This is a genomic window from Aurantivibrio infirmus, assembly GCF_054767315.1.
This window is the reverse complement of record NZ_BAAFSK010000004.1, coordinates 288,113-345,783: the sequence shown is the minus strand read 5'-3', so window position 1 is coordinate 345,783 and position 57,671 is coordinate 288,113. Positions and strand designations below refer to the sequence as shown.

The 57,671-nt window shown below is 42.7% G+C and carries 54 protein-coding genes and 1 tRNA gene (2 of these 55 running past the window's edge); 27 read left to right on the top strand and 28 right to left on the bottom strand.

The window, feature by feature from the left end; all coding sequences use genetic code 11:
* From ACYUCY_RS10990 to ACYUCY_RS10950, 9 genes are all read right to left on the bottom strand, one after another.
* Positions 1–49, bottom strand: partial view of a cupin domain-containing protein gene (locus tag ACYUCY_RS10990; RefSeq protein ID WP_460226531.1) — the beginning only. The gene continues 371 nt to the left of window position 1, outside the view; 49 of the gene's 420 nt are visible here — the first part of the coding sequence; its start codon is at positions 47–49; the stop codon falls past the left edge of the window.
* 19 nt (positions 50–68) lie between these two features.
* Positions 69–521, bottom strand: coding sequence for a carboxymuconolactone decarboxylase family protein (locus tag ACYUCY_RS10985; protein ID WP_460226530.1), 453 nt, complete (start codon positions 519–521; stop codon positions 69–71).
* A complete protein-coding gene (locus tag ACYUCY_RS10980) occupies positions 521–1,201 on the bottom strand; it encodes a DJ-1/PfpI family protein (protein WP_460226529.1) in 681 nt (226 codons plus the stop codon). The genes ACYUCY_RS10985 and ACYUCY_RS10980 overlap by 1 nt, the downstream gene beginning before the upstream one ends.
* Positions 1,202–1,339: 138 nt before the next feature.
* Entirely contained in the window at positions 1,340–2,212 is an 873-nt protein-coding gene (locus ACYUCY_RS10975; protein WP_460226528.1) for a DUF6597 domain-containing transcriptional factor, read from the bottom strand.
* Positions 2,213–2,350: 138 nt separating this feature from the next.
* A complete protein-coding gene (locus ACYUCY_RS10970; protein ID WP_460226527.1) occupies positions 2,351–3,781 on the bottom strand; it encodes a di-heme oxidoredictase family protein in 1,431 nt (476 codons plus the stop codon).
* Positions 3,782–4,263: 482 nt separating this feature from the next.
* Complete coding sequence (locus tag ACYUCY_RS10965) at positions 4,264–5,172, bottom strand: DUF4198 domain-containing protein (protein ID WP_460226526.1); 909 nt, start codon at positions 5,170–5,172, stop codon at positions 4,264–4,266.
* A 19-nt stretch (positions 5,173–5,191) separates the two neighbouring features.
* Positions 5,192–5,698, bottom strand: coding sequence for a DUF2271 domain-containing protein (locus ACYUCY_RS10960; RefSeq protein WP_460226525.1), 507 nt, complete (start codon positions 5,696–5,698; stop codon positions 5,192–5,194).
* A gap of 2 nt (positions 5,699–5,700) precedes the next feature.
* Entirely contained in the window at positions 5,701–6,342 is a 642-nt protein-coding gene (locus tag ACYUCY_RS10955; protein WP_460226682.1) for a PepSY-associated TM helix domain-containing protein, read from the bottom strand.
* A gap of 187 nt (positions 6,343–6,529) precedes the next feature.
* The gene (locus ACYUCY_RS10950; protein WP_460226524.1) at positions 6,530–8,596 is read right to left on the bottom strand and encodes a TonB-dependent receptor domain-containing protein; all 2,067 of its coding nucleotides are present in this window, start codon (positions 8,594–8,596) and stop codon (positions 6,530–6,532) included.
* 328 nt (positions 8,597–8,924) lie between these two features.
* Here ACYUCY_RS10950 and ACYUCY_RS10945 point away from each other — a divergent pair, with 328 nt between their 5' ends.
* Complete coding sequence (locus ACYUCY_RS10945; protein WP_460226523.1) at positions 8,925–9,983, top strand: helix-turn-helix domain-containing protein; 1,059 nt, start codon at positions 8,925–8,927, stop codon at positions 9,981–9,983.
* A 76-nt stretch (positions 9,984–10,059) separates the two neighbouring features.
* Here the strand turns inward: ACYUCY_RS10945 and ACYUCY_RS10940 are convergent, their stop codons facing one another.
* On the bottom strand, positions 10,060–10,917 hold the full coding sequence (locus ACYUCY_RS10940; RefSeq protein ID WP_460226522.1) for an AraC family transcriptional regulator: 858 nt from the start codon (positions 10,915–10,917) through the stop codon (positions 10,060–10,062).
* A gap of 188 nt (positions 10,918–11,105) precedes the next feature.
* Here ACYUCY_RS10940 and modA point away from each other — a divergent pair, with 188 nt between their 5' ends.
* From modA to modC, 3 genes are read left to right on the top strand one after another with little or no spacing between them, the layout of a single operon-like run.
* Positions 11,106–11,900: a molybdate ABC transporter substrate-binding protein gene (modA, locus tag ACYUCY_RS10935; protein ID WP_460226521.1), complete on the top strand. Its 795-nt coding sequence runs from the start codon at positions 11,106–11,108 to the stop codon at positions 11,898–11,900.
* An 8-nt stretch (positions 11,901–11,908) separates the two neighbouring features.
* Positions 11,909–12,625 carry a molybdate ABC transporter permease subunit gene (gene modB / locus ACYUCY_RS10930; RefSeq protein WP_460226681.1) on the top strand — a complete coding sequence of 239 codons (717 nt, stop codon included), beginning with the start codon at positions 11,909–11,911 and terminating at the stop codon, positions 12,623–12,625.
* The gene (gene modC, locus ACYUCY_RS10925; protein WP_460226520.1) at positions 12,622–13,701 is read left to right on the top strand and encodes a molybdenum ABC transporter ATP-binding protein; all 1,080 of its coding nucleotides are present in this window, start codon (positions 12,622–12,624) and stop codon (positions 13,699–13,701) included. Before modB ends, modC begins: the two co-directional genes overlap by 4 nt.
* A gap of 43 nt (positions 13,702–13,744) precedes the next feature.
* Here the strand turns inward: modC and ACYUCY_RS10920 are convergent, their stop codons facing one another.
* The 9 genes from ACYUCY_RS10920 to ACYUCY_RS10880 all read right to left on the bottom strand — a co-directional run bounded on the left by ACYUCY_RS10920 (position 13,745) and on the right by ACYUCY_RS10880 (position 22,018).
* On the bottom strand, positions 13,745–14,185 hold the full coding sequence (locus tag ACYUCY_RS10920; protein ID WP_460226519.1) for a hypothetical protein: 441 nt from the start codon (positions 14,183–14,185) through the stop codon (positions 13,745–13,747).
* A 23-nt stretch (positions 14,186–14,208) separates the two neighbouring features.
* Entirely contained in the window at positions 14,209–14,934 is a 726-nt protein-coding gene (locus tag ACYUCY_RS10915; protein ID WP_460226518.1) for a dienelactone hydrolase family protein, read from the bottom strand.
* A 223-nt stretch (positions 14,935–15,157) separates the two neighbouring features.
* Positions 15,158–15,394, bottom strand: coding sequence for a hypothetical protein (locus ACYUCY_RS10910; protein WP_460226517.1), 237 nt, complete (start codon positions 15,392–15,394; stop codon positions 15,158–15,160).
* Between the two features lie 80 nt (positions 15,395–15,474).
* Entirely contained in the window at positions 15,475–15,894 is a 420-nt protein-coding gene (locus tag ACYUCY_RS10905; protein WP_460226516.1) for a hypothetical protein, read from the bottom strand.
* Between the two features lie 207 nt (positions 15,895–16,101).
* A complete protein-coding gene (locus ACYUCY_RS10900; protein ID WP_460226680.1) occupies positions 16,102–16,662 on the bottom strand; it encodes a sterol desaturase family protein in 561 nt (186 codons plus the stop codon).
* Positions 16,663–17,297: 635 nt separating this feature from the next.
* Positions 17,298–19,934, bottom strand: a complete 2,637-nt coding sequence (locus ACYUCY_RS10895; RefSeq protein ID WP_460226515.1) for a protein kinase domain-containing protein — start codon at positions 19,932–19,934, stop codon at positions 17,298–17,300.
* Between the two features lie 41 nt (positions 19,935–19,975).
* Complete coding sequence (locus ACYUCY_RS10890; RefSeq protein ID WP_460226514.1) at positions 19,976–20,653, bottom strand: cupredoxin domain-containing protein; 678 nt, start codon at positions 20,651–20,653, stop codon at positions 19,976–19,978.
* 19 nt (positions 20,654–20,672) lie between these two features.
* A complete protein-coding gene (locus ACYUCY_RS10885; protein WP_460226513.1) occupies positions 20,673–21,125 on the bottom strand; it encodes a group I truncated hemoglobin in 453 nt (150 codons plus the stop codon).
* On the bottom strand, positions 21,125–22,018 hold the full coding sequence (locus tag ACYUCY_RS10880; protein WP_460226512.1) for a DUF3034 family protein: 894 nt from the start codon (positions 22,016–22,018) through the stop codon (positions 21,125–21,127). The genes ACYUCY_RS10885 and ACYUCY_RS10880 overlap by 1 nt, the downstream gene beginning before the upstream one ends.
* A gap of 447 nt (positions 22,019–22,465) precedes the next feature.
* Between ACYUCY_RS10880 and ACYUCY_RS10875 the strand changes: the two genes are divergently transcribed.
* Together ACYUCY_RS10875 and ACYUCY_RS10870 are read left to right on the top strand one after the other, a co-directional pair.
* Entirely contained in the window at positions 22,466–23,158 is a 693-nt protein-coding gene (locus tag ACYUCY_RS10875; protein WP_460226511.1) for a response regulator transcription factor, read from the top strand.
* 55 nt (positions 23,159–23,213) lie between these two features.
* Complete coding sequence (locus ACYUCY_RS10870; RefSeq protein WP_460226510.1) at positions 23,214–25,418, top strand: sensor histidine kinase; 2,205 nt, start codon at positions 23,214–23,216, stop codon at positions 25,416–25,418.
* A gap of 36 nt (positions 25,419–25,454) precedes the next feature.
* Here the strand turns inward: ACYUCY_RS10870 and ACYUCY_RS10865 are convergent, their stop codons facing one another.
* On the bottom strand, positions 25,455–26,066 hold the full coding sequence (locus ACYUCY_RS10865; RefSeq protein WP_460226509.1) for a response regulator: 612 nt from the start codon (positions 26,064–26,066) through the stop codon (positions 25,455–25,457).
* A 141-nt stretch (positions 26,067–26,207) separates the two neighbouring features.
* Here ACYUCY_RS10865 and arfB point away from each other — a divergent pair, with 141 nt between their 5' ends.
* From arfB to ACYUCY_RS10825, 8 genes are all read left to right on the top strand, one after another.
* A complete protein-coding gene (gene arfB, locus ACYUCY_RS10860; RefSeq protein ID WP_460226508.1) occupies positions 26,208–26,624 on the top strand; it encodes an alternative ribosome rescue aminoacyl-tRNA hydrolase ArfB in 417 nt (138 codons plus the stop codon).
* Positions 26,625–26,836: 212 nt separating this feature from the next.
* Positions 26,837–27,499 (top strand): hypothetical protein, encoded by a 663-nt coding sequence (locus ACYUCY_RS10855; RefSeq protein ID WP_460226507.1) that lies wholly within the window; start codon positions 26,837–26,839, stop codon positions 27,497–27,499.
* A gap of 276 nt (positions 27,500–27,775) precedes the next feature.
* Positions 27,776–28,903 carry a D-alanine--D-alanine ligase gene (locus tag ACYUCY_RS10850; protein ID WP_460226506.1) on the top strand — a complete coding sequence of 376 codons (1,128 nt, stop codon included), beginning with the start codon at positions 27,776–27,778 and terminating at the stop codon, positions 28,901–28,903.
* Positions 28,904–29,044: 141 nt separating this feature from the next.
* Complete coding sequence (locus ACYUCY_RS10845; RefSeq protein ID WP_460226505.1) at positions 29,045–30,814, top strand: lysophospholipid acyltransferase family protein; 1,770 nt, start codon at positions 29,045–29,047, stop codon at positions 30,812–30,814.
* Positions 30,787–31,338, top strand: a complete 552-nt coding sequence (locus ACYUCY_RS10840) for a DinB family protein (protein WP_460226504.1) — start codon at positions 30,787–30,789, stop codon at positions 31,336–31,338. The genes ACYUCY_RS10845 and ACYUCY_RS10840 overlap by 28 nt, the downstream gene beginning before the upstream one ends.
* Positions 31,339–31,389: 51 nt before the next feature.
* Positions 31,390–32,160 (top strand): NRDE family protein, encoded by a 771-nt coding sequence (locus tag ACYUCY_RS10835; RefSeq protein ID WP_460226503.1) that lies wholly within the window; start codon positions 31,390–31,392, stop codon positions 32,158–32,160.
* A gap of 28 nt (positions 32,161–32,188) precedes the next feature.
* Entirely contained in the window at positions 32,189–32,653 is a 465-nt protein-coding gene (locus ACYUCY_RS10830) for a YHS domain-containing (seleno)protein (RefSeq protein WP_460226502.1), read from the top strand.
* A 319-nt stretch (positions 32,654–32,972) separates the two neighbouring features.
* Positions 32,973–34,274 (top strand): lytic murein transglycosylase, encoded by a 1,302-nt coding sequence (locus tag ACYUCY_RS10825; RefSeq protein WP_460226501.1) that lies wholly within the window; start codon positions 32,973–32,975, stop codon positions 34,272–34,274.
* On the opposite strand, the gene ACYUCY_RS10820 is transcribed toward ACYUCY_RS10825, so the two are convergent.
* A complete protein-coding gene (locus ACYUCY_RS10820) occupies positions 34,271–36,115 on the bottom strand; it encodes an ABC transporter transmembrane domain-containing protein (RefSeq protein ID WP_460226500.1) in 1,845 nt (614 codons plus the stop codon). The two genes, ACYUCY_RS10825 and ACYUCY_RS10820, sit on opposite strands and share 4 nt — an antisense overlap.
* A 232-nt stretch (positions 36,116–36,347) precedes the next feature.
* Here ACYUCY_RS10820 and ACYUCY_RS10815 point away from each other — a divergent pair, with 232 nt between their 5' ends.
* Positions 36,348–38,567: a YgiQ family radical SAM protein gene (locus tag ACYUCY_RS10815; RefSeq protein WP_460226499.1), complete on the top strand. Its 2,220-nt coding sequence runs from the start codon at positions 36,348–36,350 to the stop codon at positions 38,565–38,567.
* Between the two features lie 21 nt (positions 38,568–38,588).
* Here the strand turns inward: ACYUCY_RS10815 and ACYUCY_RS10810 are convergent, their stop codons facing one another.
* Both ACYUCY_RS10810 and ACYUCY_RS10805 read right to left on the bottom strand, forming a co-directional pair.
* Complete coding sequence (locus ACYUCY_RS10810) at positions 38,589–39,626, bottom strand: ArsA family ATPase (protein ID WP_460226498.1); 1,038 nt, start codon at positions 39,624–39,626, stop codon at positions 38,589–38,591.
* 30 nt (positions 39,627–39,656) lie between these two features.
* Positions 39,657–39,935, bottom strand: a complete 279-nt coding sequence (locus ACYUCY_RS10805; RefSeq protein WP_460226497.1) for a cory-CC-star protein — start codon at positions 39,933–39,935, stop codon at positions 39,657–39,659.
* A 238-nt stretch (positions 39,936–40,173) separates the two neighbouring features.
* On the opposite strand from ACYUCY_RS10805, the gene ACYUCY_RS10800 reads away from it, so the two are divergent.
* The 3 genes from ACYUCY_RS10800 to ACYUCY_RS10790 all read left to right on the top strand — a co-directional run bounded on the left by ACYUCY_RS10800 (position 40,174) and on the right by ACYUCY_RS10790 (position 42,261).
* Positions 40,174–40,269, top strand: a tRNA-Sec gene (locus tag ACYUCY_RS10800).
* Between the two features lie 28 nt (positions 40,270–40,297).
* Positions 40,298–41,743, top strand: coding sequence for a thioredoxin family protein (locus ACYUCY_RS10795; protein WP_460226496.1), 1,446 nt, complete (start codon positions 40,298–40,300; stop codon positions 41,741–41,743).
* The gene (locus ACYUCY_RS10790; protein ID WP_460226495.1) at positions 41,740–42,261 is read left to right on the top strand and encodes a UGSC family (seleno)protein; all 522 of its coding nucleotides are present in this window, start codon (positions 41,740–41,742) and stop codon (positions 42,259–42,261) included. Before ACYUCY_RS10795 ends, ACYUCY_RS10790 begins: the two co-directional genes overlap by 4 nt.
* A 43-nt stretch (positions 42,262–42,304) precedes the next feature.
* Here the strand turns inward: ACYUCY_RS10790 and ACYUCY_RS10785 are convergent, their stop codons facing one another.
* Complete coding sequence (locus tag ACYUCY_RS10785) at positions 42,305–43,483, bottom strand: alginate export family protein (protein ID WP_460226494.1); 1,179 nt, start codon at positions 43,481–43,483, stop codon at positions 42,305–42,307.
* Positions 43,484–44,439: 956 nt separating this feature from the next.
* Here ACYUCY_RS10785 and ACYUCY_RS10780 point away from each other — a divergent pair.
* Both ACYUCY_RS10780 and ACYUCY_RS10775 read left to right on the top strand, forming a co-directional pair.
* Positions 44,440–47,460: a TonB-dependent receptor domain-containing protein gene (locus ACYUCY_RS10780; RefSeq protein WP_460226493.1), complete on the top strand. Its 3,021-nt coding sequence runs from the start codon at positions 44,440–44,442 to the stop codon at positions 47,458–47,460.
* Positions 47,461–47,717: 257 nt separating this feature from the next.
* Positions 47,718–48,857: a pyridoxal-phosphate-dependent aminotransferase family protein gene (locus ACYUCY_RS10775; protein ID WP_460226492.1), complete on the top strand. Its 1,140-nt coding sequence runs from the start codon at positions 47,718–47,720 to the stop codon at positions 48,855–48,857.
* An 89-nt stretch (positions 48,858–48,946) separates the two neighbouring features.
* Here the strand turns inward: ACYUCY_RS10775 and bfr are convergent, their stop codons facing one another.
* On the bottom strand, positions 48,947–49,417 hold the full coding sequence (bfr, locus tag ACYUCY_RS10770; protein WP_460226491.1) for a bacterioferritin: 471 nt from the start codon (positions 49,415–49,417) through the stop codon (positions 48,947–48,949).
* 326 nt (positions 49,418–49,743) lie between these two features.
* Positions 49,744–49,950 carry a bacterioferritin-associated ferredoxin gene (locus ACYUCY_RS10765; RefSeq protein ID WP_460226490.1) on the bottom strand — a complete coding sequence of 69 codons (207 nt, stop codon included), beginning with the start codon at positions 49,948–49,950 and terminating at the stop codon, positions 49,744–49,746.
* 462 nt (positions 49,951–50,412) lie between these two features.
* Between ACYUCY_RS10765 and ACYUCY_RS10760 the strand changes: the two genes are divergently transcribed.
* Positions 50,413–51,015 carry a peroxiredoxin C gene (locus tag ACYUCY_RS10760; RefSeq protein ID WP_460226489.1) on the top strand — a complete coding sequence of 201 codons (603 nt, stop codon included), beginning with the start codon at positions 50,413–50,415 and terminating at the stop codon, positions 51,013–51,015.
* A 58-nt stretch (positions 51,016–51,073) separates the two neighbouring features.
* Here ACYUCY_RS10760 and ACYUCY_RS10755 read toward each other — a convergent pair whose 3' ends face one another.
* Together ACYUCY_RS10755 and ACYUCY_RS10750 are read right to left on the bottom strand one after the other, a co-directional pair.
* Positions 51,074–51,751 (bottom strand): ChrR family anti-sigma-E factor, encoded by a 678-nt coding sequence (locus tag ACYUCY_RS10755; RefSeq protein WP_460226488.1) that lies wholly within the window; start codon positions 51,749–51,751, stop codon positions 51,074–51,076.
* Between the two features lie 6 nt (positions 51,752–51,757).
* A complete protein-coding gene (locus tag ACYUCY_RS10750; protein ID WP_460226487.1) occupies positions 51,758–52,318 on the bottom strand; it encodes a sigma-70 family RNA polymerase sigma factor in 561 nt (186 codons plus the stop codon).
* 217 nt (positions 52,319–52,535) lie between these two features.
* Between ACYUCY_RS10750 and ACYUCY_RS10745 the strand changes: the two genes are divergently transcribed.
* The 6 genes from ACYUCY_RS10745 to ACYUCY_RS10720 all read left to right on the top strand — a co-directional run.
* Positions 52,536–52,976, top strand: coding sequence for a nuclear transport factor 2 family protein (locus tag ACYUCY_RS10745; protein ID WP_460226486.1), 441 nt, complete (start codon positions 52,536–52,538; stop codon positions 52,974–52,976).
* Complete coding sequence (locus ACYUCY_RS10740) at positions 52,973–53,728, top strand: SDR family NAD(P)-dependent oxidoreductase (protein WP_460226485.1); 756 nt, start codon at positions 52,973–52,975, stop codon at positions 53,726–53,728. The genes ACYUCY_RS10745 and ACYUCY_RS10740 overlap by 4 nt, the downstream gene beginning before the upstream one ends.
* Before the next feature lie 25 nt (positions 53,729–53,753).
* A complete protein-coding gene (locus ACYUCY_RS10735) occupies positions 53,754–55,067 on the top strand; it encodes an NAD(P)/FAD-dependent oxidoreductase (RefSeq protein WP_460226484.1) in 1,314 nt (437 codons plus the stop codon).
* Entirely contained in the window at positions 55,058–55,840 is a 783-nt protein-coding gene (locus ACYUCY_RS10730; RefSeq protein ID WP_460226483.1) for a DUF1365 domain-containing protein, read from the top strand. Before ACYUCY_RS10735 ends, ACYUCY_RS10730 begins: the two co-directional genes overlap by 10 nt.
* A 62-nt stretch (positions 55,841–55,902) precedes the next feature.
* Positions 55,903–57,159 carry a class I SAM-dependent methyltransferase gene (locus tag ACYUCY_RS10725; protein ID WP_460226482.1) on the top strand — a complete coding sequence of 419 codons (1,257 nt, stop codon included), beginning with the start codon at positions 55,903–55,905 and terminating at the stop codon, positions 57,157–57,159.
* Positions 57,152–57,671, top strand: the 5' portion of a protein-coding gene (locus ACYUCY_RS10720) for a DUF2878 domain-containing protein (RefSeq protein ID WP_460226481.1). 32 nt of this gene lie beyond the right edge of the window; only the first 520 of its 552 coding nucleotides appear in the window; it begins with the start codon at positions 57,152–57,154; its stop codon lies off the right edge, out of view. The genes ACYUCY_RS10725 and ACYUCY_RS10720 overlap by 8 nt, the downstream gene beginning before the upstream one ends.

Below are 57,671 nucleotides of genomic sequence, written 5' to 3'. Positions count from 1 at the left end.
AGAATGTAAAACTAAATCTACAAAAGAATTTGGTAATTGATGCGCTCATTTTGAAGCTTCCTCTTAATTTAGTTTATATCGGGAATAAAACGCATCGCTGCGACAATTCGATTCCAGCTGTTTATGGTGACGATCACACTTGTTAGGCTAACGATTTCTGTTTCGCTGAATAACTCCGTAAGCAGTTCATATAGCTCATCACTTAATTCTTTACTCGAACAGGCGGTGAGCGCTTCGCACCAGGCGAGGGCGGCGCGTTCTTGATCAGTAAAATAAGGTGTTTCTCGCCAGGCTGAAAGTATGTCTAAGCGTTCTTGTTTTTCTCCCGCTGACCGGGCTTCGCTGTTGTGCATATGTAAGCAAAATGCGCAGCCATTAATCTGTGAGGCGCGAATTTTTAATAAATTCAGTAGTGCGATGTTTAGTCCAGAGTCATAGGCTGCTTTGTCAGAGTCGATTAAACCTTGTGTGAGTTGGGATTGTTGCTGGTAAAAAATATTCGGGGCAATACGTGCTTTCATTATTCATTCTCTTCGATTAGATCGATGATATCTGTCCAAGGTGTAATACGTTGCATTTGTAGAGCTTCAAAAACAGATTTTGCATTATTTAAAGAGCTCATCTTTGCGAGCATGATCAAGGCCGCTTGATAGCTCACCAGGCTACCATTTGAGGTGATGATGTTCCCATCGATAACAACGTTTTTATTTTCAACAACATTGATAGCCGGATAGGATTTTTGCAGATCTTTTTCACCCCCTGCCCAAGTCGTTGCGCTTTTTTGATTTAGCAAACTGGCTTCACCCAAAAGAAATGCACCGGAACAATTGCTACCTAGCCAGCTGACTTGTCGGCTTTTGGTTTGTAAAAATTCGATTAAAGCTTCGTTGTTTATTAGCGGCTCCATCGAGTAAGAACTGGGGACGATTAAAGCATCCAAGGCAATGTCGTCGGTGATGCTTGCATCAACAGTTAGGCGTATTCCTTCTTCTGTCGTCACAGTGGGCGAAGCATCAATGCCGATTAATGTTACTTGATAGTCTTTAAACCAAGCCTGGCGTGATGCGACTCCAAAAACTTCTGCTGGTGCAGTGACATCACTACTTAGAACGCCATCAAACACTAAAATACCAATGTGTTTGTCTGCAGCAAAAGCGGAAAGGGGAAAAAATAATAGAGATACAAGAAGCGAACGAATCATATGAGAACCTCGTAAAGAATCCATTGTTGTTAGGGTATTTATTTCTAAAGATGTAGGATTGTATTTTTGCGACAAATCTAAGAAATTATTTAAGGAAGAACGAAGATGATGGGCTCAAAACAACATTAATATGACGATCTAAGCAGGGGCTAATTCTCCTCGGTTTAAGCGCTGATTTTGCCGGGTTTTATATTCTCCCGGAGTCTCTCCGACTACAGTGTAAAATTGCCGATTAAAATGCGCTTGGTCATAGTATCCGCAAAGATGAGCGATGTCAGTAAGGCTGGCGTCGAATTTAAATTTTATCAGCTGTCGTGAATTTCTAATCCGCAATAAATTTTTCAATTGTCCGGGGGGCATACCAACTTCGAGTGAAAACTTACGTTCGATAGTTCGCCGACTACTATTTAAACCTGATATTAATTTGTTGAGGCTCGTATTCTCCTGCTGCAGTTTCTGCGAAAGAATCTGGGTGGCTCCAATGTTGGGTTGCAAACGGTTTGCTTGATCCAGCAACCAGCTGTCCATCGATTTCACCCGTTCTTGAATCGTTTTGCTGTGTGCGAGCTTCACCTCTAATTGCGAGTAACCCGTTAAAAGCAGATCTTTCGCGTTGTAAATTTTTTCTTTGAGTTCCGAGACCGGAAGACCGAGTAATTTAAACGCGCCACCGGGATAAAATCTGACACCGAAAAATTCACAAGGATCATCAAAAAACATTTTCGAAAGCGTGTGAGTCGCGCTAAAGGTACCCTCACAAGAGTTTGTAAGTGTTTTTGATGAAACCCTTTGTTCTATGGGTTGTGTAAAAGCAAAGCTGAGACTGGTGCAGCCGTCAGGATAAAGCTTTTCGGACTTTCGATACTTAAGTTTGTGCTTGAGAGAAACTGACCAGTAACTTTGAATCCAAGGTTTTAAAGAGGGGTGTGGCGAGAATTGTCGAAATGATAAATGGCGTAGTTCGCGAGTGGGTAGTTCTGCTTGCAGCAGAACAGGGGGTTTTAGAGTCATAGTTTTATTTGCCAGATTCGTTATGAATTTTCTCTGCGATTATTAGACCTCCGTTTTTTTCCTAGTTCAAGGAGTTAATTTAATGAAGCGTAAGAGGCCGGGTTAAACCGGCCTATTTCATTGCGTGTCGAGATCAACTTATTGTTCGTCATCAAGTAATTCTAAAAGATCATCGTTTGCCCCTCTTGGTGCTCTTAGTGAGCCGAGGAAATCTAATATGTGTTGTTGGTCCTCTGAGCTAAGGCCAGCATAATTGTCCCGTTGTTGTTGTGCTTCACCACCATGCATGAGAATTGCTTGCGCCAAGGTAAAGGCGCGTCCGTCATGAAGGTAAGGCGCTGTGTCAGCCACGCCCCATAATCTTGCCGTTGTAAAAAACGGATCTAATCCGTCGCCCGTCGATTCGGCTAGGTCCGGTCCCATGTCATGACGTTTTAAGTCGGCATACAGCGGCACAATAATGCCCGGACCATTGTTATCTTTCTTGAAGCCAGTAGCGGGCTTAGCGAGATTGACTTCTTTGAACACATTCGCGCTTGGATCAGTAAATACCTCCGGAAAGCTAATTGATAAAAACTTACTGTCAGTTTTTAAGCGAGGAATATGACATTGATTACACCCCACAGTTTTAAATAATTGCTTGCCGACTTTGGTTTGATTTGGTTTCACTCTTTTCGGCGGAGCAAGACTCGCTTGGAAAATATGCATGGCGGATACTTCGCCGACAGTGATTTCGTTACTGATACCATCGCCGTCACCGTCCGTGTTTGCTATTGGAAAAATTTCATCGGGTTGCATTCCCATGTGAAATTGCAGGGCACCGACATCGAATTCACGAATTGTTGCATTGTTTCCTTTGCGGCCGAACGGTCGAACCACCAGGTCTTCGTCTATACCTTCAATGTTACTGGTAACAAGTGCAGAATTTTCGAATCGGATATACCCAAAATAAACGCCTTTAGTGATGAGGTCGAAATCTTCTCCTGGATTTGCCTGTGCAAGCTGCTTAATTGCTTGTAGTTCGCTAGTCATTTCTTTTGCTAGTAATTCGATGCCGCCTAAGCCGAAGTTAAACGGTGGGTTAATAGTGCGGCCCTCGGTTCTAGCAAACCCGTTTCCTTCACTGTCATCGAAATCAACGTCGGTCATCTCAGGAAATGCACTGGCGCTGATTCCGCCTGCGCCGCCGACGCCAAATGTAGCTGGGATAGTAGCGTTGCTGACAACACTGTGACATTCGAGACAACTTTGGCTATCGAGACCATTCATTCTCAGGAAGACTTGTTGACTACTTTGCAGGGAAGGTCGTTGCCCAAACGTCACGCCATCATCGACACCAGGGGTAAAACGGCCATCGCCATAGCCGTCTAGAGTATTAAAAGGAGTGGAAAACATTCTCATGCCTTCCGCGCGTATTCGTTTGATAGAAAATTCATTGGCCACTTGTTCTTGAGTTATACGCTCGCCAATTCTAGGCTCCAAGCCGGCGGTTTGTGCCCAGGAAGAAGTAGCAATACAGGAAAATAATACAATGGCTGAGCTAAAAATACGGCGATCTAAGGTCATCATTCTTGCCCCAAGGTGATATTAAAGTGATTCGAAAATGGGTGATATTGTTAGCGATAATTTAGGCTCAAAATTTTTAATATGTTTTTATTTACTCCGAAACAAATACACCGCTCGACACCAATCTCGCTATTGCAAGGATTGAGGTTGAGTGGAGATTGAATAGAATAATTTTGTCTATGTAAGCAATGATAATTTATAGATTGAGGCACTGTTAGCGTCAACGGCTAAAAATTTATTGGGGATTAAATGTGACCCAGTCGGTATTAGAGCGGCAAGTTGCTGAAAACTGAAAAAATGGCTGGATTTTTGCGTATTTCTATTTAAGAAAAAATATTGTTTCTAAGGAGGGATAACGCGACGTTCAATAACATTTTAATTCAAGAAAGAATCTACTGAGTAGATTGTTATTGCTTCATCGCGCTATGAGTAATTATTCAAATAATAATACTTGGTTGATGCTAGGTATCTAAATTTTTATAGTGCTATTCGGGGTTAACTTCCAGAGTTAAATACAAAGCAAAAACCTCAACTTTTGATTTGTTATTTTTATCTGGTGTCGTTTCGACTTCGGTCTCAAGAAGATACATACCTGCTTCCTGCCAATTTATAGCAATTTCACCATTAACTGTTGATTTTATTTCTATGCTATTTCGGTTGTTTCTATAGCGTGTGTCATTTCGAGTCAAGCGAACTACAGTGTTTTCAGGTGCGGGTTTACCATTTAACATCAAATAAAATTTACTCGTTTCGCCCGCAAAATTTTCATTTGGATGAGAGTCGAATTTTAACTCTAGGCCCTTATTGCTGAGGTTTAATGTGTCGCGACTTAGTTCGTTGCGGGTGATGTAGGTTTCAACGCGGTTGTGAACTGTCATTTCAGTTATGTGTTTTACATTTTTTGGCAATCTTGCTTGAACTGCCGCCAAAGATCCAAACTGTCGCCCGTGTTTTCCATCTTCGGTTTCAAAGAGAGTGATCTCAACGGGTTCTTGCAGGATATTAATGCGATAAGTGCCTGATTGACTGAGTTTAATAGCGCTGGCACTTTTTCGTTCTAGATTGATTATTGGGGTTGTGTCATCTTGAGTGCCGTCTGGGTAAGTCAACAGCACCTTGGGTTGCGGAAATTGTTCGAGTTCTTTTTTGCGTTGTAATAATTCTGGCTCCGTTAGCGCCACTAAATTGTTGCCACCTAGGCTCATGTCGACATGAAAAATGTCATTGGAGATGCTGAAATCTAAACTGACGTAGACGGGGTTTTCGCCTGACACGATAGTATGACTCGCAATTATCCAGCGGCTGTGAGCTGAACCGACTAGGGGGAGCGCGAGAAGCACGCCGACTAGCAGTCCTTGTTTCGAAAAAGTGTTGAGAAATTTTTTAATATTCATCTGCATAATCCTGGTTGAGTTAATAGACCTTAATTTGAATGGGGCCGACTTCGTTATCTTTGTCGAGTTGAATTGTTGCCTTTTTGCCGATTGTAATTGCTTGGCGTAAATACGAGCGGCCGCCTTCTTCACGGACCGATTCGATATTAAGAAGTAATTCTTGTTGAGACACTTTTTTGCCGTCGCTGTCTAGACCGTCCCATACAATCGTATACGAGCCGGGCTTTCTGGTTGCGCCGCTGATACCATCTAGGTTTTCTTTTCCAGAGCGGCCTAATTTTCGCCACCACTGACGCATATCTTTAAGCCAAGTATCTTTTTCATGCCAGACGCTCAGCGTATTGATCGCTTCTCTTTCTGGGGTCTCCAGCCAAATTGCAATATATGGGCGATGATAAGGTTCGGCATCGATTTCGGGTACCTCAAGAGTAATTTCCAACACACTTTCAGCATGGCTGGTAGAGCAAAGGAGGACCAACGAGAGAAAAGAAAAAAGTGAAACTAATCGTCGAAATGAATGGAACATATTTAAACCCCTGATAACTTTGGAACCCAAAAAAAGTAAATGAGTAGTGGTGTAATCGAGCCGACAATCACAAATAACATCGCACGAAAACGATGTTTTTTATTTTGAAATAAAATGAGTATCCCGGTAATCGAAAAAAAGATCATCAAAATGGCGGACACATCAATGACCCATGACCAGGCTTTGCCGCTATGGCGACCTTTGTGTAGGTCGGACATGATTGACCAGCTAGATCCCTGTCGATATTCCAAGAGGATTAAGTTTTCGTTTAGATCAACAATCGCTGCCGCGTATCCCCCGGGGATTTGATAGTCAAAAATCAACTCCTTCATGTCGCTGTCGTAATCAATCGAAGATGCACTTTTTAAGTTAAACTCTGCTGCTAAAATTGATTGGAAATCTTGTAAAGGGATATCAATAAGTTCAAGTCCATCACCACTTTTATAGCTTTCAGAATTGCTAATCTTAAGCAGTATGTTGGCGGGAATTGAGAATTCCGTATCACCATCGGTACTCGTGCCATCAAGCCAGTCGAGATGATTGAGAACAACGCCGGTAATACAAAATAGAATCAATAAAGTGAATAGGCAGCTCGAAAGATATATATGTAATATCCTGGATATACTTGCAAATTCTCTCCACAATTTTTGCGCTCGTGTTTTTCTTCTTGTCTTGTTTTTTGTCAAAATACTGCCTAAAAATTCCTATTCTAAAATGACAAAATCAAGAAAAAGCATCTTTAAATACGCTAGTCTTGGATGTCAAAAATCCCCGCCAAGAATTTAATCTTGGCGGGGACTGGTTCGAAAATATTTGCTTACAGACGATTATCTAAAAGCGAAATGAAACGGTCGCTTTGATATTGCGACCTGGTTCATAGTCAAATAAATACAACTCTTGAAACAGCGGGTGAAAGGACACACCGGTTCGTGACGATTGCGACGCATAAAATTCATCAAAAACGTTGTCGATACCTAGCGTTAGCGCCAAGCCTTGAGCTTTTCCACTGGGCTGCCAGCGAAGGGCAATGTTATGAACTTTGTAGCCATCCTTTGCATTATCGAGGGTGGCACCATCCAGGTCTGAGCCCGCGTTGATGCCGTCTACGAGTAGGAAATCCCAGTGCACAGAAAGATCTGCAACAGAGAAATCATAATCAAGATTAAAGCTAATGGTATCGCCTTGTTTACGATCGATACGTGCGCCATCTAAATTGGCGTAGGCGGAAAAAGCTGACAATTCACTATCAGAAGAAGAATAAGTGAGCAGTGTTTGCAGCGTGCCTAAATTCAATTTCGCATAAACTTCATAGCCATCCAATTCCATATCGCCGACGTTGTCTTTCCAACGGCCGCCGCCTGGATTGGCAGCGTAGTCATAGATGTAGCCGTCAATTTGAGTTTCGAAAAATGAAATCCCAGCGGAAAACAAGTGTCCTTGGTAAGCGAAAGCAATTTCAGAATTAAGGCCGGATTCCGCATCGATATTGGAGTTCGGTGCATCATTTAAACCAGCACCGATAAACACTTCTCCAATTTCTGGACCTTTAAAAACTTGTGTTGAACTAGCGCGAACTAAGAAGTTGTCTAAGAAAGCGTATTCAATGGCGAGGCTGCCGGTAGTTTTCGTAAACGTGTCATCTACTACCGATGAATCAATATCATAGATATCGTGCCTAAGGCCTGGAATGAAACTAAGACCATTGTCGAAATCAATTCTATCTTCAAGGTAAAATGATAAATTTCTTGCGTTCTCGCCAGAGAGATTTTGGCTGTTTACACTGTATTGAGTTTCATAGTCGATCAGCTCTACGCCATAAGTGACGGTTTGATTGACTGCACTTCCGTCGATCAAGCTTTTGGCAAGTATGTTAACGCCGGAGTTTTCGGCTTCACCTTCATTGATAGTAGCGAAGGGTGGACGCCAGCTTATTAAACCTCTTTCGTCACGCCAAAAAACCGATTCGTTGTCAAAAATTGTTGCGTTTAAAAGTAGGGCATCACCTAAATCTAATTCATAGTTGAGAGTTAGCGTGTCCCTAGAAAATTCAGTGGGGTATACCAGAGGAATGTTTAAGCTGTTTGCAATGGCTAAGTCAGTCGCTAAACCCATGTCAGGGCGATAGCTATAATCGCCTTCATCTTTATAGCTTTCGTAACCTAAGCTTAGTCGTTGATTGTCGCTGAAGTTCCAGCCGAACTTAAGTAAGGCATCAGTGAGATCGCCTTCTAATCCGCGGACTTCTCCATCAGTGCCTAGAATTTCTGCGCCGGTTTCGTCAAGAATCTTTTCGCCACCTACGGAATAGTTTTCTCGCTCAACCTGATTAAAATATCCAAGCACATCAATTTGTTCGCCAAGCAGACCATACGCGGCGATTGAATTGCTGCTAGAAGCGTTGTTGGCGTAACTAGATTGGACGCGTGCTCCCCAGTTTTTCCCCGGCTCTAACAAATCACCCGCTTGACGAGTTTTGAATCTCACCGCACCGCCAAGGCCACCGCTGATGACGGAATTATTTCCAACTTCGATATCAACAGATTCTAGGATGTCGGCGTGAATTTGCAGGTTGCCCATGTGGTGGTACATATAAGTGTTTTGATTCGCACCATCGATGGTGATGCGCAAATCTTTATCGTCCATGCTGCGAATTGTGATGCGCTGGTTAAGAGAATGGGCCCCGCCCACGTCTACACCGGGGATGGTTCTGAGTAGATCGCTGATGTGATCTGACTGGCGAATAGCAATACCTTCTGCGTCTAAATTAAGGGACGAAGAATTAACTTTCGTTCCCCAAACGCTAATTTCTTCAATTCCATTATCTTGGGAAACTGCGGAAGTACTTATCACAAATCCTATTAATCCTAATAAACCGTTATTTATCAATGAGTTGTTCATAATTCCTCGTGAGTAAATCGTGTGGGGGAGTTAAAAAATAGACTAGTAATCTAATTGAAGATCTAAATGAGAATGATTTATAATCGCGATTATATCGATCTGAGGAAATATTAGACAGAAGTTGTCGATATGAAAAATCGTCAACTTAGTATGATTTACCGACAAGCACGGGTTTTTTAATGTAATCGCGCTTATAAAAGCCGGTGGTAATTTCTGAAGTAAGTCGTTGTATCTAAAGCAAGCGCAACGTCCTGTAAAACAATGCCCTATAAAACAATAAATCCGAGTCCCCCATTAATCCCAAGTCGATTTCCTCGAGTGCAAAATCATGAGTGTAGCTAGTAAGAATTTCGATCGGTCGGATATTGGACGCAAAGTTGCGAAAGCGGGTACGGGCCATCAAGTCACACCCTTAAGTTCTGCGCGAAAAGACAACGAAAATTTTCTTAACGGAAAATTTGAACTGACTCCGGTTCAAACAGGTTTTTATTTACATGCATGGGAAGGCAAAGAGTTGGAAGATGCCGTTGCGTCTATTAACTTAGCTCCCAGTGTGGTTTTTTCCGTCGTTCTTGAAGGGCGTCTTGAATTTTCAATTGATGGCCAGCAAAAACGAATTAATGATACCAAGGAAATTAAAAAAGTTGGTGGAGATCTTCCGTCATCGGCAAATTGTTTCGCCATAAATTTAATGAAGCCGGCTTGTCTCGCGCGCAAAATTCGCAAAGGGGCAGAAATGCGTAAATTAAATATCACCGTTGACCCGCGATATTTGGGAAGTCTAGTTGATGAGCGTTTAGCGCCAGATGCTCCAATCAATTATTTTTTGCTTCATCACCTTGAGTTACCAACTTGGCAGGCGTCTGCAAAGCTCATTGAAATTGCAGAACTTATATTGAATCCACCGATGCCCGATGGGGTGTTTCGAAAACTTTATGTCGAAAGTAAAGTTATAGAGTTTGTTATCGAGTCGTTACGATCAATAGCAGCCATTTATTCTGATGCAGTTGTTTCGAAAAAAGAAAGCTACTTGGGTCCCGAACGTTCGTTACCATCAAAGTCAAAGGCGGGAAAAATTAAAGAGAAAATTGATGCACAATTATTGTCAGGTGATTTTCAAATGCAAGAAAAATGTCTCGAAAAAATTGCACGCTCGGTAGGAATGAGTGTGAGTAGTTTGCAGCGTGTGTTCAAAAGAAATTTTGGACAAACCGTTGTGGAGTATGTCCGCTTGTACCGTTTACGCCTTGCTAGAAAAGCTATCGAGGATGATAACGCAAGCATAGGAGAGGCAGCCTATATAGCAGGCTATAAACATTCATCCAATTTTTCCTTAGCATTTAAGAAAACTTTTGGGATTTCCCCGGGTATGCTTTATCAGTCTTAGGTCTTAGTGTGAGACGCGATAATTTTTTATTGCTTCCTATTGTGATTTTCGGTGCATATCTTGGCGGCGAAACAACTTATTCCAAAGGCAAATATATATCAGAAATCAACTCATTCTCTGGCGTTTCAATATATAAATTAAGACGGTGGATAAAGCAGGGAAAATCTCGTAGTGTTTCTCCGCTTTCGGGCAGCCAGTCTCCGTACAAATGTTTAAAGCTTGGTGCCATGTTGTCCCAAGATCCTACATCGCGTAGTAACGCGCAACGACCTCCCGGAATTACACTGTTGATAACGCCGTAGCCGTTTTCTGCTATTTCCCTATCGATCTCCGTTGCAACATCAAAACGATACGTCTCTTGGTCGTTATTGTCATATAGTAAATTATATGTCGCGTATTGACTGGGTGGAAATTTGTGAGCTTTTCGCCATTCAATAAAACGGCGAATTGAATTGTTTTTTTCTTTCTCAGGTCCTCGATGTTTTAGAATTGCGATTTTAGTTTCCTTAAAATTGACGATTTGTACCTTTTCCATTTTTTTGGTTCCTGCATTTTTTGCTGATAATTTTTCGGATAAGGGTTTCCACTGAGGATCTTTTCTGAATTCGGAAGGTGTCTGAGAAAAATATTTTTTGAAGGCCCGTGAAAAGGACTCTAAGTTTTCAAATCCCGCTTCTAGAGCTATGCTAGTTATCTGGATATCTCTGTGATAGAAAAGTTGGTAAGACGCTTTCTTAAGCCGCAAGCCTTGGATAAATTTGTAAATAGAAATGCCCATAAAAGTACTAAACTGGCGATGAAAATGAAACCTTGAAAAATTTGCAATGTCGCTCAGTTGGTCAACAGTCAGTTTTTGATCGAGATTGGCACTAATGTAATCGACCACATCGTTCATTCGATCGGAATAAGGTTTTGTTTTGCCATCATTATTCATTGGGCTTCCCTTGTTTCGAGAATAATACCTTAGCTAGTTTCAATTGCTTGATCGATATTGCTGAATTCTCTATATAAAAACATTGTTGGTTGTCGCTGGGGGATCGGTATTGCCGAATCAGTTGATGAAACCACACTTGTCATGCATTATATCGCGCTGGTAAATATTGATTGTTTGGCGGAGCCAGCATGCGTAACAGAACAAGCAAATGCAGAACCCGGGTTCTATTGCGATCCTTGGTGCTTTCTGCATGTTTGGCTACGGGACTTGTCCATTCCGCTGAAATCACTATTGCTGTGGCTTCAAATTTCTTGGCGCCGATTAAAGAATTAAAGACGGCCTTTGAAGGGCAGTCCGACCACAAATTAAGAGTCGTTTCAGCATCTTCTGGGAAGCTCTATGCGCAAATAAAAAACGGTGCGCCCTACGATTTATTTTTATCTGCAGATCAGGAAATGCCAAGTTTGCTTGTGCAGGATGGCTTGGCGAATAAAGACAGCCTATTCACCTACGCGACGGGAACTTTGGTCTTGTGGTCGCCGAACCCAGACTTAGTTAAGGGTGGCGCGAAGACATTGGAAAATGGTGGGTTTAGAAAGCTAGCGATGGCGAATCCCAAGTTGGCGCCCTATGGAAGAGCCGCGGCGGAGGTGTTAGATAAGTTAGGCCTTTCCTCTACCCTCGAAAAAAAAATTGTTCGAGGTGAAAATATTTCTCAAACGTTTCAATTCGTCAGCTCGAGAAATGCCGAACTGGGTTTCGTTGCATTGTCGCAATTAACACAAAACGGATCATTGAAACCGGGCTCCGCTTGGATAATTCCGCAGACTTTCTATTCTCCGATCCATCAAGATGCCGTTCTACTCCACTCCAAAAATCCGGAACAGCAATTAGCCGCAACTGAAGTGCATCGATTCCTCCTATCCAAACAAGCGAGAATGATTATTAAAGAGTTTGGTTATGTTACTGAAATGGGTGAATAGCATTGCAATTGTCTAGCGAAGATTTGGCTGCAATTTGGTTGACGATTAAGTTAGCGTCTACGGTGACAATTATTTTGCTTGTTATTGGTACCCCCATCGCCTGGTGGTTGGCGAGAACCCGCTCTTGGTTGAAAGGGCCGATTAGTGCTGTCGTTGCCTTGCCTTTAGTTTTACCGCCCACCGTACTTGGTTTTTATCTTTTATTGATACTGGGACCTAATGGCCCTATCGGTCAGCTCACTGAGGCGCTTGGCTTGGGTGTCTTGCCTTTTACTTTTTGGGGCTTGGTGATTGCTTCAGTTTTCTATTCGATGCCATTTGTAGTGCAGCCCATTCAAAATGCGATGGAGGCATTAGGTACAAGGCCTCTTGAAGTTGCCGCAACGCTACGATCCGGTCCTTGGGATAGATTTTTTTGCGTTGTTGTTCCATTAGCTAGGCCCGGTTTTATTACCGCAATTATTCTAGGCTTTGCCCATACGGTCGGCGAGTTTGGAGTCGTATTAATGATTGGGGGGAATATACCGGAAGTGACACGCGTCGTATCCGTGCAAATTTATGATCATGTCGAAGCACTGGAATATGCAGAAGCGCATTGGTTGGCGGCTTGCATGATAGTTTTTTCATTTGTTGTATTGGTCGCACTTTATTCTTTTAATCGTCACGAAAGCAATAGGAATTTATTATCCTGGAATAGAATAAAATCTGGGGATCATCGAGAGTGAGCTCAGATAATATCAAATTAAAATTTTATTTATCTTATTCAGATTTTTCTTTGAATGTTGATTTTGAGATTCCAGGGCAGGGGGTTACGGCAATTTTTGGTCATTCTGGTTCGGGAAAAACCAGTTTGTTGCGATGTATTGCCGGCCTAGAGGAAAAAGTTAAAGGGCGATTACATCTGGCTGACCAGTGTTGGCAGGACGAAAATCTATTTTTACCAGCACACAAGCGTCCAATTGCCTACGTATTTCAAGAAGCGAGTTTGTTTTCTCATTTGTCGGTACTGGGAAATTTACGATTTGCTTTGAAACGCGCAGATAAGCAATCAAGTCTGATTTCTTTGGATGATGTCATTTCTTTATTAGGTATTGATCATTTATTGACGCGAAGTACCGATAAACTTTCTGGAGGGGAAAGACAGCGAGTTGCCATTGCTCGTGCGTTGTTGATCAACCCACGTTTGTTATTACTAGATGAACCCCTGGCGGCTTTAGATAATGCGAGTAAAAATGAAATATTTCCCTATTTGGAAAAGCTGCGCTCCGACTTCGATGTTCCAATGCTGTATGTAAGCCATTCTCCCGATGAGGTGGCGCGGCTCGCGGATCATATCGTTGTCTTGGATCGAGGTAAGGTAGTGGCAAGTGGCGGATTACAAGATACCTTGGCGCGTTTAGATTTTCCGATTCAACTTGGAGATGATCGAGGCGTTGTTATAGATGCTGAGGTGGTTGAAAAAGATGAGCAGTGGTCTTTGGTTAAGGTTGATTTTGACGGCGGCGAACTTTGGCTAAGAGACGCGAATTTTTCCTTGCAACAAAACCTACGATTACATATTCACGCAAAAGATATTAGCCTGACTCTGGATAGGCACCAAGATTCTAGTATTTTAAATATCTTACCCGGAACAGTGACCGAAATTCTGATTGATAAGGAACATGGTAATGCCTTAGTTAAGCTCGAAGTCGGCAATACATTTTTCTTATCTCGATTAACTCTGCGTTCAGTTGCACATTTGGATTTGGTTTCGGGGAAAAACGTTTGGTTGCAAATAAAATCCGTCGCATTAATTCAATAATTACGCCGCGTAGCTTCACTCTCCAAGTGGCCTAGGTTCATTTCTAGTTGTTTATAAGTACAATCAAGCCGAGGATTAATGCCAACACGACGTGCGGAAAAGCAATCGTTGGTCGTAGCGCATTGCGGAGGTATTCTTGAATAAGACCCATATTCGATGGTCGATTTTTCAAATATTCGCTATTAAATTGAAAGGCCTTGTTGTCACAACTGCGTTCATGTTTGATCTCTTCTTTCGTTAGTAATTTTTCTAGCTGAATTATCCGCAACTCGATTCGTGCCTGGAAGGTTTTCCAAATCGCGTCTTGTAGCCATAGAGTGAGAAGGGGAATCAAGAGGAAAAAATGGATACCTCCAAAAATCAAAGCTACCGAAAATATTCCAATGCTGGAAAGTTTAATGATCAGCGAAAATTTCTCATAACTATCGAATTGATTTTGCAGTAGCGACCACTCTTTAGCTAGATCAGCATTTTGTGACGACATAAAAAAAGTTTCCGAAAATAAGATTAAAGATTTCGTTTGAATAGCGCGAACAATCGTTCCCAATGGCGTTCCGCGGCTTGTTTTTCAAAATTATGCCTTTGTGGGAATGCGAAACCATGGCGGGTGCCTGGATACCATTCGATATGGTAATTGATCCCCGTCGATTTTAAATGCTGATCCAATTCCTCGACCATTTCCGTTGGTGCGTAAGTGTCGGTTTCAGCGCAGGCAATATACAGCTCACCTTTAATTTTATGGGCAGATAAATGGGGCGAGTCGCTTTTGTCAGTTAATAGTCGAACGCCATAAATTGACGCGGCAGCGGCAAAGGTATCTGGATAGGCCGCTGCAACCGACATTGCAAATGGTCCGCTCATGCAATAACCAACGCAACCAACATGTTGTGTGTCAGCCGACTCCTGTTGATCGAGAAAGTCCAATAGTGATTGGGTGTCACGTAGGATCATCTCATGACTTAAGCCGTACATAAGTTCATTCATACGCTCACGACTTTCTTCCGTCACAAAATCTAATACGAAGTCGCGGGACTCTCGGTAGTAAAGATTAGGTAAAATGACGTAATAGCCTACTGTCGCAAAACGTCGTGCCATATCGTGCAACTCTTCGCGTTTTCCAGGGGCATCCATATAAAAAATTATTACAGGGTAAGGGCCATTTTTTTCCGGATGAGTGATGAACGTGTTCATCTGACCGTCTGTTGTTTGGATATCAAATTCTCTTTCAATCATGGGGTTCCCTAATTTGCAGCATAATCAAACAGCGTTATTGTTCAATAAAACTTGAGGAGGCAGTGTGAAGTTTTGACTTCGCATTGACAAGGGTATTTGAAGGGAGGCGTTATAAAAAGCTGAGTTTTTGTTGTAGTGCGGATAACTTCTTTGTTTTTGTTAGGTTTTAAAGTATCTAAAGTTGGAGATTAAAAATTGATTTCGGGAACAATAAGAAAGAAAACTAATTATTATCCGCTAAAAGGATGTCGATCAATTTGCGAAGCTCCGTGGTTTGTTCTTCTATCACCATTGAATAATAAGTGCGGGTGTTGCTGGTTGGTACGGCCTCACTTGCGTTGAGTACCGTTTGGGCAGAACACAAGGCTTGTAATTTATCGAGCTGTAAATAAATGGAATCTTCTAGGCTGCCTCGTTGCTGCATGCTCTCGACGATATCTTGGTTAATGCTATATTTCACGTCATTAGTCCTATGTTGGAAAATTCCTGGTAGTTTTTCGAGCCCTAGTTTCTGAGACAGGGGCTCGGTCTACTCGGGGGTTAATTAGTTGCCGCTTTTTCTTTGTCTAATTCTTTAAGCTTTTTTAAAAACTCTGTACAGGAATCATGATTTTTAAGTACATATTCCTGCTTGAAGAAGTTCGCCAAGGTATTGGTGTAGCGGTAGCAAATGGGCCTGCCATTAGCATATTCCTCAATATAGGTTCGGGAGGGAATATGACTTTTTATCTCTTTCTCTAAGGCATCGGGACTTAATTTCCCTTCGCTGACCAGGCTATAGGCTGGTTTATATTGGTTGCGAACAAACACCTTGACTTGTTCCGCAAGCTGGCGCCAGGAATTCTCCGCCACATACACTTTGATTTGTGCATACAGCGATTTGTCTAATTCAAACGGCGATGTTGCAGGTGTCTGCAAGCGGGTAACTTTCCCGGCCAATCGTGTCGCGGTATCGCTCATTTTAGAACCCCTCGTTATAACTAATTATTGTTGTCGCGTCATTCACCCAAACAACACAACTTTTTGGTTATATAAATGCGAAAACTTTTGCTTGCCAAGTAAAAAAACTAACTAGTCCAAAAAAGTTGATTTTGGTCACAATAATTGCCAACAAAGCCTGGGTGGCCACAATAGTGACCACAAGGTTATGGCCAAGCTCTTTGGGTGTCAAGCACGTTTTTTAAAAAAGAAAAATTCCGAGATCTGTGCACTACGGGCGAAGCCTAAACGTTTATCCCATTGCTTTGGAATTTTTACCGTGCCAAAAACTGAGTCCCATAAAAATGGCGCGTAGTTATACCGATGCAGGCCATATTCATGGTGAACCAAGTGCATGTCGGGTAGTTGTATCAAATACCCGAGGCGAGAAAATTTTTCTGGAATTTTTATGTTTGCGTGATGAAAGGCCTCAAGGCAACCTTCAATCGCGAGTGCGATTGCTATCACTTCAAACGACAGCGAGAACACGATTTTTCCTAGAATGATTAAATACAGAGTGTTGATCAAGATCTCCAATGGGTGACGGTAGAATGCGATTCTGGTTTCCATGTGAGATGTCGAGTGATGAAGTTTGTGAAAGTAATTCCATAGAAAACTATTTCGGTGTTTCCAACGATGAAACCAGTAGTTTCCGAAAGAATAAACAAGGTAGAAAATGAATCCTTGAACAAGGGTTGGGGCTGAAATAGTAATCAGCCCGTCCTGCAAACTCGGCCATATAAATAACATCAATCTCAACCACATTAAACCGAATAAGCCTAAACACAGCCACCAGAGTGTAAACCGTTTCGGAATCGGATGGTTTCTATTTGGAGAAACGCGCTCTGCGAAAAAAAAAGAACAAAAAACGAATATTTGAACTGCTGCAATTAGTGACAACATGGCCAACTCCTAAAAAAGATTTTTTATTAACGAGGTTTCTATTGGTCTCGCCATAGATGTTGGCATGTGATTACTTAAATAATCTTTTCGGAGGTAAAATTGGCGCTTGAAACATTTAGTTGCAGACGAACGGATATCACGAAAAGTCACTAATTTTTCTAAAAAAGAAAATGGCGCCAAAAAACTAAAGAAAATTATTTTTTATAACGATAGGTAGTAATTCGGAAAACGTATTTTTGTCTAACACGCCGGTCGTATTTGAGAAGGTGTTGTGGATTATGGCGTGAAATATTCTTTTGTTGTTTGAGTGACAGCTTCGCGTCAGGGCTAAATTTTTATCATTGTGAATGAAGCGCGCAAAAGATGAATTGGGGCGTGGTAGTGGAGGGAAGGAATAAGATGGGTCGTCGCTGGGCTGTGTCGTTGTTGACACAGCCCAGCTTGATTCTCAGAATTTACGCAAGGCGCAGTCGTTGGAGCCTTTAAGCCTGCAATTCATTTAATGCTTTTAGCAGATCGTTAACAGAGGGGAATCGATCACTTGCTTGTTTCTCGAGGCAGCGCAATAAGATGGCTTCCAGATCTCTGGGGATATTGGGCCACAGTTCTGAGGGTGGAATAGGTGGCATTTGAATATGGCTTTCAGAAATTTGGGTAAATGTTTGGCCCTTAATCGGTGAATAGCCAGTAAAGATTTCAGTTAATACAACGCCACAGGAATAGATATCAGAACTTTCCGTTAGATTTTTCCCGGTCATTTGCTCTGGGGACGCATATCGTGGTGTGCCAATAAAAAAGCCTTTCTCGTCACCATTTTTACCGTCTTGTCTAACCGAGCGCGCGATACCGAAATCCATCAGCTTAACGTTACCATTTAATTCCACCATGATGTTTTCGGGTTTGATATCACGATGTAGCACGCCGACACTGTGTACGGCACTTAAACCTTCGCAGAGTTGTCTGGCAATAAGTAAGCCGGCAGAGTATGGGAGTTTTTGCGCGTTCTGCATTAAGCTGCGCAAAGTTAATCCGCGAACGTATTCCATCGTAATGAACGGCAAGCCAGAGATATCACCAATATCGAAGGTACGTAAAATATTTTGATGGGTAATTTGTCTAGCGAGACGAATTTCGCTTTTCATATTGTCTAAGGTTTTCTTGTCAACACCGATGTCTTTCTTCAATAGTTTGATAGCCACTAATTCATCTAGCTCATGGTCTAGGGATTTGAAAACCATGCCCATGCTGCCAGAACCAATGGTGGAAATAATTTCATAACGATTGGCGATCATCGCACCGGGAACAAATTTAACATTATCGGTAGGCAGGTTAGGCGTCGTAGTTTTGGCGAGCTCTGCGCGCAACTCAGGCGAATGCAATACGATGCTTTGATTTAACGGTAAGCCACAATATCGACGCTGCGTGATCGCGCCTTCTATCCCCAATACTTGTATCACATTCTTGTCGAGAAAGCCTTTGAGTTTTTCGTAAATACTGCTGCTGGTGATGCAGTCGCCTTCGTTCGCTTCAAGCAAGAGGCGAGTTGCTTGCTTGGTGGGGTTTCCGAGTACGAAAGATTTGGAGGTATCAGACAAAGAGTATTCGCCAATAATACAATTTCCATCGGTGATCGCGAACTTAATGGCCTTGCCCTGTGACGATTTTACAATGGGATCTACAAGTTTATTAATTTCAATGCTCGCAGCGTATGCTGCCAAGGAACCACTTGCACGATTGAATGCACAAATAACTTGACCTGACGCTTCTGAAAAAATTTCACCTTGATACTTCGCAATTTGTTCCCGAATAATATTACTGATTTTTTCGATATTACTTTTTAGTACGCTCGCTTTACTTTTACTCTCTAAAGCTGGCGTTGAATCGATGGCTAGAATTGTCAATGACTTAATGCGTGTCGCCTGCGCTGTGTCTTCAAATGAAGCGGTTTTATTGGGTTGATCTTCAGGGATTAAATGAGAAATCTGCGTTAAATAGTTTTGAATATCTTGCTTCTCGCGCAGGTTGCTGAGTAAGTGATTGATTGCCGCGCCCAAGCGAGTCAGTTCGTCGCGTCCGCTTAAGTTGATCGGGTCACTAAAGTTTCCTCGTGCTGCATTCTCTGCTGCAGCGGCTAGCTGCTTCACTGGTTTTAATGTTCGTGAAGAAAAGATAAATGTAAGTATTAATGCAAGGAAAATCGAAACAAGACCTGCAATGATGACAACTTGAATGATTTCCTGATAGCTTTCTTGGTATTTCGCAGGCGAGGATATAGTTAATAACAAGGGCCGTGTGCCATTTTCTAGTGGTTCCGCCAGGCTTTGAACTTGCGCAATATGACTCGCGCCACCAAGTTGAATAAATATTTTTAGTTCTTCATTGTCGAGCGCGAGATCATCAGTAAAATTTTGCGGTGCAAGCTGTGTAATTAGTTCCTCATTGGCCAAAGTGCCGAGTGTCGATGCGACAGTTATAAAATTATTATTATTTTCGAGAACATAAACTATATCACTCCCACCAATTTCCTGAATGCTGGTGGCGAAACTCTCGTCAACTCTGACACCCGCGACGACGTATCCGGCAACACTAAAATCAACGACGAGTGGTGTGCCCACTGCTTGGTAAAGAGTTTCTTCTTCGATCCAGGATCCAACTACGGAAAACAAATCTTCAATTACCGGTTCAACCAATGGTTCGGCGGCGAGGTCTTTTGATTGCCAGTCAGGTCTTTCTGAATGAGTTATTACGTAGCCATCTTCATCTAGGATGATTATGAAATCTAAGCCAAGATTGTCGCGTTTCTCGGCGATCAGATCTGAGATGGAATCAACATCAATCTCGCCGTCCTCGCTAGCGTTAATAGCTTCTTGAATATAAGCACCAAAGTTTGGATCTGAAGCAAAAGTTTGGACAACGTTCTCTAAGTCTCGTTGGTTGAGTTCGCGAAATTTGGTTTGCAAAACCAAACTATCGCTTAACGATTGGCTGAGGGACTCATCCGCTATTGACTGACTGACTTTATAGGTGAAACCAACAACCATCCCAAGAGAGAGAAGTAGTAACAAAGCGCACATAATAAAAATTCGAGTGCCTAGCGAAGTGCGAGAATTTGCAAACATGAAAAAATCCTTGGTTGGAGGTGATCCTTGTTTTATGGCCGTTATTTTGAGTAAGCGTTGCGATCTTTTCGGTAGCTGCCGCCAAGCTTATTATTGTGTTGTGGAATTCGACGTTTTGATGCTTTCATTTTAAATTGGAAATCGTCGCGAGCTCTTGGTGATATTTCTTTTCTTTGTTCGTCAGAACGATCGTGCCAGACAACTAAAGTTCCTGGAACTTCAGGGAGGTTTTTCAGCTGAAACTCTCCGTTTTCGTCTGGGCGAGTGAAGTAGGGGGTGTCGAGTACTAGAACATAGGCAACCATATTAAAGTGAACGTTACAAAACACGCGAACTATTCCAGGAGCGTTAACGGTAAATCCTTTCTCTTGATTTTTACCGTAAAAACCGAGATCAAAGTCGTTGGGCTTGGAAGGCGAGAAGGCGTTGTGCACGATGCTATCTTGGTTGGGTAACATAATATTACTGCCACTGGGAACAGCGATCACGCGCGGGCTAAATTGTTTTTTAATCATATCTATCTTGTATGAATTTGGTAGCTCTATATTTTCAATATCACTGCGGTCTTTGGGAACGAAATAAATCACCGCATCTTCGAGTTTGATCGATTTTGAGCCGCGGCCAGTCATGCGAATATCGCCAGACAAATCCATTGAAAATGATACCGGTGCCCAAGATGTTAGTAAGCAAATGAAAGTAGTGATAAACGTGCGCCTCATGTCTCAAGCCTCGTAAAAGTTATTGGAGAATAATATCGGGACGCATAGGCGCCAATATTGAAAGCAATTTGTTTTGTGCAGAGAAGGAGATAGCATTTTTATTCATCGCTTCGATAAAGATTTCAACAAAAACGTCGAACTCAGCTTTGGTTATTCCCAATCCAGCGTGTGCATCTATCATGTCTCTCCCCTCATATTCGCAGGGACCGCCACTTAGCGAGCAAAGTTGCATATATAATTCGCTGAGAAACTCATCGTCTTCAATATCTTGAAAATGGAAAGCGATACGATCCTCGGCGCGGGCGAGTTGCAGTGTGGTGACGGTGAGTTGGTCTAAGCCAATTTCACCACCGAGGGATTGGAACAATGAATCGTCTTTGCTGGCGTTATGAACGCAAGCAGTCAGCCCGAATGAGAATAAGCCTGCGATCAATGCGATACGAATTATTAAATTATAAAAAACCTGTTGCATTACAGCGCTCCTTGAATACTAAGATAAAAACCATTTTGCTTTTCGAACAAGCCGATAGTTCCTAAATCAACGACGGCAGCCGTAACTGAAATATTTTTACTTGGAAACCAAGCAACGAAAATATCGCTCCAGGCTTCCTCTTCGGCGAAACTCAAATTGTCGGGCTTCTGGCGATACTCAAATCCAACTGCCAAATTGCGGCGGAATAAAATTGCGGCGCTGGTTTCTATTTGAATTTCTTTGTCATCGTTCAAGTCGCCGCCAAACCCCAACAGACCGAGTTGATTTGCACTGGTACTTCTAAATGTGGCGTTAACCAGAATGGGGTAGCCGGCTACACCGTTTAGCCATAATTTGGTCGCCGATAGGTAGACGTCGGTGTCGCTATCATCAAGGGCTCCAGCAATTTGCGGAACGTCGAAATCTTTTACTTTCTTATGTTGGACGCCCAAGGAAATTTGGGGCCATGGGTCATAAATAAGATTATTAAAAAGGCGGACTTTTAAACCGATTACATCGGTTGTTAATTTGTCGTCAGCTAAGCCAGCAAGTTGGGATAGTTCAGAAATGTCTAATGACTGTCTTGCGAAACTAAGCTCAATTCGGTCACTAAAGCTGAGCGCGAAACCACCAGAGGTGTAGGTATAGTCATCCACCTCAACGGCGCTGCTGAAACCACTAAAACCGAATTCACCGCTTTGGCCGTATCCCGCAATCACGGCCCAGGGAACAAGCCCGCCGCCCGCTGCGCCTTCTACTTGGTGGACACCACCCGTCGCGATGATTCGTGTGTTGCCCTCTAAAGCAAAGCTAAGGGTCGGCAACCCCAACCCTACAAAGCCTAAAAGGAACGTTATCAATACGGGCTTGCTAGTCTGTTTTTGCGTATACATTGTTTTTGCCAATTCGTTTAGTGCAGCTAAAAATTATTGAATTAAATTTGTACGAAAATCGCTCACTTTCTCTTGAGCAATAGATATCAGCATAAGTCTATTAATCCTAGTAAGTGCTTAATAGAATCACACGCTCTAGGCCAGTATTTACGACAAGTGACCCACTAGTTGGATGATGTATACGACATTGAAATCAATTTGGGTCATTAAGCGGGATAAACGGTGCAAATAATTGATAATAAACCACTTGTCGACGCCTCGAAGGCGCCAAAACGTAAGGCCTCCGGACATTGACGCGCCTAACTAGCGGTATTTACAAGGAATTTACATCCCTTGAGCTATGGCTTTGCTAGTCTAGATTCAGCCGATTTAGGGGCTGATAAAGTATGCTTCCCAGTGGCTAAGTTAGGCGAGAATTTGAGAATCAAAGAGCGTATGGAGAAAAGATTGAGATTATTGATAGTTGAGGATGAAGAGTCGATTCGGAATGGCTTGATGGATGTATTCGTGTTTCACGGGTATGAAGTGGATGCGAGCGCTGATGGCAAAGAGGGTCTGAGTAAAGCGCTAAGCGGAAAATACGACATGGTTTTGCTGGATGTCATGTTACCGTACATAAATGGCTTCGATATTCTGCAGAGAATACGAGAGCAAGATAAAGAGCAAGCCGTCATCATGTTGACTGCGAAATCGAGTGATGAAGAAGTCATTCTCGGCCTTAGTTTGGGTGCGGATGATTATGTTGCAAAGCCTTTTTCTATTGCGCAGTTGGTATTACGCGTGGAGGCAGTGTTACGTCGGTCTCATATTCTCGATCAGCAAAATAATGTGTTACGGATAAATTCTCAGCTTGAAATTGACAAACAAAATTTATCGGGGGAAAGGGCCGGGGTGAGCTTCCAATTTACCCGCCGGGAATTGGAGGTGCTTGACTATTTATTTGCCAATAAACAGCGTCCCGTTCCCCGAGAGGAATTATTGAATAAAGTGTGGGGATACCAAAAAGAAATGGAAATTGAAACGCGCACGGTTGATATTCATATCGCAAAATTGCGCAGGAAGATCGAACCAGACGCTAAGAACCCCACCATGCTGCTAACCATACGTGGTGCGGGTTACCGTTTAATCGTGGACGAGTGAGGTTTATATTTATGCGTTCACATTCCTTCAATAACAACATATTGAGATCGTATAAATGATCGAGGGTGTCGGGAACAATGTTTCGAAAATAAAACTGCGGCTTAGCTTAAGCGCTTTTTTTATCGCGGTCATGGTTCCCGCAGTTGTATTAGTTTATTACAGCTACACTCAACTCAAGTGGGAAGCCTTTTACCAGCAAAGGGAAGCTGCAACGGCACTAAGTCTGCGGATTAATAGAACGCTCGAAAACTGGGTGCTTGTAGAGGAGCAGCGCGGCGTTGCTGATTATGAGTTTCTCAATGTTGTTGGCGATCGATCGGCAAATTTCCTCCAACCATCTCCCTTATCCGCTTATCCTCCGGTAACGCAAATTCCTGGCGCTCTCGGTTTTTTTCAAGTCAGTGCCAATGGTGAATTTTCGACACCCACAATGCCTGAAGATGAGATGCAAGCGCTTAGCTATGGCGTTAGCGCGGAGCAATTTATTGAACGACAAACATTGGCAGAAGAACTTAAGAAAATCCTTAGTGACAATCAATTGGTTCGCCGAGATCAACCGTTATTTGTTCAAGACGGTGTGGAGAGTGATTCTGGATTCGCCGCGGCCGCCGTATCGGATTCTCGAATTTCCAGACCCGTAACATCCAATGATAGTGAAAGTCTGAGTGCGGTACGTCGTTCGGAAGTAAGCAGTGTGCAAGAGCAAACACCAGCGCGTATCAATTCGAATGAGATTTCTTCTGTCCCCGCAGATCCAGAGCAACGAAGCGCTTCAGTTGATAGACAAAGCGTTACCCAATCTTTGCCAGAAGAAGAGCCAGAAGAAAAGCCTAGCGAAATATTTGATAATTTTTCGAGTGGATCTGCTGAAAAAAGAAATGGGCTATTACGCCAACAGTATCAGCGCGTAGATGAATTGAAAATCGAGAATAGCCTGGAAGAAAGCGTAGAAGAGAGGCTAAAAAAGAAACCAGAAGTGAGTGTAAGCGATGCGAATAAAAAACGTGTGCCTCGTAAAGAGCAAAGCATTCTCCCTGCGAGCGCGCCAATCCAGAACCAGAGTCTAGAACAACGAGAAGACAGGGCCAATATTACGATGTTTGAAAGTGAGATCGATCCTTTTGAGTTCCGATTGCTTGATAGCGGCCATTTAGTTTTCTATCGTAAAGTGTGGCGCGATGACGCGCGTTTTGTGCAGGGTTTGGTAATCGATAGAGAACGGTTTTTACAAGATGCATTGGCGAGAGAGTTTCGTGCCTCGAATTTATCACTTAGTACCGGGCTTGTTGTCGCTTATCGCGGTGACGTTTTGTCAATATTTGGTAGTCAAAATTCATATACACCAGCCGGAAATGATGCAGGCGTTTACGGTGAGCTGTTGTTAGAGTCACCGTTAATAGCACCTTTTTCCGATGTGTCACTGATTTTTACCGTTGAGCGTTTACAGCTTGGGATTGGTGTAAAGGTGATTGCGCTGGCGGCCTTCATATTAATTCTGGTGATGGGAGCCGGTACGTGGTTGATGTATCGTCTGGGCTTGCGCCAAATGAGCTTGGCCCAACAGCAACAAGATTTTGTTTCCGCCGTTAGCCATGAATTAAAAACGCCTTTAACTTCCGTGCGCATGTATGGAGAGCTATTAAAACAAGGCTGGGCCAGCGAAGACAAAAAACACCAATATTATGATTATATTGTTGATGAAAGCGAACGCCTATCTCGCTTAATCAATAATGTTTTGCAGCTAGCAAAGATGAATGGGAAAGATTTGAGTTTGTCGCTGGTAAAGATTCCTGTCCTGGAACTATTGGATAATCTTGAATCGAAGTTAAGCGCACAGGTTGAGAGAGCGGGATTCACTTTGTCGATCGAGTGCGATGAAAAAATGAAGGAAAAGGTATTGTCAGTTGATGCTGATGCGTTTATGCAGATTATGATAAACCTAATCGACAATGGCATTAAATTCTCAGAGAAAAGTGAGTCACTTAAAATTGATGTTCGCGTTAGCGAAGGAGAAAATGGTTACGCCAAAATTTCTGTTAGAGATTATGGCCCCGGAATAGATAAGCCTCATTTGAATAAGATTTTTGGTTTGTTTTACCGAGCTGAAAATGAATTAACCCGAGAAACTGTTGGGACGGGTATTGGTTTAGCTTTAGTTGAACAGTTGATTCGCGCGATGTCAGGTCGAGTTGAAGTAGTGAATTGTGATCCTGGCGCTGAATTCAGCCTTTTTTTACCCTTTAGTGATAATGAGGTTTAAAGGGAATCTTAGTTGAAGACGGAGCGATTATTTGCCCTAATTTTTAGTTTTGTTATTGTAAGCTTTTATTATTTTTTTGTTTAGGGTGATCCCATCTACCGGCTTAACGAGGTAGTCATTAACGCCTTGTTGTTTGGCCTCGCGAATTTGTGCTGCGCTAGAATTCCCAGAAACAAGAATAAAGATTACGTCTTTAAAACGGGAATCCGTCCTCATGGTACTGTGAACTTCAAGTCCTGATTTCTCAGGCATATTCCAATCGCACAATACAATGTCAAATATTACGTCAGCTTGAAAAATTTGTTTGAGTGCGTCGGAGCCATTCTCAGCAATTTCTACTTTAGATACTTTTAAGTCGAGTAGTAATTCTTTTAGTAGAAAACTTGACGCTGGGTCATCATCAGCAATTAATATTTTTAGGTGGGACAGGTCGGGGAGTGCTTCTTCTTGCTTGTTGTCCTCTTCCGTTTTTGGGGCAACATAGGCTTCTTGTATTTTCTCAAGGGCTGTTTCGATGAGACGTGAAGCCTCTTTGTGTTGGTCGATTTCGCTGAAATTGGTGTTCGGGCTATCGATAGCTTTAATTAACCAAGCTCTTCTTTTTGCGAGGGTTTCAATAACGACTTTTAGTTCTGGTGTGGTAAACATACTGTGACTCTACTCGCTAATTTCGTCTTGCTATCACCAAGATTGTTGTTACTAAGGTAGACACCTTTGCTTAAAGATTAGCACGGGATTTGAAAGTGTGTGAATGCTACACTGCGCGGCATGCAGCTTTAGGTCAGAGTAATGATAAGAATTACTGAAAAACTAGCGATTTCGGACTCGGAAATCGTCGTCACCGCAGTACGTTCACAAGGCGCTGGTGGCCAAAACGTCAACAAAGTGGCAACGGCGATTCAATTACGTTTTGATATCAAGAACTCGTCACTACCCGACGATGTGAAAAATCGCCTCCTACAATTGAGCGATCAACGCATTAGCAAAGAGGGTGTGTTGGTTATCAAATCTCAGGAATCTCGTAGCCAAGAACGGAACGCTCAAGAGGCCGTTCGGCGCTTACAAGCCTTTATCAGACAAGGAGCCACAATAAGAAAACAGCGTTTGGCGACCAAACCCAGTTATTCCGCAAAACAACGGCGTATAGATGGTAAAAGTCGACGCGGTCAATTAAAGACTTCTCGCAGTAAAGTTACCTTTGATTGATTCGCTAGGCTGTAACCTTTTTTTAATACAAGTCGTATAGATCTTTTATGTTAGCGTTGATTCCAGGTAGCGATTTTTAGCAGTTATATGCCAGGACTTTTTGCTTCTGTTCTTTTTTTTTCAGCGGTGTTTATAGATTTCTAATGGGTAAAAAAATAATAATTAAACGATTCGTTATGGGCATCTTATGTTCATTGATAGGGATATTTTCTTTGTCCCTGTTTGCGGCTGGAGAACTGGAAAAAGTCACCAAGTTAGAAGCAAACCAACAGGCTATCGCAGCGTGCGCGAAACCGAGAGATTCTGAGAGTTTAAGTGATGAGGAATATGAGCAATTGGAAGCTGAATTCGGTGCGAGAAAAACGATTCCAGAGCAACACCGCAAACCGATTTTATTGGCTCTGTCGCATTATCCCGAGCTAAAAGATTCGAATATAAGTTTCGAAGCTATTCCCTCTACATTTGCCTTGGAAAGTCGGCCCAGCCTCCTTAGTCTATTTGGCCGAGAGAAAAACCGACGTTATCGAGTGATAATAAATAGCGATGAGCAGGAAAGTTTTAAAGCTGCTTTTTTCGGCAATCTTTCCGCACAAGCTCAAGTGGGAGCTGTTGGACACGAGTTAGGGCACACGGTTTATTATCGTGACAAAAACCTTTGGCAATTGGCCATGGTTGCTCTCGCTTACCCTTGGAATTCATTTCGTGCACGTTTTGAAAGAGAAACTGATATCCGTGCAGTGGAACATTGCTTGGGTAGCCACCTCTTAGAGTGGAGCAAGGAAATACGGGTTAATATCAGCGGTGATTGGGGAATTGACCGTTATTATTTGGCACCTTTTGAGATTGAAAATTTATTGGGGATCGAGACGAACTGAGTCACGAAAATAAAGATCGTGCGCCTTTAAATTGTGATAAGCGTCGAGTATGTTGTTATTTTCGCTACTCGAAACGGGTCTGTTCAGCAAAATATTTTGGGATTTCATACAATTCTTTCTCAATTCTATAAAATACTGCAGCGATTAAGGTAGTGGAAGGATACGCCCCAGATGAGATGTATCGGGGCAAAGGCAAGATTCGATAATACTGGGGGAAGTCTTTTTTACACAGCAGCATCGTGAAAGACCTAAACACAATTTAAATATGAGCAAGATATGAGCGACGAGTGTGTAGTAGGACAAGAGGCAGTTTATGTTGCCCCTGGAATGCCTCCGCTGGATATGAGCGGCAAGCAAGTGTCCTTTTTTGAATTCTGGCCGACCTGGGTGATGTATGCACCCGTTGGTTTGATGTGGTTAGCGTTGAGTGTTCGCTACCGTTCCTTATCTTTACCGCTTATCGCAAATCCTCAGCTCCCGTTGTCCGGCATGGTGGCATCTCCCAAAACTGTTTTATTTGAACAAGCATCGGATGAAAGCCGTCGCTGGATACTCCCTTGGCTTGAGCATCGAGTTTCAAAAGACAATGTTGATACGCAGATCGCCGAATTGATGGAGCGCATGAAACAGGAATCACTCAGCTTTCCTATTGTTGCGAAACCTGATATTGGGTGTCGTGGTGCGGGTGTGAAATTATTACAAAATTCTGAACAACTTAAAGACTATGTCTCGAGTTATCCGCTTGATGCGGCCTTGGTTATTCAAAAGCTTGCGAGCTGGGAACCAGAAGCGGGCGTTTTTTATGTTCGCCACCCAAAAGCGAAGCAGGGAAGAATTATTTCTTTGGCATTGAAATACAGCCCTTACGTCTTGGGAGACGGGCAAAAAACCTTGGCGCAACTGATTGATTCAGACCCAAGAGCCTGCCAGTTGAAAGAACTTTATAGCCAGCGATTTGCAGAACAGCTTGATGAAGTCGTGGAAAAAGACAAGCCTTTCCGTTTGGTTTTTTCAGTCAGCCATTGCCGCGGTGCAATTTTTCGGAATGCAGAAGAACACATTACTGAAGCGCTGACACTTCAACTCGACAAGATATTATCGGGCATTCCAGATTTTCACTTCGGTCGTTTAGACGTGAAGTTTCGTTCGGTAGAGGGCTTGCGAAATGGTGAAGATTTAGAAATCGTTGAAATTAACGGCGCGAGCTCGGAGTCACTGCATATTTGGGATCGACACACGAGTTTAGGAACAGCGGTAAAGGCTCTGATGTCGCAATACAAAAAATTATTCGAAATCGGCAATGAAAACAGGCTTCGCGGACATAAGCCTCCAGGTATCTGGGCTTTATATAAAGCCTGGCAGCATGAAAGAACCTTAACCGCTCATTACCCTATCAATGATTAATTGAAAATAAACACAACCGTTACTTAAAAATGTAGCACTTTGAAACTAGTATCGAGGATTTGAAAATTAAACTCGATATCAACAAAATCTTTCGATATTTTGATTGAAAATTTTTGTAGCTCTGAAGAGAATTTTAATCTTATGACAACAACGCTACCGGTATTAGATAATCCATTCCAATTACCTTTGCGAAATCGTACCTTAGCTGCCTGTGTTGAATCAGTCCTAGGCCTAAGACGTTTAGCTAAAGGTTATCAAGAGCGCCCAGCAGACGCGAGTTCGGCGCAGTTTTTACAATTTGCTTTGGATGCTTTAGGCGTTGAACTGCGGCTAAGCAATGGCGAAGCGCTCAAAAATATTCCCAAAACTGGGCCTGTGCTAATTGTAGCGAATCACCCTCTCGGCGGCTTAGAAGGGATTGCGATTGCACACCTACTTTTAGCAGTGAGACCCGATTTAAAAGTGCTCACAAATCAAATTTTAACTCGTGTGCCTGAACTAAAAGAACTTTTCATTGGCGTCGATGTTTTGTCTGGAAACGCAGCCAGGAAAAATGCAACAGGGATATTGCAGGTCAATCGTCATCTAAGTAACGGTGGAGCAGTGTTATTATTTCCTGCAGGCTTAGTGTCGGCGATCGAAGTAAAACGCAGAAAAATCGAAGATAGACCCTGGAATCGAATTGCTGGGCAATTGGCGAAAAAACACAACGCTTCTTGTTTACCTATTTATGTCAATGGCCGAAACAGTAAATTATTTTATGCCCTTGGATTGATACATCCGCGTTTGAGAACAATTATGCTCGCGCGCGAGCTGGCGAATAAACAAGGTCGACCTCTGGAATTACGTATTGGTGATTTGATTTCGCCGAAGGAATTGCAACCTTTGCCAGATAGTCAATCGGTCACACATTATCTGCGTGCAAATACTGATTTATTAGCTATTGATCGAAAAACAACTATTTTGCAAGCCGGTGTATCGAAGGCATCGGCACCGGTTGAGCAAACTACAGTAGCTGATCATGTCGTCCAATCACTGCAAGATTGTTTATTGGTAACTCGCGGGAATTTAGAAATTTACGCCGCACCTTTTGAACGATTGCAATCGCTAATGCGAATTATTGGTTTAAGTCGAGAACTTTCTTTTGGTGCTGCCGGCGCGAGTACGGGAAAAGAGGACGGAATTGATCGGTATGACCCACACTACATGCAGTTTTTTATCTGGGATAAAGAAGCAAAAATGATTGCTGGCGGTTACCGCATGGGCAAAGTAGAGGAGATCGTAGAGAAGCACGGGTTGGATGCCTTATACAGCCGCAGTTTGTATCGTTACGATAAAGCTTTTCTTAAAAAAATTGGCCCTTCTTTAGAAATGGGTCGCTCTTTTATTCATCCTGACTATCAGCGTCAGGCCTCGGTATTTGAAATAATCTGGCAGGGCATTGGCGCTTACGTGTCTCGCAATCCCCAGTACTGTACTTTGTTTGGCGGTGTCACCATTTCAAAAGAGTACTCTGATTTGGCGAGAGAGCTAATCGCAGAAAGTATGCTGGAAGGGTTTCGGGCCGAACAAAAGTTTCTTACCAATATAAAACCTATTCGGCCTCTTAAAACATCGAAACGGGTTTGGACGCGAGACATGTTGGTGGCCTTAAGTAATATTAAGATTATTAACCGCTTGATCGGTCGTTGTGATCCGGGCAAAACAATTCCACTGCTGTTTAGACATTATTTATCATTGAATGGAAAATTTATTTGTTTTTCATTGAATTCGAGTTTGAGCGATTCGCTGGATGGTTTGGTCATGGTTGATCTGCGAGAGACGCCTTTGAAATATTTGCAGCGATATTTCGGAAAACAAGAGGCATTGGATTTTTTAAAAAAATGGGACGTAATACCGTGCAAAGATTAGTGCATTCAAACATTGAAGCCCTGGAGCAAATTTTACATTTTTTATCTGGGCTGAATGAAGAAAATTACACGACGGCACCGAGTGGTGTTCAGTTTGGGATTGGACGCCATGTTCGCCATATTTTAGATATGTATTTGGCGCTTAAAGAAGGTTTGAGCGCTAGTGCAGGTGTGAAACCAGGCTTGGTCGATTACGATTTACGGGCTAGAGACAGTAAGCTGGAGAGTGATCTTCCTGCCGCAAAATTGGCCATCAATCAAATGTTGCAATGGTTACGGAGAGATTTAACAGAAACCGATACCGATTTGAGAATTAAAACAGAAGTGTCTATTGCGTCTGAATGTTCTGTTGAGATTGATTCGAACCTTAAACGGGAGCTTAGTTATTTGTCGACGCACACAGTGCATCATCTCGCTTATATCGCCATCCTTGCACAGAATTTGGGTTTGAGTGTCGATGATTCATTTGGTATCGCCCCGGCAACAATGAGCTTTCAACGCGCTCAAAAAAATGTAATCAAATAAATTTTAGGTAATTTGTTTGGAAAGTATCTATATAAGGTTCTCGAATTTTTTATGTGTACTCTAACTATATCTCGTGATCGGCAGAGTGTTTGCGTCACGATGAACCGCGACGAGCGTCGTGATCGTACCGAAAGTGGCCTAGTGTCAAGAGTGTCGTCAGAATCCAGAATTTATTTCCCGGAAGATAAGCCTTCTGGTGGAACGTGGATTGGTTTAAATGATTCAGGTGTAATTTTATGTTTAATGAACCGCTATGATTGCCCCGCAGATTCCGACAAAGCGAGCCGCGGAGAAATAATACCGGCTGCGCTAAGCTGTGGTGATTTCGTTACCATGGTGAATTGGTTGAATAACCACTTTGATTATTCTCGCTACAATCCCTTTACCTTGGTACTCGTTACTAGTGAGTTAACGCTTCGGATTGATTGGTCCGGTCAATATTTTACTCAAGAAGAAGTTTCAATAGATGACATTTTTATGGCGACATCGTCCTCAGTTGATACTCAAAGAGTGATTCGCTATCGACAAAAACAATTTGTCGAGTGGCAGAGAAGTCGAGGAGCTGATTTGAAGGGTATCCCAGGCTTTCATCTCCAACAAGATAACGACGATACCAGTAGCTCGGTTTTCATGGCGCGTGACACAACTCATACAAAAAGTATTACTCAAGTAAAAATGTCCGATTCAGAAGCGAAAATCACGTATTTCGACAATCAACAAATTCAATCTTGTTATCAAGCAACTATCGAGAACAAAGAGATTTCTGTTTTCCCCACTGTTGAAAGCATACAACTTAAGTCAATGCAATTAAGAATGGCTTAGCGCGTAATGATTTTTCAAGGAGACTATCATGATTAGCAAAAAAAAATTCTCAGTGTTTTTTTATCTCTTGCCATTGTTGAGTGTGTTTTTGATTTCTCCACAAGCAGCAGCCGTTGATCCCATTTATACGCCCTTGCTGAGTAATTTGGCGATCAAAGGTTACGATACTGTTGCCTATTTTACTGAGAATAAAGCTGTGAAAGGTGATAAGAAAATTCATTATGAGTGGCAGGGAGCGACATGGTTATTTTCAAGTGAGGAAAATCGCCAGAAATTTGTCGATGCTCCTGCAAACTTTGCACCACAATACGGCGGTTACTGCGCTTTTGCGGTTGCCCAAAATAAGACTGCATCAATCGATCCCAAGTTATTTACCATCGTTGAGGGTAAGTTGTATTTGAATTACAGCACCGGAGTGAATAAAAAATGGCTCGCTAATAAAGAGGGGTTTATTGTTGATGCTGATAAACATTGGCCGAACTTAGTGGATTAGTAAATCTAAACGCCGAACCCCCTGAAAGCCAACAACACGCAAATCTAAACAGATCTTTTCATTTCTCCCCAGCGGCACGTCTAGCGAGCTACATAAAAGCAACTATAGCTCTATTGGTATAGTGCCCCTAGTGTTTCCATAAATGTAGAATCTGTCGTTTTTAAAGGAGTTGAGAAAACGTTCTAAGTCGAAACGATGAGTCATTTCTGGACTTTAACTAGTCTTGATTCTGGAAACTGATTACAATCGCAGCGTAAATTTTTAGGACAATTAAAGCTAATTCTGGCTGTTTATTGTCAGACTGTTAAAGGGAAAGGCGATGTTGCGAAACTCTGCAATATTTTTAGTGTTTTTGAGTTTAAATTCCGCGTGTTCTGCACAAGGTGGCGGTAGTAATCACTCGCTCATTGAGAACGACTCTAGCGCGGTACCAAAAGCAGCGAGTGAAATTAAAGCGGATGAAGCTTCGGTGGTATCGCTTGAAACATCGGAGACCCCGAGCTTTCCTCAGTGTATTGAATCCTTACAACGACAGGCGAAAGATAAAGGCCTGCAAGAGAATTTGATTGCCCTGTTAGACGACGTAAATAAAGTTGAGAGAGTTATTGAGCTTGATCGCAATCAACCCGAATTCGTACAAACTTTTGCTAACTATTTTGAGCGTCGTGTTTCAGATTACCGCATCCAAAAAGGGCGCGAATTATTAGCTGAATACAGACCATTGTTGAATAAACTTACCCAAGAGTATGGGGTTCCACCACAATATTTAATTGCGTTTTGGGGTTTGGAAACCAATTTCGGAAGTTATCTCGGTAAAATTCCAACATTAGATTCACTCGCCACTCTCGCTTGCGATCAACGCAGGCAAGCCATGTTTACTGCTGAGCTTTTCACTGCTTTGGAATTAGTGCGTCAGCATGATCTCAAAGTAGCCGACATGCAGGGTTCTTGGGCCGGTGCGATGGGGCATACGCAATTTATGCCCTCAGCTTACAGTCGCTATGCTATGGATGGAGATAACGATGGCCGTGCTGATTTATGGAATAGCGTACCAGACGCACTAACATCAGCAGCGAATTTCCTTAAAAATTTAGGTTGGAAATCAGAGCTACGCTGGGGCAGAGAAGTCAAATTACCCGAAGGTTTCGCTTATACAAACTTAGGATTGGACCAAAAATTTCCTTTGGCTCACTGGCGTAATTTGGGCGTGCTTGATACCAGTGGCAGACCTTTAGCCGATGTCGATATTGACGCTGCACTGTTGGCGCCTTCCGGAGATCAGGGCCCCAAATTTTTGGTTTACGATAATTTCAGAGTCATCATGGGCTGGAACCGGTCGCAATTTTACGCCTTGTCCGTGGGTCACTTGGCGGATCGAATCAATGGTGCGGGGCAATTGTACCAAGCGATACCTAGTACCAAGGCTTTAACCAAACAGCAAGTTGAATTAATGCAAAGCAATTTAAAAACCTTAGGTTTTGATCCAGGCGGTATCGATGGTCAACTCGGTCCCGCGACCAGTGGTGCGATACGAGAGTTTCAGCAAAGCCAAGAAAAAGTCGCCGATGGTTTTGCATCAATTGATATTGTCGAATCCCTCCAAGCCTTAGTTAACCCTTAGTTTTCGTTTGAGGTAAATTGTAATTTTGCCAGACGTGCATAAAGCCCGTCGCTTTCAATCAGCTCATCGTGTTTACCTTGTGCAACTATCTTTCCTTGATCGAGTACAACGATTTGATCGGCTTTGCGGACAGTCGCTAAGCGATGAGCGATTACCAAGGTCGTTCTGTTTTGCATCAAGAAATCTAATGCTTGTTGTACTTTTTGTTCCGATTCACTATCTAGCGCACTTGTTGCTTCATCCAATAATAATATCGGTGCACTACGTAAAACGGCTCTTGCAATAGCGATACGTTGTCGTTGCCCGCCCGATAAGCGAATGCCCCTTTCACCTAAATGCGTATTAATTCCTTCAGGCAAAGCATCTACGAAATCGGTACACAAGGCTGCATCGAGCGCGGCTTTTAGTTCTGCATCACTGGCATCGGGTCGACCAAAGAGTACATTCGCTTTTATCGTATCTGCAAAAATAATTGTTTCTTGCGGAACCAGCGATATTTGCGCGCGTAAACTTTTTGGGTCGAGGTCGCGAATATTTAAGCCATCGACACTGATGTTGCCTTGTTGTGGATCAAAAAATCGCAATAGCATTTGTAAACACGTTGATTTTCCAGCGCCTGACGGTCCTACCAAGGCAATGGTTTTATTGGCGGGTAAATCTAAAGAAAAATTATCAAGCGCGAGGGTGTTAGGTTTTGACGGGTAGGCAAAGCTAACACGATCGAATTTCACCACACCCTGGCAGGGTTGTGGTAATGGAATGGGGTTGTGAGCGATAGGTAAATCCGATTCAGTGTTCAACAATTCAGTAATACGATCCGCAGCCCCGGCGGCCCGTTGTAATTCAGAAAATACTTCAACCAGTGCCGCAATCGAGGAAGCCAGTAATCCAGCGAGACCCATAAACGTTGCGAGTTGGCCGCCGCTTAAGTTACCAGCGATAACTGCCTCAGCACCGCGCCATAAACCGAAATTAATAAATCCAAATATCAATAGGATGACGAGTACCATCATCCACGCGCGAGCTTTAATTCTTTTTTTCGCTACGTCGTAAGCAGATTCTACGGCGTTGCTAAAGCGCGCTTTTTGTTGTTCTTCTCGGGTAAAGGCCTGTACTACTTGAATTGCGCCAAACGCTTCATTGGCGAGGCTGCCAACATCCGCGATTTTATCTTGGCTGCTGCGAGAAAGTTTTCTTACTTTGCGGCCAAAGAAAATAATTGGCACAACCGTTATTAAAACGATACCGAAAATAGTCAGGATAAGTTTTGGGTTCAGTAGCAAAATTAATATCAGTGCACCAATTACATTTAAACCACTGCGTAATGCGACAGATAAGCTAGAGCCTACAACTGTTTGAATTAAGGTTGTGTCGGCCGTTAATCGCGAGGCGATTTCAGAAGGCCGATTATCTTCAAAAAATACTGGGGATAAACTGAGTAAGTGTTCATGGACTGTGATACGGATGTCCGCTACAACACGTTCGCCGAGTCGAGTGATTAACGAAAATCGTATTCCAGTAGCAATTGCCAAAACAAAAATCAAAACGAAACCGAACAAAAAATAGGGCGCGATGTCCGTTGCATCATCCGCACCGAACCCTGCGTCGATCAAAAACTCGAGCGAGCGAAACAAAGTTAAGGTAGCCGCTACCGCTAATAGTAGAGCGGCGGCGGCACCGAACAGTATCGCTTTGTAGTTCAGCATGTAGCTAAACACCATCTTCAACGATGAGAGTTTACTTCTCACTACAGGAGTAGGGGTGTCGCCGCTCAGCTTGTCTACTTGATCGACTTGTGTGGTGTTGAGGTTTTCGCTCTGGGTTACGTTTACTTCAGACATGATGGGCTCGGTTTTTATGGCGATTGTTATGGTGAAGGGGATATCTGTGGTTTTAGGTCCTTCGGGATTTTAAATCTTATTTTGGCAAACAGACATTAAACCCTATTAAAAGTAGTGTTTCAGTTAATTCAGGTAAAGAGTTTTTGTCGATACTACTAAAGAGTTTTCCTGGTGGGTAAGTTATCATGGCCGCCCAAATTATTGAGAGCTTCTTTAACAGCTAATTATTCTTATGCTTGCCAGCACCAAACAACTCTTCTCTTACCCCAAACACTGGGCCGAATGTTTAGGTCCAGCGCCGTATCTGCCGATGTCGAGGGCGGAGATGGATGCCTTGGGCTGGGATAGTTGTGACATCATTATCGTGACCGGTGACGCTTATATCGATCATCCAAGTTTTGGCATGGCGGTAATTGGCCGCTTTCTAGAGAGTCAGGGTTTTCGCGTCGGTATCATCGCTCAGCCTGATTGGCGTTCGCCAGCAGATTTTATGCAGCTCGGTAAACCGAATTTATTCTTTGGTGTTACGGCTGGGAATATGGATTCGCTGATTAATCGTTACACGGCGGATTTACGTTTGCGGAGTGATGACGCTTATACACCCGATGGTGAAGCGGGTAAGCGTCCTGATCGCGCGGTGATTGTGTACAGCCAAAAATGCCGGGAGGCTTATAAAGAGGCCCCTATTGTCATTGGTGGCATTGAGGCGAGTTTACGCCGTATTGCGCAATATGATTATTGGACAGATGAAGTACGTCGGTCGGTGTTGATTGATTCCGGTGCCGACATTTTGTTGTATGGCAATGCGGAACGGGCCCTCGCGGAAGTCGCTCATGAGATGTCTCAAGGTAAATCCTGTGCAGAGATAAAAAATATTCGCGGCACCGCCGTATTGATTGACTCGACACCCAAAGGCTGGACTGAGATTGATTCGACCCGTGTCGATTGGCCGAGCAAAATTGATCAGATTCCCAATCCCTACGAATTTGATCACGACGATGCAGCGAGTTGTGCGACGGAAAAAAATAAAAATGGCGATCTGACGAATAGCCGTGAAGAAGATGTACAAGCAATTCGAATAATTCCCATGCCTTTACAGCGGAATGTAAAACTTGATTTAGAAAAAACAGTTATACGCTTACCGTCTTTTGAAAAAGTCAGCAAAGATTCCGCACTCTATGCTCATGCTTCACGCGTCTTGCATCAAGAAGCCAATCCCTATAATGCGAAACCCTTGATTCAACGCCACGGAACGAAAGAAATATGGGTAAACCCACCGCCGATTCCGTTGGAAACACCTGAATTAGATGGCGTATTTGATTTACCTTACGCTAGACGTCCTCATCCCAGTTACGGTGAAGCAAAAATTCCTGCGTATGAAATGATTCAAACATCGGTAAATATTATGCGGGGTTGTTTTGGTGGCTGTACGTTTTGTTCGATTACCGAACATGAAGGGCGAATTATTCAAAGTCGATCGCAAGAATCCATCTTGAAAGAAATAGAATCGATTCGCGATACGGTGCCTGGATTTACCGGAACCATTTCTGATCTTGGCGGGCCCACTGCGAATATGTATCGATTGCAGTGTAAAAGTGAAGAGATATTGAAAAGCTGTAAACGTTTATCTTGTGTGTATCCGACGATTTGTAAAAACCTCGAAACTAGCCATGAACACACGACGAAGCTGTATCGAGAAGCGCGAAAAATTCCTGGTGTTAAACGCATCGCGATCGCTTCCGGTTTGCGCTATGACTTAGCGATTAAAGACCCTGAATACGTGAAGGAATTAGTTACTCATCATGTTGGTGGTTATTTGAAAATAGCACCAGAGCACAGCGAAAATAATGTCCTTTCGAAAATGATGAAGCCGGGTATGGGCGCGTATGATGAATTCAAACGCATGTTTGAAAAATATTCTAAGCAAGCAGGAAAGAAACAATATTTAATTCCTTATTTTATTGCTGGGCACCCTGGCTGTGAAGACGAGGATATGTTGAATCTTGCTTTGTGGTTAAAAGAAAATAATTTTCGCGTTGATCAAGTACAAAATTTTTATCCGAGCCCGATGGCCTTGGCAACAGCGATGTACTACTCAGAGCGTGATCCTTTGCATAAGTTGACTTATAAATCTAAGAAAATGTTTGTGTCAAAAAACAAGGAACAACGACGATTGCAAAAAGCCTTGCTGCGATATCACGATGAAAAAGGCTGGGATATTATTCGCGAAGCCTTGGAGAAAATGGGCAGACAAGATTTGATTGGGGATGGGCCGCGACAATTAATTCCCGCGCCAGGTTTTAGGCGTAAACCGATGGGAGCTGGGAAAGGGGCGTCACGAAGCACTACTCAGCGAGCTAGAGGCGGGAAGCTTGCCTTTCCTGGACAAAAAACTTCAGGTCAAAAGAGCACTAGTCAGAAACGAAAGCCGCGCTCCAAAAAACCAAGGTAATCGCTAATTCTAAATAGAAATTTATATAAATAGTTTTTCAGAAAATTCTTGTAGAGCTTCTAAACCAACAACATCCTGTGCGACCAATGTAATATCCTGCTTAGCTAAGTTTGGTAGCGCATCATTCAAAGTTGCTAAGTGAATCTCTTCCTGTTTTTTTCTTTCTGCAAAAAAACCATTAACTTCGTTTGGCATTCGTTTGTTCACCACTAGCCCAGCAACATTGATTCCAGCACGTTGTAATTGATTGTTAAGTTCGATTGTTTCAAGAACCGGCAGCCGTTCTGCGGCGAGAACAATGACAAAAGCCGTGCTGGACTCGTCTGCAAAAGTATCACGAAGGTTGCTAAAACGGGTGCGACGTCGGTTTAAGGTGTGACGAATACTGCCGTCTCGATCACTCGCCGTGCGATTTTCTTCGTCATCCAAATTACGGTTGTCACCAAAAATATTGTCACCTAACCCTGTTGAACCAGATTTTTTTTCATTGCCCAGATTTTTTAATATATCGGTAAATTTATCTGCTTTGTCGCGGCGATTAATCAAGCCATCAGTCCAAGCCGACATCATTTCTGGTAGTGCCATTAGGCGGGAAGTGTGCCCCGAGGGCGCCGTATCGAAAATCACAAGTTCATAGTCTTTGGATTGCTCGACGATTTCTGCAATACGTTCAAGCATCGCCGCTTCTTGCATGCCTGGTGCGTCGCGGGACAGCTCAATATGCTTGTCCACCTCAGAAGATAAATGCGTTGGCATTAGTTTACGCAACGACGAGCCGACTTCTTTCAAATGTTGATTGACTGTTTCATTGGGGTCGAGCTCAAGGCCAAATAAATTTTCTGTTAGGCGCGTCGCTTGCGCGCCAATATCTCGATTAAAAAGGTGGCCAAGATTGTGAGCGGGGTCGGTGGAGACTAATAAAACTTTCGCATTTTTATTTTTTACCGAAAGTTCATCGGCACGCGCCAAAGCGCAAGCAGCAGATACGGTCGTTTTACCTACACCACCTTTGCCACCAAAAAAAATAATTTTGTGATTTTCGAGTAGATTTTTTAACACGCTTAGTTTTGACCTTAATGAAATAAATACTTAGCAACAATGAACATGATCGAGTGGGGAGCGATCGAGTCCCATGCGTTTATGCCACTCATGAAAACGGTCATAGACAATGGGTAATAATTCCAGGGTGTAATATGCTGCGGGATTGGGAATCCCCATGCTTTCGGCAAAGACGAGTAACATAAATAGATCGTCTTCGTCGCGCTGGGCGCGCGCGTAAAGCCGACGATAGGGAGCAACATAATATTCTTTTAAACCATCATTTACACGACTTAACACTGAAGGTTTTTTGGGGTTTTCTTTTTTCATTTTTGAACTCGACGACTGAGTCATTGGTGTTTGTCAGCACGATTTAAGGCGCTTGTTGGATGCGCGTGATGTGGTAGACAAAGCTAGTAGGCGAAGTGTAGCAGCATGGTTGATTGATTTGGAATTATATCGCCTGTGTTACCCGTCTCTAGAAGTGTTTATGCGAATTAAAGCGCCGCTGCAGTATTTATTTCGCTGGGCTTAAGTCTTCTCCTGGGCTTGTGATAGACTTGCCGACGGAAGAGAATCATCCCCGGTGGGGTGCTCGGACTTCAAATCCGGTGAAGGGCGCTAAAAGTGTTCTTGGTGGGTTCAACTCCTGCCTCTTCCGCCAAATTCTTTTTTGGATATTGTGTGGCACGATGACAATAAATAATTCCTTGCAATTTGTGCTCGTTGTAAAAAAAGACTGCCCCACATGCCAGCTTATTCTGCCTGTTATTGAATCTTTACAGAGTCGATTCAAGTCACATTTAACGCTTTATATTCAAGACGATCCAAGTTTCCTGCCAGAGTCTCCTTTGGTTGTTGATGATAGTGAGCTCGCTTTTTCTTATAAGAATAATATCGAAGTTGTTCCGACCTTAATCCGTTACGAAAATGATAAAGAAATCGATCGAGTTTTTGGTTGGGTAAAAGATGAATGGCAAAATTTTACTGGGATGACAGAACTCGGCCAGGCGCTGACGCCTTTCAAACCGGGTTGTGGGTCTTTAACGCAAGCACCAGGTATGGATGAAGTTCTTGCCCTTCGTTTTGGAAAAGCGGAATTCGAATCTAGGCAGCTCGAGTTTTCAGAAGATATCGATTTAGAAGAAGCATGTTTTGAGCGCGGTTGGAGCGATGGTTTACCGGTGGTGCCGCCAACCCCAATTAGAGTTTTACGTATGTTAAAAGGGAGTTCGCGTACTGGTGATCAGGTGCTAGGAAATATACCTCCTGATTACTCTCCTTGTACGGTTGAAAAAGTCGCTATTAATGCGGTAATGGCGGGATGCAAACCAGAATATTTCCCGCTTGTTTTAAACGCAGTAGAGGCGGCATTACTCGATGAATTTTGTTTACACGGTTTGCTTTGTACAACATATTTTTCTTCCCCCGTCGTCATTGTTAATGGGCCAATGGCGAAAAAAGTGGGAATGAATGGCGGCGTGAATGCTTTGGGCCAAGGAAACCGAGCCAATGCGACCATAGGTAGAGCCTTACAACTAGTTGTGCGCAACGTTGGTGGTGGTAGACCCGGTGAAATTGATCGGGCGACCCTCGGTAATCCAGGAAAATATACGTTTTGTTTTGCCGAAGATGAAAGTGATGAAGAGTGGCAAACACTTGCCGAAGGTCGTGGGGTACCGCGGGACAAATCTGCTATCAGTTTATTTGCTGGAGACGGCGTACAAGCTGTGATGGATCAGCGCTCGCGCACGCCTGAATCCTTAGTAAAGTCGATCGCGCAAAGCCTTCGCGTCGTCGCTAACGGAAAGGTTTATGGAATGGCAGATGCAATTCTCGTTGTGTCTCCAGAACATCGACGAATATTTAGAGAGGCAGGATGGAAAAAACCTGACGTGCACGAAGCCTTGATGAATGAATTATCAATTCCCGGTGAAAAAATAGTTCGTGGTGCTGATGGCATCATGGAAGGTATGCCGGAAATATTTAAAGATAAGCAACTTAACAAATTTCGTCCAGAGGGTTTGCATATTGTTAGCGCTGGTGGAACGGCGGGGATGTTCTCCGCTATTATTAGTGGCTGGGTTGCTACAGGAAAAATGGGCAGTCAAATGGTGACACGGGAGATTATCGAATGACAAATATTTTATTGGATCCTAGTGCAGAAAATCATTCTGCGGCGCGTCAATTACTCGCGCGACCGAAAAGTGTCGAAGGGTTAACGATTGGTTTGTTGGATATTGCGAAAGCGCAGGGGAAAGAATTTCTCGATCAGCTTGAAAAGCGACTTGTGGAATTGGGTGCGAAAGTTAAGCGCTATAAGAAACCAACTTTTACGCGTATAGCTCCCACGGAACTTAAGCAGCAAATCAGTGTGGAATGTGATGTTCTCATTGAAGGGTTGGCTGACTGAGGATCTTGTACGTCGTGCAGTTTGCATGACATAGCAGATCTCGAAAGCCGTGGAATTCCATCAGGGTTTATTGCTTCATCGGAGTTTAAAGATGCGGCAAAGATGCAAGCGAGTTCACTAAACTTTGATGCAGCGAGAACTTTTGTTCCTCATCCTATCCAAGATCGGACTTTAGTTGAGTTGCAGTCTTTGGCAGATAATGCCGTTGAAGAAATTTTGGCGATGGTGGTTACGAAGAAATAAATAAAAAAGACGAAGCTTTGCCTCGTCTTTTTTATTGTTCAGTTTAAAATTTCGCCGTAGCGGTAAGCCAGAATTTTCGAGTATCAAGTGCAAAATCATCTGCGCTGTAGTCCGCGATTTTGAAACTTAATCCGTAGTGCTCCCAAGATTTGGCAACTTGAAAACCAATTTCAGAACCATAATCATCGATTCCACCGTTGGCCGAATCATCGTCCGCGCCCAGTTGGTGATAAATTACCAAGAAATTTAATCCAGCAAATTTCGCTGCCGCCTTTAGATAGATATCTTCGATGCCGCCCGCAACGTTTCCAGATCCGCCACCAAGAAATACATCAGTCCAGCCTTGAAAGGCATGCAAGGTAGCAAGCGGAGTAATAAATCTTCCGTTGGTGCCGTCAGTGCCTAAAACTTCATAGCCCAAGGTTACATTGACTGGGCCGAGTTTAGCGCCGCCTTCTACTAGCGTGTAGTTCGCGTCATAATTTGCCGGGTTGTTATCCGCATCACTCTGCGTTGCGTATTCTAGAGCGTAACTGAAAATGTCTTGCTTACCCGCAAACCGAATACCGTAGGTATCGTTAGATAAGCCCGCAGCATCTTTGTTATCCATTAGATAGGCGTAAGCGGTTATTGCACCAAAGGACAAGCCAGAATATTTTGCGTTAAACAAGATTGTAGAGTTCTCATGGTCGCCAATCGCGACTGATTCACCAAAAATCCTATTGACATTATCTATGTTGGCGAGAAAAAATTCGGTGTCGCCAATACTTGTATTCGAAACGCTAAAGCCATCATAGGTTTGTTCATTTTGTCTAAAGCCAACACCGCCAACAAAGCGTTGATTGTCTAAAATAATTCTTTGTCTTCCATACTTAAAGGTCGTATCCCAGTTTTTATATGCTAGGTAGACTTGATTGACTTCAGTACCTTCTGGGTCAGCGACGCCACCTTCAAAGTCACTAAAGTGTGTTACGTCGTCCATCTCCAATAAACCGCTTAAACCTTTTAGTTCTCCGGTTGAATAAGTCAGTCGGGTTTTTAAAGACAACAAATCTCGATCGTTAACTCCGTCTACATCGACATCTTCGAAACGCAAACGAAGGTTGAGCGTAATTTTACTTTCTTCAAACACTTCCGTAATTGACTCGGCCCCAAAACTTACCGGCGATATAAGCGCAAGTGCTGCCCCAGTTAAACAGATTGAATGTAAAGCGGTCTTCATATTTTTCTCCAAATGGATATTGATGTCATGGCACTTAACATCTTTGGCAACTAGGCCAAGTTTCGTGCTCAGTTTTTTACTCTCTGCTTTTAGAGTTCTTTGACTCTTTGTGTTGTGGAATTTGGTTATATCTCAAAATTTGAAACTTAATAACATTATGTTTTTTCATCACACTGTTTTTCTTGTAATCCTCTTAGCAAAACGTCTGCCAACATTTTTATTTTATTTTGATGAAAAAAAACATTATGAAATTCAACAAATTAACAAATGCAAATTCAAATTATTTTGTTGGCGAACTTAAAGAGTGCGCTTCTGTGTTCTTCTTGGTGCAGGAAACAGCGAACTTTGGAATTTAAAAAACAAAAAAAGCGAGAAAAAAGGGCGGGCTTGTCATTATTGGTGCGTTAAAACTTGAAGGGTATGAGTTCTTGAAGAGATTTTTCAGGAGGGATTACATTGTATTTAAATCGGATGATCACGGTTAATGTAAATATTTCAACTAACCAGTGCTTGATGAATCTTCAGGTCGAGACGTTTGTTGATCCGTATTCGCAACGATTGTTCGCTCCTTAGTGTTTGCTCATTCATATGTCTATTGTCAACGAATAAACGCCCGATATTATACTTGCTCCAATTAGCAAAAATTATGGAAGTGCATCACTTATTCTGCTGTATGACTCGGCAGTCGGACATTTTTCCGTGCAGATCTTCACGTATGTTGTTGGGTGTTGACATCGGCGGTAAAAGTATGCGATTACCACTTATTTTTTTGTAACTATTTGATTATTAAGGCTAATTTTTTTACAGGCGCGCATGTTTGTTGATGGCTTCCGACTCAAAATAGTATCGAGATTTCTCCGAATAACTACCCATTGACTCTTTACGAAAAAAGAGTAACGATATCGCCCCGATAATAACCTTAATAACAATTTAGTAACCCCGGGGGAATCTTCCTTATGAAGCGAACACCACTCTATCTAGCCATAGCAGGCTTGACTCTGTCCGCAGGCGTCACTCCAGCTTTTGGTCAAGAACAAGCATTAGAAGAAATTACTGTAACGGGATCGTTTATTAAACGTACCGACAGTTTTGATACTGCAAACCCTATTGATATTGTGACTGACCTTGATATCAAAGAGTCAGGTACACCAAACTTAGCGGAGATTATCCGTAACCAACCTTTCAACTACGGCGTTGACACTGTGTCCAATATTATTGGCGCTACAGGTCAGGGCGGTGTGGTATCTGCACCTAACATTCGTGGTTTAGGTGAAGGTGCAACATTGACTTTGTTGGATGGCCGTCGTTCCGCATCTCGTTCAATTCAAAGTTTGTATCCACAATTACTTCTTCAGTCGGTAGAAACATTGACTGATGGTGGCGCCGCACTCTACGGTACGGACGCGGTTGGTGGTGTTGTTAACTATATCCCTAAGAAGTCTTTCGAAGGCTTTGAGATTGAAGCTCAGGCGGATTTCGCTGATGGTGATGATTACGGCCAGCAATCATTTGGCTTTATCACAGGTGGCAGTGGAGATACGACGAACTTTGTTTTTGCAATGCAATACAGAAACAGAGATCCCTTGCGTTTCCCAGATCGACCACAGTATAGCGAAGGCGGTTTCTCTGCTTCTTCTGATGGTAACCCTGGTACTTTCCGGGTACCAACGCGTGATGCAGCGGGTCAGTTGACAACGACTTTCCAGAACTTGGCTGATCCTGGTTGTGGACTTAACAACCAAGGTACTGGTGACAAGAGCTCTGTTGGGGGATTCTCAACTGGTTTCGTCGCGTTTGGTTCTTGTCGTAACGAATTTGGCGCTAACTTTGATTATGCCGGAGAGCAACAAACTCTAAACTCGGCTTTCATTTTTGAAAATCATTTAAGCGACACGACTACTTTCAGTATGGAAGCCCTATATAGCCGTAACGAATTTGCTAACCGCGGTACACCTGCAAACCCTGGCGGCCGATTCTTTGAGTTAGGCGCTATTCCAGGTGATAACCCAGGTAACCCTTATCGCGCTCGTGACGCTGGTGGCAATCCCTTATTCGCATTAACGGACGTAAATGGCCGTTATTTACGTGATGCAAGCGGTGTTGTGCAGTTAGATGGTACGCCAACGATTATGGATAGCGCAGGGGAAGTCGCTCTTAATGAAGATGTCACCATCGTTGGATATCGTCCATTAGGCTACCCAACTGTTAACGGTTTCGAAGGCCCATCATATTTAAACAGTGATGGCTCCGGTAATCTCGCAGGAACAGGTACTACTAACCAGTATCGTTTTGTTGCTGAATTAGAGTATGAGTTTGGTGACAGCACTTGGTCTGGCTACACTGACTACGTTTATCACCGAGCAGAAGCTGAGACGCCTGTTGTGGTTCAGAGTTTTTCTGCCATCTCAGCCGGTATTAATGGAAACTTGATAGTTGATGGTCAACCAGCTTGGTTTAACCCCTTCTCTACTCAATGGTTTGATTGTACAAACCGCGATTGTACGGGCGCAAATCTTCAAACTGACCCAAACCAGTTGAACACACAAAAAGTATGGGATCAGATTTCATACGTTGAAAATGAGTATGTTCAAACCACTTTAAATGTTATCGATACAGTAGCTACTGGTGAGTTGTTTGAAATGCCTTCTGGTGTTGCTCAGGCGGCGGTTGGTGCCCAGTGGCGTAATGAAGATATCGAAGATATCCAAGGCGCGACTCCACAGGCTGGTGATTCTTGGATTGGCGGTGGTTCTCCTGGCTATAAGGCAGACCGGAACACCTTCTCTGTATTCGGTGAAATCAATCTTCCTTTGATGGATAGCGACGCCTTAGGTGTAATCGAATTATCAGCAGCAGCTCGATTTGAGAAAGTTGATGATGATTCACAGGGCGATTTGGATTCCGATAACTATAAGTTGGGTTTCCGTTGGGCCTTTAACGATAATTTCGTGACTCGCTTTTCTTGGGGTTCTGCATTTATCGCACCTTCGTTGCCTCAGTTGTTTGCTCCAGAAACGACAGGTCTTTCGAACGTAGCGGATCCGTTATTGGGTGCCGGCGCTGCATTTAAGTCAAGAACTCTTGGTGGTAACCCACTGCTAGAGCCAGAGACTGCAGACGTATGGAACCTTGGTTTCACCTTGAGCTTTGACGATGTATTGGGTGGAGATCTATCTTGGTCTATGGACTATAAATATTTCGACTTCCAAGATCGTATCGTAAGACCGCTTCCTACGGATTTGGTTAATGATGATTTCGCAGCCTACTTGGCGGCTGGTAATACAGCGGGTAATGCTGCTCAGATCGCAGCTTGGCTTGCTCCAGGCGGCGGTTCGAATCCATTGATTGAGCGCGATCCAATTTCAAACAGCTTATTGCTAGTTCGTACTCCTAGCTTGAATGCGACGGAAATGGAATGGAAAGGTTTTGATACTCGTTTGGCGTATCGTACAGATACAGACTTCGGTAGTTTCCGTTCAATAATCAACGCTACTTATGTTGATGAATACAACTATCAAGGTTCTGAAGACGATCCGTTCGTCAATGGTGCTGGACGTCGTAATGATGGAACTGGGTTTGTTCCCCCAGCGCCTCGAATCCGAGCTTCTTGGAATCTAGGGTGGGATTATGACATTCATTCAGTGAGCTTAACTGGCCGCTATACACACCATATATTACAAGACGGTACCACTTGTACATTGAATGCTAATCCAGGAACTAACGTTTTCATTCAGAACGCATTAGGTGCTTCGAATGGTTGTAGAACATACATTCCAAGCAACACTGTATGGGATCTTCAATACCGAGCTGAGCTAGACGGTATTTTAGGCGCTGATTCAACTACTGCAGTTACTCTGGGCGCGATCAACGTGTTCGATAGAGACGCTCATGCAGATGCATCTTTGGGTGGTTTTGAAACTCAATTGTATGACGCACGCGGACAGCAGTTATATATCCGTTTGAACCATACTTTCTAAGTTAAAGTAAAAAGACTCTAACGCCTTAAGTTAGAGTCGATCGACAGAGTCGTTTTTGATCTGTTAGAAAAAGCCTCGGAAATATTCGAGGCTTTTTTTTGCGTTGCATTTACGAATAGTTGCGAGCGGGGCAGTGAAGAGTAATTGCGTGATGTTAGAATTGTATTTTTTGCAACAAGGCAAAGTGGAAATTAACTAAAGCTTCTGGAGATATTTCTTTGAATAACAAGCCCTTTTACCCCCCAACAAGAACTCTAATGGGCCCCGGTCCCTCAGACGTGAACCCTCGTATTCTGTCCGCTTTGGCGCGTCCAACCATTGGCCACCTAGATCCAAAGTTTATAGAGTTGATGGACTCTATTAAAAGTTTGTTGCAGTTTGCGTTTAAGACTAAGAATCAGCTAACTCTTCCAATCTCCGCGCCCGGTTCTGCCGGAATGGAGGCCTGCTTTGTTAATTTATTGGAACCAGGCGATAGGGTTGTCGTATGCCAAAACGGGGTGTTTGGTGGAAGAATGAAGGAAAATGTGGAGCGTTGTGGTGCGACTGCGATTATGGTTGAGGATCAATGGGGAGCAGCAGTTGATTTAGAGAAGGTTGAGCAGGCACTAAAAGACAACGCCGGTATAAAAGTTTTGGCTTTCGTTCACGCTGAAACCTCGACAGGTGCCGTTTCGGACGCGCGCGCACTATGCCAGTTGGCTCAAAAATACGATTGCTTAACCATTGCTGATACCGTTACTTCCCTTGGTGGAATCGAAGTGGATGTGGATGGCTGGGGCGCTGACGCGGTCTATTCAGGTACACAAAAGTGCTTGTCTTGCGTGCCAGGGATTTCGCCGGTGACATTTAGCGAGAAAGCCATAGCGGTCATAAAGGCTAGAAAAACTAAGGTGCAAAGCTGGTTTTTGGATATGGATTTAGTCATGGGTTATTGGGGAGGCGAAACTAAGCGGGCTTATCACCATACTGCACCGATCAATGCCTTATATGCACTGCACGAATCCTTGTTGATTTTAAAAGAAGAGGGTTTAGATAATGCTTGGGCTAGGCATCTTTTAAATCATCAAGCGCTTGTCGCGGGTATTGAAGCGATGGGAATGCAAATGAGTGTAGATGCCTCTTGCCGCTTACCTCAGTTGAACAGCGTAGTGATACCTGAAGGTGTTGATGATGCCGCAGTACGGGCCGCTTTGCTCAATAATTACAGTTTGGAAATTGGAGCAGGTTTGGGTGCTTTGGCTGGGAAGGTTTGGCGCGTAGGTTTAATGGGGTTTGCTAGTAATAGTAAAAACGTCAGATTCTTTTTGAGTTCTCTAGAAAGTACTTTGCTTGAAATGAAAGCGCCAATTCAATCAGGCGCGGGCGTTGCCGCAGCAGATAAAATTTACCAATAAGCAGCTGGGTATTGAATATACTGTTTGAATACTAACAGCATAAGTGCCGTACTCAGAAGAGGCACTTATGCTGTATATTAATGGAAGTTTTAAGAGCTCATTTTAGATTGAAGATAATTTTCTAGGCCTACTTTATCAATCAAGCTTAATTGAGTTTCTAGCCAATCTACATGTTCTTCTTCAGAATCCAAGATACTTTGCAGAAGGTCGCGACTTATGTAGTCGCGAATTGATTCACAATATTCTATCCCATCACGTAAATCTGGAATTGCTTTTAGTTCTACTTTTAAGTCACATTCCAGCATTTCTTTCGTATTTTCGCCAATAAGCAGCTTTCCGAGATCCTGTAAGTTGGGTAGGCCTTCAAGAAATAATATGCGTTCAACAAGTTGATCCGCGTGCTTCATTTCATCGATGGATTCGTGATATTCATGGTCAGCTAATTCTTTTAGGCCCCAATCTTTGTACATTCGAGAGTGCAAAAAATATTGGTTAATAGCAACTAATTCATTTCCGAGAACCTTATTTAAAAATTCAATGACTTTGCTGTCGCCTTTCATACCGTTCTCCATCAAAAAATGTTGCATAAATTTAATTACGATCGGCAGGATTATAGCGAAAGTAATTTAATCCCGATACGTAAATACGACAATTTAACTCGAGTAAAAAGTGTTGGCAGATACTATGGCGTACTTTTTTTAGCAAATTGTAATTGAATTTAAAAAACCGAAAAACTAAAACGACTTTGATGGGAAGGAGTTCAAGAGATGTAATTGCAATGTAAAAAGTAATCGTTAGCAATTAGATTGCTCAAGTAGCCTATCGCGTTTAAGCGAATCAAACATCTGAGCAAGGATAAAATTTATGGGGATTTTTTGAAGTGCGATTAAATAACAGAATAGGGCAATAAAGAGGACAAGTTCGTCAACCCGTTTTGTGACTCATCTAGAATTTCTTGAGCTGTACACTGGCAGCTTCCACAGCGGCTACCAACTCCCAGATCTTTACGAAGCTCGATTAGAGTGGTGGCGCCGTCTTTAATTGATTGACGAATCGCCTTATCGGTAATGCTGTTACAAAGACAAACGTACATAAAGAGCCACTGAGTTGCTAATTAAAAAAGTAAGTCCTAGCAAGAACTTAGTCTCTTCACACCACACGCCAATAGCAGGCTTTTGTGGAGGATAATTGTGCAGAAGTTTAATCGTAATGAGAATTGTTGTCAAACACAGATGCGAAACATTCTTGCCTATAATGTGATGCGAACATCAGATTTGGATAAATATCGACCAATCTGGTCTTGAGTGTCTGAGTTCATAGCCCAGACCTAGGGATGGCAATATGTAAAATTTATGGGCATGGCAAAACGCCCTGCTGTACCATAGCGCCTACCTATTAAAGAGGCAGTTTTTGATTAAAAAATTCTCAACTGAGGAAGCCTTTGTTATTAAGCGCTGGTTTCGGAGTTTTAAGGGAATTGCCCCTTGGGGTGTGGTCATTTCAATGGCTAAACATTCAAATTATTCAATTCAACGTTATTTAAAGGAGAAGCCTAATGGGCGTTTTAGTCGGTAAACCGGTACCAGATTTCACTGTACCTGCAGTTTTGGGATCGGGAGAAATTGTTGATGAATTTAACCTCGCTTCAGCTATTAAAGGCAAAAAAGCGGTGGTTTTTTTCTATCCACTTGATTTCACATTTGTTTGTCCTTCAGAATTGTTGGCATTTGACCATCGAATTGAAGAGTTTAAAAAGCGCAATGTAGAAGTGATTGGCGTTTCAATTGATTCTCATTTCAGTCATAACGCTTGGCGGAATACCCCTGTTGATGAAGGCGGTATCGGCCCCGTTAACTACACTTTGGCAGCTGATATGACGCATGAAATTGCTAAAGCGTTTGATGTGGAATCCCCCGGTGGTATGGCTTACCGTGGCTCGTTCTTGATTGATGAAGACGGCTTGGTACGTCATCAAGTTATTAATGACTTACCATTGGGTCGTAATATCGATGAAATGATTCGCATGGTTGATGCATTGGCGTTTCATCAGGAGCACGGAGAAGTGTGCCCAGCAGGATGGAAAGAAGGTGATAAAGGTATGACGGCAAGTCCAGACGGCGTTGCGGCATATTTAAGTGAGAACGCAGGCAAACTTTAATTTCATAGTTTGAATTCAAAAAAAACCGGCTACTAGCCGGTTTTTTTTGAATCGCGCCTTATGCAAGATTATATTGCTTTCTGAGCCAAGGGTTTAAAAACTTAAAAAACCAGCCAGTAAATTGCAAAGGTGCCTCTTGTACGGTTAAACACATGCATTCTGCATCTTTGGTGGCTACCGGTGAATGATGTTCGCTGGCGTCTCTTAATAAAAAATCTCCTGCTTTATAAACACCATTTTCGTCCGAAAAGCTTCCACTCAATACCACGGTATATTCGTCGCCAAGATGACCATGATGGGCAATACGGCCACCGGGTTTTAATTTCAGTAGGCCGATATTAGCGCCGTTATCATCCTTTAGAAGATTGCAGCTTCTCGCTGTGGCGGAAATTATTTGCCAGCGCAGTTTTTGGAAGCCGGAGGGAACTAAGGAGCGAAGAACTTTTGGTATTCCAGCTAAGTCTTTTTCGTCTAGGATTGGTTCCGCTAGACCTATAGTTTTAGGCTCTTCATCCAACCGGGAAAATATTCGTTGTTTCAGGTCTACGTTGACAGTTGAGTCACTGATCGAGTCAATGAGTTTACCGCCGATTGCATTATTCCTCTGGTGGCTACTTCGACATTTCGTGCAGAACTCCAAATGAGCTGCGATACAAACAGCCTGGCTTTTTGAGGTAGACCCCGCGGAATAACTTAAAAGCAAATCGGGGGATGGGTGATGATTAATAGTCGTCATTGCGAGTTATCTCAAAATATTTTCAAGTTTTTTTAGGGCGAGACGGACACGGGACTTTACGGTTCCTAAAGGAAGGTCTAGTTCGATTGCCGTTTGTTGTTGAGTTTTTCCTTGGATATAAACTTTGTTTAGCACCTGAATTTGCTCTTCTGGAAGTTGGTCGATGCTCTTTCTTACCCCTACATCTGAACGTTGTTGATGTAAGGTTTGGAAGGGGTCTGGAACGGCGTCGTCTTCATACCAAAGGTCTTCCGCGGTTAACGTGATATGCGACTTCGAGCGCCGTAATTGATCGATGCGGCAGTTCCTAGTCATCGTAAATAACCAGGTACTTACACTCGCTAAGTCGGGTTTATAAGTGTGTGCTTTTTCCCAAACTTTCAGCATGACTTCCTGCACTAGCTCATCTGCGACTAGGTCTGCACCAGGTTGCTTGGCGTGACTATAACCTTTTATCTTCGGTGCAAAATGATCGAAAAAAGTGCTAAACGCTTCACGCGAGCGTTCTATCGCAATTTCTGAGATCAGCGCAGGCCAATTTTCGGGCTCTTGGTCATTTGTTTTCATGGGGTGGATCATAACGTTTACTGCCTACTTATTTCTATAACTACCACTTTATGAAAGGCTTATGCATACATTCCTCAAACACTAACTATGCACCATGGATACAACTACCCTTATTACGTGTTCTGTGAAAGGTTGGATCACCTACATAAAAAATCAAATTATGATCCAGGTTTCATATAACAGCGTATTAATTGCAAATTTAGCTTGGAGTGTTGGCGTGGAAACAGAGGCAAATATTGAAAGATTCAAAGCATTCTACTCGGACTTGGCCCGTAAAGAGTGGGCAGAGCTGGATGAGATCTATGCGAACGACGTATGTTTTAGAGACCCAATCCATGAGTTGCATGGAAGGGCTAATCTTTATCACTATTTGGTTGACCTTTGTTCACAGGTGACCGATTGTCGCTTCGATTATTTAGACCAAGTGGTGCTTAATGGTACTGCCTACATAAAATGGGATATGTATTTTTCTCATCCGAGGTTTAAAGCGAGAAAAACGATTAAAGTCCGTGGTGTTAGTCAAGTTGAATTTGATGAGCGTGGGGTTTTTTTTCATGAGGACTTTTACGATATGGGAGCAATGGTATATGAAAATATTCCCCTGTTTGGTGCTGGTGTTCGCTGGTTGAAGAGTCGATTGGGGAAAACGCCGCGATGATCAATAATGAAGTAATTTGGATTACAGGAGCGTCAAGTGGAATTGGTTTGTCTTTGGCGGAAAAATTATCTTTAGCAGGTAATAAAGTAATTATATCTTCAAGAAACAGAGAAGAGTTGAATAGGATTTCCACTCGATACGAAAATATTACGGGTGTGGTTTGCGATGTTACCAATAGCAGCGATCTGCAACAATGCGCAGATAAAATTGCGAACGAATTTACTTTTATTGACCGAGTCATCATCAATGCAGGAAATTGTGAATATTTTGATATCGAATCGCCAGATTGGGAGATGGCGTCAAGAGTAATGAGTGTTAATTTTTTTGGTGCTATTAACACGTTCGCAAAAGCATTACCTTTGCTGAAAAAATCCAACAAATCTTGCCCTCATGTTGTGGTCGTTGCTTCTCTTGCAAGCGAGGTTCCGTTTCCTCGCGCTCAAGCTTATGGAGCGTCTAAAGCGGCGTTGCAGTATTTTTTTGAATCCATGCGAATCGATCTGGCCAATCAAAATATCTCTGTGACTATCGTTCAGCCAGGTTTTGTAAAAACCCCCTTGACTGATAAGAACGATTTTCCTATGCCTTTCATGGTATCAGTCGACAAGGCCAGTGATGTAATTTTGAAAAAAATGGAAAAGCAGCCGAGGATTATTCAATTTCCTTTGCGGTTGGCGTTCCTGCTCCGATTCATGAGTTCCTTCTCCGGTTTGTGGAACTGGCTTGCAATTAACAAGCTTGGGCGGAACTAAGGCCTCAATTAGCGAGTAAAAATTTGTGACGGAAACAAACAGAAGAACAAAAAAGGTAGCGATCATTGGTTCGGGAATATCCGGCCTTATGACGGCATATCTACTTCATAACTTCGGGAAAAATATTTTACTGGATAACAATTGCGTTGATTATGATGTTCAATTATTTGAAGCCAATAGCCGCTTAGGCGGACATACCGCAACGATGAATGTAACCCACCAAGGTGAAGACTATGCGATCGATACGGGTTTTATCGTTTATAACGACTGGACTTACCCCAACTTTATTCGCTTGTTGGGCGAGTTAAATATAAAAAGCCAAAAATCCGAGATGAGTTTTAGTGTTAGCTGTGACGATACAGGTCTTGAATACAGCGGTAACAATTTAAACACTCTGTTCGCCCAAAGGCGAAACCTGCTGAACCCCGCGTTTCTGAAGATGCTGAGGTTAATAATTCGATTTAACAAGCAGGCCATTGAGGATCTTGACAACAATAAAATATCAAAAGATATAACACTCGGCACATATCTCAATTCGAATAACTATGCGGGTTTGTTTTCTAGTCATTACTTGGTGCCGATGTGTGCCGCTATTTGGTCCGCTTCAACCGAGTCAGTGTTGAATTTCCCTTTGCTGTTTTTCGTCAATTTTTTTAAGAATCACGGTTTGTTGAGCATCAGTGATCGTCCACAGTGGCGGGTTATTCAAGGCGGTTCCAGTTCCTATATCAAACCATTGGTGGAAAATTTCAAGGATCGAGTAACGTTAGACTGTAAAATTACATCTGTAGAAAGAAAAGAAAACGGTGCTTTTTTGTGTTTCGAATCCGGGGAAAAAATGCATTTCGATGAGGTCGTATTCGCCTGCCATAGTGATCAAGCGCTGGGATTGTTAGCGGATGCGAGCTTCGATGAAAAAAAACTACTCGGCGCTATGCCATATAAAAATAACAAGGTTGTATTGCATACCGACGCGTCGTTGTTACCGAAGAAGAAGCGCGCTTGGGCTGCTTGGAATTATTTGTTGTCCGGGGAGACGCAAGATTCTGCGGTGCTAACCTACGATATGAATATTTTACAGGGAATTCATAGTAAATCGACTTTCTGTGTGACCTTAAACGCAAAGGATCGTATTGACCCCGCGACTATCTTGGGTGAATACGATTATGCGCATCCGAGTATTTCCCTCGCTTCCGTCAGTGCCCAGAAAAATTGGGCGAATATTAATGGTGTAAAAAATACCTGGTTTTGTGGCGCCTATTGGGGAAACGGTTTTCATGAAGATGGTGTGGTTAGCGCTCTGAGGGTCGCAGAAGGTCTTGGTGTTAAATGGCTCTAAATAAAAACACGCAAATGCACAGCGCCATTTACACTGGTCGTGTTAGCCACACACGTTTGGTTCCGAAATATCATTCCTTTGACTATAAGGTTTACATGATGTACATCGATTTGGATGAGTTGGACCGAGTCTTTAAAGGGGCTTTTTGTTGGTCAGCAAGACGTCCCGCATTGGCGTGGTTTCGACGTAAAGATTTTTTGGGTGATAATTCTGAATCGATTAAAAATGAAGTAAAAAAATGTATTCGCCGAGATACGGGTAATGACTTTAATGGTTCGGTTCGCGTTCTGGCGAATCTCCGGTATTTTGGATTTATTATGAATCCGATTGTTTGTTACTACTGTTTTAACTCTGAAAATCACCTTGAATATATTGTCGCTGAAGTGACAAATACACCTTGGAAGGAAAAACACGCTTATGTTCTGGCTTGTGATCCTAAACAGAGAATACAGCGTATAAAATTCCAGAAACTCATGCATGTTTCTCCGTTTAATAAAATGGATATCGAATATATGTGGGCTGGAAACACACCCGATGAAAATATTGTTGTGAGGTTAGATAATTGGCAAGATTCTGAGAAGACGTTTACTGCCAGCTTATCGTTAAATAGGCAGTCAATTAGTCCTTGGTCGCTAATGAGGACTTCGTTGTTATACCCATTTATGACTATACAGGTGTGTGTTGGGATCTACTGGCAGGCTTTGAAGCTTTATTTAAAAGGTCTTCGTTTCGTAACGCATCCGGGCAAGAGTGCAGTACGAAAAACCAATTAGATTCTGTGTTTGGGAACAGAAGTAGTTTAGTTTAAAAATTTAATTTATTTGTAGGATATGTTATGCCAACTATTAGTATCGATAACCATAAACTTGGGAAAAGAAAATCTCGTCCAATTCTAAACGGTGTGGCGAGATCTGCGGTCCACAAGGTGTTGCAACACTTGCGTTTCGGAAAACTCATTATCGAAGAGAACGGCGAGGTGTTTACATTCGGCGAAACAACAGAAAACTTTGATTTGGTCGCCAACATATACGTTCATGATAGTGTGGCGTATCGAGATGTACTACTAGAGGGTACCGTGGGGGCAGGCGAGTCCTATATGTTGAACCAATGGAGTTCGCCCGACTTGCTCAAAGTGATTCGGATATTTGTCGCCAATATGGCAGTGATTGAAAGAATGGATGGTAATACTTCGTGGTTCAGTAAACTGTCTTCATCTGTGATACACCATTTAAATATAAACACAAAGCGAGGCTCGAAGCGTAATATTAGTGCCCATTATGATTTGGGTAACGATTTTTTCGACTTGATTCTCGATAAAAAAATGATGTATTCCGCTGCGATTTATCCGGATAAAGATAGTGATCTGGAAACGGCGGCGAATAATAAATTAGAAAAAATTTGTCAAAAACTGCAGCTCAAACCTACTGATCATCTGTTGGAGATTGGAACAGGTTGGGGAGGGATGGCGATTTATGCTGCTAAAAATTATGGCTGCAAAGTGACCACAACAACAATTTCACAACAGCAATTTGATTACGCAAAAGCATGGGTGGAAAAAGAAGGTTTGCAAGATAGGATCGAGTTGTTGCTGGAGGATTATCGCGATCTTACTGGGACGTACGATAAGTTAGTGTCAATAGAAATGATTGAAGCTGTTGGTCATAAATTCTATAAATCTTATTTTTCTCAATGTTCTAGCTTACTGAAAGATGACGGTTTAATGGTGATTCAAGCAATCACCATTGCTGATCAGCGATTTCAACAAGCGAAGTCTGCAGTAGATTTTATTCAAAAATATATCTTTCCAGGTGGCTGTTTGCCTTCCAATGAAGTTATTGCGAAGCAGGTCAGTAATGCTACGGATATGCAGATAGTGGGCTTAGAAGATATCACTTCACATTATGCAAGAACACTAAAGGATTGGCGCCATAGATTTTTTTCTAATTTGGATGAGGTCAAGCGACAAGGTTTTAATTCTCGATTTATCAGGATGTGGGAATTCTACCTTTGTTATTGCGAAGGCGGTTTTGCTGAAAGAGTTATCAGTACCGCGCAAATAGTATTTGCTAAACCCAGAGCGCGGCTTGGTTGATAAGAAGTTGAAATGTAATTCTGATCTTATCAGGAAATTATTAAATATACTCTTCTTTCAAATTGCTTGGTTTAGCTGTTTGTTACTGGAAGAAAACTGGTCACTTTTGATAACAGCTACAATTTTATTTCTCCATCAATTACTAATTGTTCGGAATACGAAAGAGTGGTTTTTTATTTTTCCGATCGCGTTTTTAGGGATTGTGGCTGATAGCCTATTTTCTCTTGTTGGAGTGCTTAATTTTTCAGACAAAGGCATCCTAATTCCCATTTGGTTGGCTTGTATTTGGCTGGTTTTTGCCACGACTTTGAATCACAGTTTTATCTGGTTAAAAAATAATTTGTTTTTGGCGGCGGTTTTAGGTGCTATAGGAGGGCCTATGTCGTATTTTGCCGGTACTAAATTAAGTGATGTGAGCTTCTCCTCTTCGTTTTGGGATTCGTTATTGTTTCTTATGGTTTTTTGGGCAATTTTCTTTCCATCTTCTATGTATGTCGTTAAAAAAATTTCTC

Coding starts and splice junctions, on each gene's coding strand:
- ACYUCY_RS10985 (WP_460226530.1), bottom strand. CDS start 521: ATGAAAGCACGTATTGCCCCGAATATTTTTTACCAGCAACAATCCCAA.
- ACYUCY_RS10980 (WP_460226529.1), bottom strand. CDS start 1,201: ATGATTCGTTCGCTTCTTGTATCTCTATTATTTTTTCCCCTTTCCGCT.
- ACYUCY_RS10975 (WP_460226528.1), bottom strand. CDS start 2,212: ATGACTCTAAAACCCCCTGTTCTGCTGCAAGCAGAACTACCCACTCGC.
- ACYUCY_RS10970 (WP_460226527.1), bottom strand. CDS start 3,781: ATGATGACCTTAGATCGCCGTATTTTTAGCTCAGCCATTGTATTATTT.
- ACYUCY_RS10965 (WP_460226526.1), bottom strand. CDS start 5,172: ATGAATATTAAAAAATTTCTCAACACTTTTTCGAAACAAGGACTGCTA.
- ACYUCY_RS10960 (WP_460226525.1), bottom strand. CDS start 5,698: ATGTTCCATTCATTTCGACGATTAGTTTCACTTTTTTCTTTTCTCTCG.
- ACYUCY_RS10950 (WP_460226524.1), bottom strand. CDS start 8,596: ATGAACAACTCATTGATAAATAACGGTTTATTAGGATTAATAGGATTT.
- ACYUCY_RS10945 (WP_460226523.1), top strand. CDS start 8,925: ATGAGTGTAGCTAGTAAGAATTTCGATCGGTCGGATATTGGACGCAAA.
- ACYUCY_RS10940 (WP_460226522.1), bottom strand. CDS start 10,917: ATGAATAATGATGGCAAAACAAAACCTTATTCCGATCGAATGAACGAT.
- modA (WP_460226521.1), top strand. CDS start 11,106: ATGCGTAACAGAACAAGCAAATGCAGAACCCGGGTTCTATTGCGATCC.
- ACYUCY_RS10920 (WP_460226519.1), bottom strand. CDS start 14,185: ATGTCGTCACAAAATGCTGATCTAGCTAAAGAGTGGTCGCTACTGCAA.
- ACYUCY_RS10915 (WP_460226518.1), bottom strand. CDS start 14,934: ATGATTGAAAGAGAATTTGATATCCAAACAACAGACGGTCAGATGAAC.
- ACYUCY_RS10905 (WP_460226516.1), bottom strand. CDS start 15,894: ATGAGCGATACCGCGACACGATTGGCCGGGAAAGTTACCCGCTTGCAG.
- ACYUCY_RS10900 (WP_460226680.1), bottom strand. CDS start 16,662: ATGTTATTTATATGGCCGAGTTTGCAGGACGGGCTGATTACTATTTCA.
- ACYUCY_RS10895 (WP_460226515.1), bottom strand. CDS start 19,934: ATGTTTGCAAATTCTCGCACTTCGCTAGGCACTCGAATTTTTATTATG.
- ACYUCY_RS10890 (WP_460226514.1), bottom strand. CDS start 20,653: ATGAGGCGCACGTTTATCACTACTTTCATTTGCTTACTAACATCTTGG.
- ACYUCY_RS10885 (WP_460226513.1), bottom strand. CDS start 21,125: ATGCAACAGGTTTTTTATAATTTAATAATTCGTATCGCATTGATCGCA.
- ACYUCY_RS10880 (WP_460226512.1), bottom strand. CDS start 22,018: ATGTATACGCAAAAACAGACTAGCAAGCCCGTATTGATAACGTTCCTT.
- ACYUCY_RS10870 (WP_460226510.1), top strand. CDS start 23,214: ATGATCGAGGGTGTCGGGAACAATGTTTCGAAAATAAAACTGCGGCTT.
- ACYUCY_RS10865 (WP_460226509.1), bottom strand. CDS start 26,066: ATGTTTACCACACCAGAACTAAAAGTCGTTATTGAAACCCTCGCAAAA.
- arfB (WP_460226508.1), top strand. CDS start 26,208: ATGATAAGAATTACTGAAAAACTAGCGATTTCGGACTCGGAAATCGTC.
- ACYUCY_RS10850 (WP_460226506.1), top strand. CDS start 27,776: ATGAGCGACGAGTGTGTAGTAGGACAAGAGGCAGTTTATGTTGCCCCT.
- ACYUCY_RS10845 (WP_460226505.1), top strand. CDS start 29,045: ATGACAACAACGCTACCGGTATTAGATAATCCATTCCAATTACCTTTG.
- ACYUCY_RS10840 (WP_460226504.1), top strand. CDS start 30,787: ATGGGACGTAATACCGTGCAAAGATTAGTGCATTCAAACATTGAAGCC.
- ACYUCY_RS10835 (WP_460226503.1), top strand. CDS start 31,390: ATGTGTACTCTAACTATATCTCGTGATCGGCAGAGTGTTTGCGTCACG.
- ACYUCY_RS10830 (WP_460226502.1), top strand. CDS start 32,189: ATGATTAGCAAAAAAAAATTCTCAGTGTTTTTTTATCTCTTGCCATTG.
- ACYUCY_RS10825 (WP_460226501.1), top strand. CDS start 32,973: ATGTTGCGAAACTCTGCAATATTTTTAGTGTTTTTGAGTTTAAATTCC.
- ACYUCY_RS10820 (WP_460226500.1), bottom strand. CDS start 36,115: ATGTCTGAAGTAAACGTAACCCAGAGCGAAAACCTCAACACCACACAA.
- ACYUCY_RS10815 (WP_460226499.1), top strand. CDS start 36,348: ATGCTTGCCAGCACCAAACAACTCTTCTCTTACCCCAAACACTGGGCC.
- ACYUCY_RS10805 (WP_460226497.1), bottom strand. CDS start 39,935: ATGAAAAAAGAAAACCCCAAAAAACCTTCAGTGTTAAGTCGTGTAAAT.
- ACYUCY_RS10795 (WP_460226496.1), top strand. CDS start 40,298: ATGACAATAAATAATTCCTTGCAATTTGTGCTCGTTGTAAAAAAAGAC.
- ACYUCY_RS10785 (WP_460226494.1), bottom strand. CDS start 43,483: ATGAAGACCGCTTTACATTCAATCTGTTTAACTGGGGCAGCACTTGCG.
- ACYUCY_RS10780 (WP_460226493.1), top strand. CDS start 44,440: ATGAAGCGAACACCACTCTATCTAGCCATAGCAGGCTTGACTCTGTCC.
- ACYUCY_RS10775 (WP_460226492.1), top strand. CDS start 47,718: ATGGGCCCCGGTCCCTCAGACGTGAACCCTCGTATTCTGTCCGCTTTG.
- bfr (WP_460226491.1), bottom strand. CDS start 49,417: ATGAAAGGCGACAGCAAAGTCATTGAATTTTTAAATAAGGTTCTCGGA.
- ACYUCY_RS10765 (WP_460226490.1), bottom strand. CDS start 49,950: ATGTACGTTTGTCTTTGTAACAGCATTACCGATAAGGCGATTCGTCAA.
- ACYUCY_RS10760 (WP_460226489.1), top strand. CDS start 50,413: ATGGGCGTTTTAGTCGGTAAACCGGTACCAGATTTCACTGTACCTGCA.
- ACYUCY_RS10755 (WP_460226488.1), bottom strand. CDS start 51,751: ATGACGACTATTAATCATCACCCATCCCCCGATTTGCTTTTAAGTTAT.
- ACYUCY_RS10750 (WP_460226487.1), bottom strand. CDS start 52,318: ATGAAAACAAATGACCAAGAGCCCGAAAATTGGCCTGCGCTGATCTCA.
- ACYUCY_RS10740 (WP_460226485.1), top strand. CDS start 52,973: ATGATCAATAATGAAGTAATTTGGATTACAGGAGCGTCAAGTGGAATT.
- ACYUCY_RS10730 (WP_460226483.1), top strand. CDS start 55,058: ATGGCTCTAAATAAAAACACGCAAATGCACAGCGCCATTTACACTGGT.
- ACYUCY_RS10725 (WP_460226482.1), top strand. CDS start 55,903: ATGCCAACTATTAGTATCGATAACCATAAACTTGGGAAAAGAAAATCT.